49 protein-coding genes (1 of these 49 running past the window's edge) are annotated in these 57,671 nt (G+C 61.7%); 40 read left to right on the top strand and 9 right to left on the bottom strand.

Annotated features, from left to right (window positions below):
- On the bottom strand, positions 1–3,079 hold the 5' end (the start) of the coding sequence (locus FHW96_RS19230) for an Ig-like domain-containing protein (RefSeq protein ID WP_172342206.1). Its footprint begins 13,667 nt before the window's first position; only the first 3,079 of its 16,746 coding nucleotides appear in the window; the start codon lies at positions 3,077–3,079; its stop codon lies beyond the left edge, outside the window.
- Positions 3,080–4,459: 1,380 nt separating this feature from the next.
- Here FHW96_RS19230 and FHW96_RS19225 point away from each other — a divergent pair.
- Positions 4,460–5,200: a response regulator transcription factor gene (locus tag FHW96_RS19225; RefSeq protein WP_172342205.1), complete on the top strand. Its 741-nt coding sequence runs from the start codon at positions 4,460–4,462 to the stop codon at positions 5,198–5,200.
- 69 nt (positions 5,201–5,269) lie between these two features.
- Here the strand turns inward: FHW96_RS19225 and FHW96_RS19220 are convergent, their stop codons facing one another.
- Positions 5,270–6,055 (bottom strand): winged helix-turn-helix domain-containing protein, encoded by a 786-nt coding sequence (locus FHW96_RS19220; protein WP_172342204.1) that lies wholly within the window; start codon positions 6,053–6,055, stop codon positions 5,270–5,272.
- A 472-nt stretch (positions 6,056–6,527) separates the two neighbouring features.
- Between FHW96_RS19220 and FHW96_RS19215 the strand changes: the two genes are divergently transcribed.
- The 27 genes from FHW96_RS19215 to FHW96_RS19085 all read left to right on the top strand — a co-directional run bounded on the left by FHW96_RS19215 (position 6,528) and on the right by FHW96_RS19085 (position 37,196).
- A complete protein-coding gene (locus FHW96_RS19215; protein ID WP_172342203.1) occupies positions 6,528–7,130 on the top strand; it encodes a transcription termination/antitermination protein NusG in 603 nt (200 codons plus the stop codon).
- Positions 7,131–7,247: 117 nt separating this feature from the next.
- Positions 7,248–7,826 carry a dTDP-4-dehydrorhamnose 3,5-epimerase gene (gene rfbC / locus FHW96_RS19210; RefSeq protein WP_172342202.1) on the top strand — a complete coding sequence of 193 codons (579 nt, stop codon included), beginning with the start codon at positions 7,248–7,250 and terminating at the stop codon, positions 7,824–7,826.
- A gap of 4 nt (positions 7,827–7,830) precedes the next feature.
- Positions 7,831–8,874: a dTDP-glucose 4,6-dehydratase gene (gene rfbB / locus FHW96_RS19205; protein WP_172342201.1), complete on the top strand. Its 1,044-nt coding sequence runs from the start codon at positions 7,831–7,833 to the stop codon at positions 8,872–8,874.
- A 34-nt stretch (positions 8,875–8,908) separates the two neighbouring features.
- The gene (gene rfbA / locus FHW96_RS19200; RefSeq protein WP_172342200.1) at positions 8,909–9,799 is read left to right on the top strand and encodes a glucose-1-phosphate thymidylyltransferase RfbA; all 891 of its coding nucleotides are present in this window, start codon (positions 8,909–8,911) and stop codon (positions 9,797–9,799) included.
- 111 nt (positions 9,800–9,910) lie between these two features.
- On the top strand, positions 9,911–11,173 hold the full coding sequence (locus tag FHW96_RS19195; protein WP_172342199.1) for a nucleotide sugar dehydrogenase: 1,263 nt from the start codon (positions 9,911–9,913) through the stop codon (positions 11,171–11,173).
- Between the two features lie 14 nt (positions 11,174–11,187).
- Positions 11,188–12,471 (top strand): glycosyltransferase family 4 protein, encoded by a 1,284-nt coding sequence (locus FHW96_RS19190; protein WP_172342198.1) that lies wholly within the window; start codon positions 11,188–11,190, stop codon positions 12,469–12,471.
- Entirely contained in the window at positions 12,395–13,852 is a 1,458-nt protein-coding gene (locus FHW96_RS19185) for an O-antigen ligase (protein WP_172342197.1), read from the top strand. The genes FHW96_RS19190 and FHW96_RS19185 overlap by 77 nt, the downstream gene beginning before the upstream one ends.
- A gap of 43 nt (positions 13,853–13,895) precedes the next feature.
- A complete protein-coding gene (locus tag FHW96_RS19180) occupies positions 13,896–14,579 on the top strand; it encodes a polysaccharide biosynthesis/export family protein (protein ID WP_172342196.1) in 684 nt (227 codons plus the stop codon).
- A 21-nt stretch (positions 14,580–14,600) separates the two neighbouring features.
- A complete protein-coding gene (locus FHW96_RS19175) occupies positions 14,601–16,850 on the top strand; it encodes a polysaccharide biosynthesis tyrosine autokinase (RefSeq protein WP_172342195.1) in 2,250 nt (749 codons plus the stop codon).
- Positions 16,850–17,920, top strand: coding sequence for a hypothetical protein (locus tag FHW96_RS19170; RefSeq protein ID WP_172342194.1), 1,071 nt, complete (start codon positions 16,850–16,852; stop codon positions 17,918–17,920). Before FHW96_RS19175 ends, FHW96_RS19170 begins: the two co-directional genes overlap by 1 nt.
- 8 nt (positions 17,921–17,928) lie before the next feature.
- Positions 17,929–19,140, top strand: coding sequence for a glycosyltransferase (locus tag FHW96_RS19165; RefSeq protein ID WP_172342193.1), 1,212 nt, complete (start codon positions 17,929–17,931; stop codon positions 19,138–19,140).
- Positions 19,137–20,630: a flippase gene (locus tag FHW96_RS19160; RefSeq protein WP_172342192.1), complete on the top strand. Its 1,494-nt coding sequence runs from the start codon at positions 19,137–19,139 to the stop codon at positions 20,628–20,630. The genes FHW96_RS19165 and FHW96_RS19160 overlap by 4 nt, the downstream gene beginning before the upstream one ends.
- Positions 20,627–21,979: a hypothetical protein gene (locus FHW96_RS19155; RefSeq protein ID WP_172342191.1), complete on the top strand. Its 1,353-nt coding sequence runs from the start codon at positions 20,627–20,629 to the stop codon at positions 21,977–21,979. Before FHW96_RS19160 ends, FHW96_RS19155 begins: the two co-directional genes overlap by 4 nt.
- 25 nt (positions 21,980–22,004) lie before the next feature.
- Positions 22,005–22,883, top strand: a complete 879-nt coding sequence (locus FHW96_RS19150) for a polysaccharide lyase (RefSeq protein ID WP_172342190.1) — start codon at positions 22,005–22,007, stop codon at positions 22,881–22,883.
- A gap of 30 nt (positions 22,884–22,913) precedes the next feature.
- Positions 22,914–24,491 (top strand): MBOAT family protein, encoded by a 1,578-nt coding sequence (locus FHW96_RS19145; protein ID WP_172342189.1) that lies wholly within the window; start codon positions 22,914–22,916, stop codon positions 24,489–24,491.
- A gap of 18 nt (positions 24,492–24,509) precedes the next feature.
- A complete protein-coding gene (locus FHW96_RS19140; protein ID WP_172342188.1) occupies positions 24,510–25,595 on the top strand; it encodes a hypothetical protein in 1,086 nt (361 codons plus the stop codon).
- An 18-nt stretch (positions 25,596–25,613) separates the two neighbouring features.
- Positions 25,614–26,663, top strand: coding sequence for an acyltransferase (locus FHW96_RS19135; RefSeq protein ID WP_172342187.1), 1,050 nt, complete (start codon positions 25,614–25,616; stop codon positions 26,661–26,663).
- A gap of 36 nt (positions 26,664–26,699) precedes the next feature.
- Positions 26,700–27,668, top strand: coding sequence for a glycosyltransferase family 2 protein (locus FHW96_RS19130; RefSeq protein WP_172342186.1), 969 nt, complete (start codon positions 26,700–26,702; stop codon positions 27,666–27,668).
- A 6-nt stretch (positions 27,669–27,674) separates the two neighbouring features.
- Positions 27,675–28,205 (top strand): hypothetical protein, encoded by a 531-nt coding sequence (locus FHW96_RS19125; protein ID WP_172342185.1) that lies wholly within the window; start codon positions 27,675–27,677, stop codon positions 28,203–28,205.
- Between the two features lie 17 nt (positions 28,206–28,222).
- Positions 28,223–29,296, top strand: a complete 1,074-nt coding sequence (locus FHW96_RS19120) for an acyltransferase (protein ID WP_172342184.1) — start codon at positions 28,223–28,225, stop codon at positions 29,294–29,296.
- A complete protein-coding gene (locus FHW96_RS26600; RefSeq protein WP_216650971.1) occupies positions 29,293–29,898 on the top strand; it encodes a CatB-related O-acetyltransferase in 606 nt (201 codons plus the stop codon). The genes FHW96_RS19120 and FHW96_RS26600 overlap by 4 nt, the downstream gene beginning before the upstream one ends.
- 36 nt (positions 29,899–29,934) lie before the next feature.
- On the top strand, positions 29,935–31,368 hold the full coding sequence (locus FHW96_RS19110; RefSeq protein WP_253951078.1) for a sugar transferase: 1,434 nt from the start codon (positions 29,935–29,937) through the stop codon (positions 31,366–31,368).
- 14 nt (positions 31,369–31,382) lie between these two features.
- The gene (locus FHW96_RS19105) at positions 31,383–31,574 is read left to right on the top strand and encodes a hypothetical protein (RefSeq protein WP_172342183.1); all 192 of its coding nucleotides are present in this window, start codon (positions 31,383–31,385) and stop codon (positions 31,572–31,574) included.
- Between the two features lie 247 nt (positions 31,575–31,821).
- Complete coding sequence (locus FHW96_RS19100) at positions 31,822–33,159, top strand: hypothetical protein (RefSeq protein WP_172342182.1); 1,338 nt, start codon at positions 31,822–31,824, stop codon at positions 33,157–33,159.
- Between the two features lie 38 nt (positions 33,160–33,197).
- Positions 33,198–34,874, top strand: coding sequence for a CAAX prenyl protease-related protein (locus FHW96_RS19095; protein ID WP_172342181.1), 1,677 nt, complete (start codon positions 33,198–33,200; stop codon positions 34,872–34,874).
- A 37-nt stretch (positions 34,875–34,911) separates the two neighbouring features.
- Positions 34,912–35,493: a hypothetical protein gene (locus tag FHW96_RS19090; RefSeq protein ID WP_172342180.1), complete on the top strand. Its 582-nt coding sequence runs from the start codon at positions 34,912–34,914 to the stop codon at positions 35,491–35,493.
- Between the two features lie 95 nt (positions 35,494–35,588).
- A complete protein-coding gene (locus tag FHW96_RS19085) occupies positions 35,589–37,196 on the top strand; it encodes a hypothetical protein (RefSeq protein WP_172342179.1) in 1,608 nt (535 codons plus the stop codon).
- 3 nt (positions 37,197–37,199) lie between these two features.
- Here the strand turns inward: FHW96_RS19085 and FHW96_RS19080 are convergent, their stop codons facing one another.
- Both FHW96_RS19080 and FHW96_RS19075 read right to left on the bottom strand, forming a co-directional pair.
- Positions 37,200–37,367 (bottom strand): hypothetical protein, encoded by a 168-nt coding sequence (locus FHW96_RS19080; RefSeq protein WP_172342178.1) that lies wholly within the window; start codon positions 37,365–37,367, stop codon positions 37,200–37,202.
- 243 nt (positions 37,368–37,610) lie between these two features.
- Positions 37,611–37,832 (bottom strand): hypothetical protein, encoded by a 222-nt coding sequence (locus FHW96_RS19075; protein WP_172342177.1) that lies wholly within the window; start codon positions 37,830–37,832, stop codon positions 37,611–37,613.
- Between FHW96_RS19075 and hisC the strand changes: the two genes are divergently transcribed.
- Positions 37,833–38,894 carry a histidinol-phosphate transaminase gene (gene hisC / locus FHW96_RS19070; protein WP_172342176.1) on the top strand — a complete coding sequence of 354 codons (1,062 nt, stop codon included), beginning with the start codon at positions 37,833–37,835 and terminating at the stop codon, positions 38,892–38,894.
- Here hisC and FHW96_RS19065 read toward each other — a convergent pair.
- Entirely contained in the window at positions 38,891–39,829 is a 939-nt protein-coding gene (locus FHW96_RS19065) for a LysR substrate-binding domain-containing protein (protein ID WP_216650970.1), read from the bottom strand. The genes hisC and FHW96_RS19065 overlap by 4 nt on opposite strands.
- A gap of 68 nt (positions 39,830–39,897) precedes the next feature.
- Between FHW96_RS19065 and FHW96_RS19060 the strand changes: the two genes are divergently transcribed.
- The gene (locus tag FHW96_RS19060; RefSeq protein WP_172342175.1) at positions 39,898–40,833 is read left to right on the top strand and encodes a carbon-nitrogen hydrolase family protein; all 936 of its coding nucleotides are present in this window, start codon (positions 39,898–39,900) and stop codon (positions 40,831–40,833) included.
- Positions 40,834–41,057: 224 nt separating this feature from the next.
- On the opposite strand, the gene FHW96_RS25990 is transcribed toward FHW96_RS19060, so the two are convergent.
- Positions 41,058–41,240: a hypothetical protein gene (locus FHW96_RS25990; protein WP_216650969.1), complete on the bottom strand. Its 183-nt coding sequence runs from the start codon at positions 41,238–41,240 to the stop codon at positions 41,058–41,060.
- Positions 41,241–41,330: 90 nt separating this feature from the next.
- Here FHW96_RS25990 and FHW96_RS19050 point away from each other — a divergent pair, with 90 nt between their 5' ends.
- A complete protein-coding gene (locus tag FHW96_RS19050; protein ID WP_172342174.1) occupies positions 41,331–42,731 on the top strand; it encodes an aldehyde dehydrogenase in 1,401 nt (466 codons plus the stop codon).
- A gap of 242 nt (positions 42,732–42,973) precedes the next feature.
- Here FHW96_RS19050 and FHW96_RS19045 read toward each other — a convergent pair whose 3' ends face one another.
- Positions 42,974–45,211 carry a TonB-dependent receptor gene (locus FHW96_RS19045; protein ID WP_253951086.1) on the bottom strand — a complete coding sequence of 746 codons (2,238 nt, stop codon included), beginning with the start codon at positions 45,209–45,211 and terminating at the stop codon, positions 42,974–42,976.
- Here FHW96_RS19045 and FHW96_RS26280 point away from each other — a divergent pair.
- The 4 genes from FHW96_RS26280 to FHW96_RS19030 all read left to right on the top strand — a co-directional run bounded on the left by FHW96_RS26280 (position 45,179) and on the right by FHW96_RS19030 (position 48,878).
- Positions 45,179–45,373: a hypothetical protein gene (locus tag FHW96_RS26280; RefSeq protein WP_253951091.1), complete on the top strand. Its 195-nt coding sequence runs from the start codon at positions 45,179–45,181 to the stop codon at positions 45,371–45,373. The genes FHW96_RS19045 and FHW96_RS26280 overlap by 33 nt on opposite strands.
- 414 nt (positions 45,374–45,787) lie before the next feature.
- Complete coding sequence (locus FHW96_RS19040; RefSeq protein ID WP_172342172.1) at positions 45,788–45,946, top strand: hypothetical protein; 159 nt, start codon at positions 45,788–45,790, stop codon at positions 45,944–45,946.
- A 90-nt stretch (positions 45,947–46,036) separates the two neighbouring features.
- Entirely contained in the window at positions 46,037–47,749 is a 1,713-nt protein-coding gene (locus FHW96_RS19035; RefSeq protein WP_172342171.1) for a thiamine pyrophosphate-requiring protein, read from the top strand.
- Positions 47,667–48,878, top strand: coding sequence for an alpha-hydroxy-acid oxidizing protein (locus tag FHW96_RS19030; protein ID WP_371815760.1), 1,212 nt, complete (start codon positions 47,667–47,669; stop codon positions 48,876–48,878). Before FHW96_RS19035 ends, FHW96_RS19030 begins: the two co-directional genes overlap by 83 nt.
- 6 nt (positions 48,879–48,884) lie before the next feature.
- Here the strand turns inward: FHW96_RS19030 and FHW96_RS19025 are convergent, their stop codons facing one another.
- Positions 48,885–49,841, bottom strand: coding sequence for a helix-turn-helix domain-containing protein (locus FHW96_RS19025; protein ID WP_172342169.1), 957 nt, complete (start codon positions 49,839–49,841; stop codon positions 48,885–48,887).
- 485 nt (positions 49,842–50,326) lie between these two features.
- On the opposite strand from FHW96_RS19025, the gene FHW96_RS19020 reads away from it, so the two are divergent.
- From FHW96_RS19020 to FHW96_RS19000, 5 genes are all read left to right on the top strand, one after another.
- Positions 50,327–53,119 carry a TonB-dependent siderophore receptor gene (locus tag FHW96_RS19020; RefSeq protein WP_172342168.1) on the top strand — a complete coding sequence of 931 codons (2,793 nt, stop codon included), beginning with the start codon at positions 50,327–50,329 and terminating at the stop codon, positions 53,117–53,119.
- 79 nt (positions 53,120–53,198) lie between these two features.
- Complete coding sequence (locus tag FHW96_RS19015) at positions 53,199–54,113, top strand: hypothetical protein (protein WP_172342167.1); 915 nt, start codon at positions 53,199–53,201, stop codon at positions 54,111–54,113.
- 68 nt (positions 54,114–54,181) lie between these two features.
- Positions 54,182–55,198 carry a carbon-nitrogen hydrolase family protein gene (locus tag FHW96_RS19010; protein WP_172342166.1) on the top strand — a complete coding sequence of 339 codons (1,017 nt, stop codon included), beginning with the start codon at positions 54,182–54,184 and terminating at the stop codon, positions 55,196–55,198.
- Positions 55,199–55,285: 87 nt separating this feature from the next.
- Complete coding sequence (locus FHW96_RS19005) at positions 55,286–56,548, top strand: MFS transporter (protein ID WP_253951077.1); 1,263 nt, start codon at positions 55,286–55,288, stop codon at positions 56,546–56,548.
- A gap of 184 nt (positions 56,549–56,732) precedes the next feature.
- Positions 56,733–57,245, top strand: coding sequence for a MarR family winged helix-turn-helix transcriptional regulator (locus tag FHW96_RS19000; RefSeq protein WP_172342165.1), 513 nt, complete (start codon positions 56,733–56,735; stop codon positions 57,243–57,245).
- 147 nt (positions 57,246–57,392) lie between these two features.
- Here the strand turns inward: FHW96_RS19000 and FHW96_RS18995 are convergent, their stop codons facing one another.
- Positions 57,393–57,593 (bottom strand): TonB-dependent receptor, encoded by a 201-nt coding sequence (locus tag FHW96_RS18995; protein ID WP_172342164.1) that lies wholly within the window; start codon positions 57,591–57,593, stop codon positions 57,393–57,395.
- Positions 57,594–57,671: the final 78 nt, after the last annotated feature.

Below are 57,671 nucleotides of genomic sequence, written 5' to 3'. Positions count from 1 at the left end.
TGGCGCTGGAATCATCGATGACCAGCGCAAGATTGGCATTGGTGTTGTTGATTTCGGTCTGCAGTGTGGCGGTGGCAGCGCTGATCGCGCTTTCGATGCCGACCCACAGGCCGGTGGCGGCGCCATTGCCGTTGGTCGGGTGGCCGATGGCGGCGGTGATCTGGGCGGCAACCGAGCCTGCGCCCGAACCGTTCAGCACGTTGATCGCGGCCAGCAAGCCCGCGATGGAATTGAGCGTGGCGGTGCCGCCATTGGCGCTGGAATCATCGATGACCAGCGCAAGATTGGCATTGGTGTTGTCGATTTCGGTTTGCAGGCCCGCGACAGCCGTGCTGATCGCGCTTTCGATCGCGGCCCACAGGCCTGTGGCGGCCCCGCTGCCGTTGGTCGGGTGGCCGATGGCGGCGCTTATCTGGTCGGCCACGCTGCTCGGGCCCACCAGCGTCTGCAGGGCGGCCACCGCGCTGTTCAACGCGTCGATCTGGGCGCTGAGCGAGGCGATGTCCTTATAGGTCGCATTGGCGTAATTGGCGCCCTGCAAGGTGGCGATGTCGTTTTGCAGGGTGGTTTGCAGCGCCGAAACGGTGGCGCTCAGGCTGTTATGGGCGGCCTGAAGGGCGGTGATCGCGGCAGCATTGTCGCTGTTGCCGGTCTGCAGCGCGGCCACGGCGGTCTGCAATGCGCCGACATTGGTGAGCAGCCCGGCGATCTGGGTGGCCTGGGTGGCGATATCGCTGGTGTTGGCGGCGATCTGGGTGGCCTGCGTGTTCACCTGCGCGGTCAGCGAGGTCATCGCCGAGGACAGGTTATTGACCAACGTTTCGAGCGAATCCAGATTATGCGCCGCAATGGCGTTAAGATCGAGCTGCTGCTGGGCCACCTGCGCCTGAAGCGCGGCAAGGGCGGCCTGAATGCCGGTGATCGAGGCGGTGGTCGCCGTGCCGCCATGGGCCGAGGCATCGTTGATAAGCAGGGCGATAGCCGCGGTATTGCCGCCCACCGCCGACTGCAAGGCGCTGATCGCGTTGGTGATCTGGGGGATCGAAGGGTAATTCAGCGCCGAAATCAGATTGGCTGCGGTGCTGTTGCTGATGACCGTGTTGCTGCTGCCATATTCGACGGTCACCGTGGTGCCCATCAGGAACAGGTTGCCCGGACTTTGCAGGAAGGTGATGAGGTCGCTGATCTGGCTCTGCGTGTCGAGATGGATCGTCAGTTGCCCCAGACCCGACAGGCTTACCAGCGAGGACAGCGCCTCGAATTGGGCCAGCGTGAGCACCACGCCCGAATTGATCTGAATATCGACAATGCCGGTCAGATTGACGCCCGAAAGGTCAAGCGTGCCGTTGCGCACTTCAATCTGGTTGAAACCCTGCACGCTGCTGGCCGAGGACAGCACCACGCGGTCCTGCGCCGAGGCAAAATCGAGGATCAGCAGGTTGGGCTGGCCCGGATTGCCGGCGGGCGAGACATTGGTGATCAGTGTGAGCGGATAGGAATCGACCGCGCCGGGGGTCTTGTCGACGATGGTGACATCGACCGGGCTGCCGTTGGGATTGCCGGTAATGGTCAGCGAGGTGGCGTTGGGCGCGTTGATCGTGATCGGCACATTGCCGTCAATGGAATTGACCTGCACCGCGACATTGGTGGCATTGGTGTTGACCACGCCCGAGCTGGCGGAAACCAGTTGCAGGTTTTGGGCCGCCGTGGCGGTGTTGCCCGCCCCATCCGTGGCGGTCACGCCCACCGCGTTGATACCATTGGTGTTCAGCGCCAGCGTCCCGCTGCTGGGCGTGGCGGTGGCGGTGTCAATCGACCATGTGCCGCCGATGGCCGTGGTCTGATAGGTGGCGCCCGCGATGGTGACGATCACGGTATCGCCCGCCTCGGCGGTGCCGGTCAGAACCGGCGTGCCGCCCACCAGAATGGGCTGGCTGGTGATGCCGGCGACGGTGGCGGTGTCGAGCGTGTAGGACAGCATGCCCGCCGGGCCTGCATTGCCCGCAACATCGGTGGCCACCGCCGAAACGCTGACCGCGCCATCGCCAAGGCTGGCCATATCGCTGGAGGACAGGGTGACGGTCTGGGCGCTGCCCGTACCGGTCACGGTCTTGGTCAGCGAGTGGCTGCCATTGGTGAAGGTGAGGACGACCGAAGCGCCGGTTTCAGCGGTAAGGCTGACCGAGCCATTGCTGGTGATATGGTCGCTGTTCGAGGCGCCGGTGTCGGCGGAGAGCGCCAGCGTGGGCGCGACTGGACCAGTGGTGTCCAGCGTGAAGCTGTTGGTGGCAGCGCTGCTCGACAGACCATTGGCTTTGGCCACGGCGCTGACCGCAATCGCGCCATCGCCCAGCGTGGTCAGATCCGCCGAAGTCAGCACCACGGCGACCGCCGAACCCGTGCCGGTCACGGTCTTGGTCAGCGTATGCGTGCCATTGGTGAAGGTGACGTCGATTGTCGTGCCCGAGGCGGCGCTGACGGTGACGACGCCGCTGGTCTGGGTGGCTTCGGCGGCATTGGCGCCATTGGTGCCTACGCCATTGCCCAGCGCGACGACCGGCGCGGCAGGCGCGGTCGCAGGTGTGGCGGCGGCCGCACCGCCGCCGCCGCCACCGGCCAGCGCGCCCGCCAGCCCCCCGGCCGCGCCAAGGCCCAGCAGAAGCAGCAGCGTGCCAGAAACGCCATGGTGGCGATCATCGGAATTATCGGTTCCGCCCGAACCTTGAGCATCAGCCTCTGCATTGCCCCAATCGGCACTGGCCCATGCGCCCTCGGCAGGATTGGCGCTGTCGAACGCAGCGTTGATCGCGTTCAGATCCAGCGGGCCGTTGCTGTCGAGCCCTTCAATCGCCTCGCCCGCGATCCGCAATTGAACAGTATCGTCGCCCTGATTGTAATCGAGGATCAGCTTGCCCTGGGCAAATTCGGCCTTGGTCGGACGCAGGGCGTTATGGCCTTGGGAATCGACTACTTCGACATGCGCGCCGGCCGGCAGCGTGACGTCGTTTATTCCCTTTCGCAGCTTCTTCGTGACGTGGCGTCCAGTTTCATGCGAGGCGATACGCAGGACGACGGTCATGTGTAGATCCTTATAAAATGATGGTGCCAAGAGTGCGAAAGGCATCAGAATTGCAGTATATTTCAGGGTCGATAATGATCGGATGAAAACTTACAACTCGTACAAATACATAGCGTTTTACGAGATAAGTATTCAGCCCTAATCTCTCCCATTGATGCCATTATGGCACGTTCTTGGTTTTTTTATTTTAATAGACACCCCCGTGGTAATACAGAAATTGCGACATGGAATGAGCCCGACAAGTTGCCGATGAAAGGCGGATCTCGCCGATAGTGCGCTGCGGGAGATGGGGGTAAACTGTTGAGCGGCTGAGAGAAGTTTGCGCGCCGGGTCATGTTTGACAGGCAGGTTACGAAGGAGGCGATGCGCGTCCTTCGGCGCGGGGTTTTGAGACGAACCGTGTATGATTTTGGCAGGAGCATCGGTGACCGCTGCTGGCGAGATTCGCTCTCGGCCCCGGCATCAACTCTGTTGAAAACCCATCCGCGATGCGACGAACCGAAAGTGGTGTCGTCGGAAGCCTTCGTGGCGCGGCCTAAACCTAAGCGCTTAATGCGGGGTAGATCGGTCCATGCGATGGAATAGTGATGACCTGCGCCAATAATGGTAATTATGTAAATAATTGTATTATCAATGAAAGTAGGCGTTGATATTTCTTATTTTTTAAAAATCAAAACATTGTACAGATTAAATTACAAAATTTATTCCGAATTTGATATATTTCTATCTATTTTTCGAAACTTATCAAAAGAGAATTTATTGACAAGGCAGTGATTTTTATAAGATCTTCGAAGGATCATCCCCAACGGGTTACTGAAAAGCAGCAACGCCAGAGGCAGTGAGTGGCCCGTGCTGCGCTGCAAGAGGATGTAAATCAACAATTTAACCTTTTTATCCCGCAAGTGCGTCATGCGTTGCAGCACAGCATTAATTTTCGATGAACCAACTGGGCAGGTCCTTAATTAAAATCGAGATCCTGATAATCTGAAACATGTATTGGGTGGAGATGATCCTTCCCTTTTTTGCTCATGCGAACGATTTGCGTCTGAAACAAGTAGGGCCATCATCGATATTTTGCAGACTTGTTAATTGATCCCTCTATGGACTTATCAATATCAATTCAGTCATACTCACAATATATTCTAATAGTATTTATTTAAATCACCGTTAAATTCAATAACAAATAATTAACCATCATTAATCCAGCTTTATAGTAAGTGAAATTAGGTACGATGTAATACTTATGTTAGAGTTGATCATAGTCACGGTTCAGCCTAATGCGGAATCAGGAAGGGTGGCTTAAACTTTCGAGCCACGGATGGTGAGCTGTGAAAGTGGGACATTTACACAATGAATGATGCAAGCCTGAAATCAGGAACCATGGCGACCCGCTGTGGGATCAATGCGATCAACCGTCCCTGCCAGTCTCTGGCGCGCGGAGCGGATATGGATCTGCCGGTCCCCCGGCATCCGATTTGTCACAGTCCCAATGAAAAGATCTATATCGTCGACGGCGATACTGGCTTTTTGAAAGAAGCTAGCGAGATGCTGGCATGGATCGGCACGCCGGTCGCCTGTTTTGACAACCCTTTCGAATTTCAAAAAGCGGCGCCTTCCATGATTGTGGGCTGCGTCATTCTGGACGTGCGCATTCCCCAGTTTGACGGCCCTTCGCTGCATAACTGGCTGCGCTCGGTGCATTGCATCGCGCCCACGGTATTTCTTTCGGCCACGGCCGATGTGGCAACAGCGGTGGATTGCATGCGTCTGGGGGCGCATAATTTCCTGCTCAAGCCCGCCAAGGAAGCCGAACTCAGCTCGGCCGTCATTTCGGCCATTTCGCGTTCCCGGATGCGCTATTGCGAGATTTCCAATTCCGGCAAGATAGAGGAAGTGCTCGCCCGCCTGACGCCCACCGAGCGCAAGGTCGCCAATCTGATCGCGCGCGGATATCTGACCAAACAGATCGCCGCGATGATGGAGAGAAGCGAGAATACGGTAAAAATTCATCGTTACCGGATTATGAACAAAGTAGGCGCATCGTCCTCGGCCGCGCTGGTACGGATGATCGCCATGCTGGGCGATAAGAAGAATTTATCTTCTGATAACAGCCTATTATAAGAAAGGTCGGGCTTGGCCCGACCTCTCCTTTGTCCGCCCTGTCCGGCGCGGCATATCTTAACTGTCTTTTCAGCTTACGCCGTCGGTTGACCGGGTGTGAATTACCAACCGATAACCGGCTCCGCGGACATTGCTGATCTCGACATGATCGAAGAGCTTGCGGCGCAATTGCGAGATCAGCACGCGCAGATGCAATTCGCTGACCAGTGACCCGGCGGGGCTGATGCTGCGCCGCAAGGTCATCAGCGAGGCACTCATGTCACGCGCGTGCAGCAGGCTCAGCAACATGTCCTGCTCGCGCCAGGTCAGTCGCCGTTGATTGCAGATTTGGCTCAACTGCGAAATTTCGCGCTGCTTGGCGTCCTGTCGCCCGATGGCGGTAATCATGCGAGTCTGCATGGCGCGCACTCTGGCGGCAAATTCGGGCCAGAAAACACGCCCGATATCGACCACATCGTCAAAACCCGCCATCAGCAACTGGGCCCTGTCGGCGGGTACGCTCTGATTCATAACACAGATCTTGAGCTTGCGATGAAGAGCGACACGGTTGCGAGTAATAATGCGCTTCATACGCTGAACATCATTACCCGCCACAATCATCACATCGTAATCGCGATCGGCAACCGACAGGAAATTGGTTTCGCCTTCGCGATAGGCATATTCCTGCGGCTGGGTGATACCTTGCCTGAGCCAGTTCATCCGATCTTCGCGACCATTGTCCTGAAGAGACATAACGCGAAACGCAATATCTGACAGATCAAGACCCTGAACCGATTCTCCTGTGACGCCATCGGCGGAATGATCGGAACAACAGACCTCGCTGTCCATTTTAAGAATGGCGGATGCTTTGTTCATGCCACAATCTCTATATTTGTCGGAATCTCGTCATTTGAAACGATTTTTCGATTTAGACATATAGAGCCGGGAAGATGCTCGCTAAGTCATTGGACAATGACGGCCAGTGGATAGCGTACATGTAATAATACGTATGTCTTACATAGTATCGCAAAAGGCCTGCTTGTGATGACCGGGCAATGGCCTTTCCGACAGATCATGTCTGGCGCGTGGCGGATTGTTTGCCCGATTCATTCGCATCCGCACAATTATGCGATGCAAACGAATTTATTCAGACATTTAAATCGTCGGGTCAGGCTTTCTATTCATCCGAAAAGCCACCTCTTCCACCATGATGCAGCGCAACAAAATTATGCCGCTAATCTTATGGCGGAATCGCCTAAACCTGATGGTTAGTCAGTAATCCAGCCAAGCAAATCAGCAGCTTTTGAGGTTATTGAGCCTGCGCCAGTTACGTAGTTAGACATAGGCCATGACCATAAAACGGCCCCTCCCCGGAACTCTGGAATGCCTTGTGCCCGCCATTTCGGGTATGGGGCAGCGGGCCAACGCCGCATCTGCAACACGCGCAGAGGCCGGGAGCACCGACTGGTATGTGGCCGCCGCCATGCCGCGCAAAGAACGTTTTGCGCTTGCGAACCTGCATAATCAGGGCTTCGCCACTTTCTATCCCCTGCTGCATCGCAACCGGCCGACCGGGGGCGCCAAGACCGTCAGTCCACTGTTCCCCGGCTATATTTTCGTCGGGCTGAACCCGCGCCTTGCCCGCTGGCAATCGATCAACGGCACATTTGGCATCCGTTATCTGGTGGGCCCGCGCGGCGCGCTGCCCTCGGCGGTGCCGGGGCCGGTGATGGATGAATTGTTTCAACGTTTTCCTACGGGCGTCCACACGGCGCCTGAATGCCGCTTTCGCTCCGGCGATCCCGTCAACGTCATCACCGGGGCCTTTGCAGGCATCCCGGCCACCTTCGAGGACATGCTCTCGCATGATCGCATCCGCGTTCTGCTGAGCTGGCTGAACACCCAGGTTGCGGTGGTCATGCCCACAAACTGTATCGACACCGCCGCCTGATCGGGCGCGCGCGAGGTTCGGTAAAACTGCCCTGCGCGGAGTGATTCTCGCGCAGTGCGGTAGCTTTGCCACCTTCATGCCCGCCCTCATCCTCCTGTTTAAACAGAAGAACACGCCATGATCCCCGTTGCTGAATTCGTCACCGCCACCGCGATAGATGGCGTCATGATCGTCGCCCCGCGCCGCCATTACGACGGGCGCGGCCATTTCACCGAAACCTGGAATCCGCGCAGCCTGCGCCGGGCCGGGATCGATGCGATCTTTGTTCAGGACAACCATTCCTATTCCGCCCAGCCCGGCACTCTGCGCGGCCTGCATTATCAGCGCCCGCCCCATGCCCAGGCCAAGCTGGTGCGCTGCGGGCGCGGGCGCGTGCTGGACGTGGCGGTCGATATCCGCCGCGGATCGCCCACCTATGGCCGCTCGGTGGCCGTCGAACTGAGCGCGGAAAACGGGTTGCAGCTCTTCATCCCGGCCGGTTTCCTGCATGGTTTCCTCACGCTCGAGGCCGATTGCGAGCTGCTCTACAAATGCTCGGATTATTACGCGCCCGAATGCGACGGTGCGGTGCGCTGGGACACTTGCGGCATCGACTGGCCGCTTGATGGCCTGCCTGCTCCCTCGCTCTCCGACAAGGATGCGGCGGCCACCCCCTTCGACCGTTTCGACAGCCCCTTTACCTATGAGGCCGCGTAACATCATGAAACTTCTTGTCACCGGCGGCGCCGGTTTCATCGGATCGGCGGTGGTCCGTCTGGCCGTCTCGCGCGGCGCTCAGGTCGTCAACCTTGATGCTCTGACCTATGCGGCCTGCCCGGACAATGTCGCGCCGGTGGCCGACAGCCCTCTCTATAGTTTTGCCCATGTCGATATCCGCGATCCCGAAGCGCTGGCGCGGGTGTTTGAGGAAGTCGAACCCGACGCGGTGCTTCATCTGGCCGCCGAAAGCCATGTCGACCGTTCGATCGACGGGCCGGGCGATTTCATCACCACCAATATCGTGGGCACGTTCAACCTGCTCAATGCTGCGCGCCATTACTGGGTCTCGCGCGGACGGCCCGACACGTTCCGCTTCCTGCATGTCTCGACCGACGAGGTGTTCGGCTCGCTGGGCAAGGAAGGCAAGTTTACCGAAACTACGCCCTATGATCCGCGCTCGCCCTATTCGGCCAGCAAGGCGTCATCGGATCATCTGGCGCGGGCATGGCACGAAACCTACGGGCTGCCGGTGCTGCTGACCAATTGCTCGAACAATTACGGGCCTTATCATTTCCCCGAAAAGCTGATCCCGGTAGTCATCCTCAACGCCATCGCGGGCCATGACATCCCGGTCTACGGCGATGGCAGCAACGTGCGCGACTGGCTCTATGTCGAGGATCACGCGCGCGCGCTGCTGCTGGTGCTGTCCAATGGCCAGATCGGGCGCAGCTATAATATCGGCGGCGTGAACGAGCGCAGCAATCTGGAACTGGTGCAGGAAATCTGCGCGATCCTTGATGCGAAGCGGCCGCTTGGCTCCGGCTCCTATGCCGATCAGATCCGCTTTGTCACCGACCGCCCCGGCCATGATGCGCGCTATGCCATCGACCCGGCCCGCATCCGCGAAGAGCTGGGCTGGAGCCCCTCGGTCACGGTCAGCGAGGGACTGGAGCGCACGGTGCAATGGTATCTCGACAATGAGGCCTGGTGGCGCCCGCTGCAACAACGCCACGGCGTTGGCCGGCGTCTGGGCACGAACGTCTGATCTTCCCCTTTTCACTTGCCGCAAGGGAACCGCGATGACCCAACGCAAAGGCATCATTCTGGCCGGAGGTTCCGGCACGAGGCTGTATCCGCTGACGCTGGCTGTCTCCAAACAGCTCATGCCGATCTATGACAAGCCGATGATCTATTACCCGCTCTCGGTGCTGATGCTGGCGGGCGTGCGCGAGGTGGCGATCATCACCACGCCCGCCGATCAGGACCAGTTCCGCCGCCTGCTGGGCGATGGATCGCAATGGGGGATGCGGCTGGAATATATCGTCCAACCCTCGCCCGACGGGCTGGCGCAGGCCTATATTCTGGCCGAGGATTTCCTCGACGGGGCGCCCTCGATCATGGTGCTGGGCGACAATATCTTCTTTGGCCACGGATTGCCCGACATGCTGCGCGCGGCCGATGAAAAGCCTGCGGGCGGCACGGTCTTTGGCTATCACGTGGCCGATCCGCACCGCTACGGCGTGGTCGGTTTCGACGGCGACGGCACGGTCAACCAGATCATCGAAAAGCCCGAGACGCCGCCCTCCTCCTATGCGGTCACCGGCCTTTACGTGCTGGATGGCGAGGCCCCGGCGCGCGCGCGTCAGGTGGCCCCCTCCCCGCGCGGAGAGCTGGAGATCACCTCGCTGCTCGAAAGCTATCTGGCCGACGGCACGCTGTCGGTTGAACTGATGGGCCGCGGTTTTGCATGGCTCGACACCGGCACGCATGGCTCGCTGCTCGATGCGGGCAATTTCGTGCGGACGCTGTGCGAAAGGCAGGGGATGCAGGTGGGCTGTCCGGAGGAAATAGCCTTCCGTCAGGGCTGGATCGACGCCGAAGGCCTTCATGCGGGCGCCCGCCTTCAGGGCAAGTCCGAATATGGCCGCTATCTGCGTCAGCTTGCGCAGGAAGAAGCCCCAGTCGGCTAAGGCTCCGCCCCACCCCCACACCATCACGCAATCGCGGCGCAAAGACGGGCGCAAGGCCCCTGTCTGTGCGCGCCGCGATGTCCCGCTCTATTATCGTAAGGTTCCCATCCTGTGAAAATCGCCATCTTCGGTCTGGGTTATGTTGGTTTCACCGCCGCCTGCTGCATCGCCAGCGAAGGGCACCATGTCATTGGCGTCGATGTCAGCGATGCCAAGATCGCCGCCATCCTCGCCGGGCGCTCGCCCATCACCGAGCCCAAGGTCGATGAGATGCTGGCCCAAGGTCTGGCCGATGGGCTGATCACGGCCACGACCAATGTCGTCGAAGCGCTGCGGGACACCGATCTGGCGCTGGTCTGCGTGGGCACGCCCAGCGGGCCGGACGGCAGCCATGACATGCGCTATATCGCCGATGTCTCGCGCCAGATCGCGGCGGCGGTGGACACCGCGCGCGAAACGCCGCTGACGGTGGTGTTCCGCTCGACCATCCGTCCCGGCACGATGGACGATCTGGTCCACCCGATCTTTGCCGCGCGCCATGGGGCCGACACCGACCGCCTGATCGAGCTGGTTTATAACCCCGAATTCCTGCGCGAGGCGACCGCAGTTTACGACTATTTCGCCCCGCCCAAGATCGTCATCGGCACCGCCGACGGCAAGCCCTCGGCCACGATGGACGCGCTCTATGCGGCCATCGAAGCGCCGCGCTTCTACGTCCGTTTCCGCGAGGCCGAAGCAACCAAATTCGTCGACAACACATGGCACGCGGTCAAGGTCGCGTTTGGCAATGAGATCGGCCGGGTGTGCCTCGGGCTGGGGATCAATGCGCAGGATGTCTATGACATCTTCGTTTCCGACACCAAGCTGAACATCTCAAAGCATTACCTGCGCCCCGGCAGCCCGTTTGGCGGCTCGTGCCTGCCCAAGGACGTGCGCGCGCTGCAACGGATTGCCGCCGAATGCGGGGCCAACACCCATCTGGTCGACTCGCTGCTGCGCTCCAACGACGCGCATAAGCACCGCATGTTTGCCCGCGCCAGCGAAGGGCTGGAGCCGGGCGCCAAGATCCTGCTGGCAGGCCTGGCCTTCAAGGCGGAAACCGACGACCTGCGCGAAAGCCCCAATGTCGACCTTGCCCGCATGTTGCTGAGCGCCGGCTATGACCTGTCGATCTTCGACCCCGCCATCGACGGGGGCAAGCTGGTGGGCGCCAATCTGGGCTATATCTATGCCCGCATCCCCCAGATCGAGCGCCTGCTGCTCAGCGCCGAGCAGGCCAATGCCACCGGTTTTGACCGCATCGTGATGTGCAACGGCACGGGCAAGAAGCTCGACCTTGCCGACCGCCCGGTCGTCGATCTCAGCAAGATCTAAGGGAGCGCCGCCCCATGCCCGACACCGCCAGACCATCGGACACCCGCGAATTGCAGGGCAAGCGCCTGCTGATCATCGTTGAAAACCTGCCGGTCCCCTTTGACCGGCGGGTGTGGCAGGAGGCGACCACGCTTCAGGAAGCCGGGGCCACGGTGTCGATCATCTGCCCCACGGCGCCGGGCTATGAGGCGCGCTATGAACTGCGCGACGGCATCCATATCCATCGCCACCCGCTCTATCGCGATGCAGCCAGCGCGGGCGGCTATCTGCTGGAATATGGCATCGCCCTGTTCTGGCAGACCCTGCTGGCATGGCGGATCTTTTTCGGGCGCGGCTTTGATGTGCTGCAAGTGTGCAATCCGCCCGATCTGGGCTTTGTCATCGCGCTTCAGTTTCGCTGGCTGGGCCGCCGCTATATCTTCGACCATCACGACATCAACCCGGAACTGTATGAGGCCAAATTCGGCAAGCGCGGTTTTGGCTGGAAACTGATCGGCTGGGCGGAAAAGCTGAACTTCCGCTTCGCCGATGTGGTGATTTCGACCAACAATTCCTATCGCTCGATCGCCATGCGGCGCGGGGGCGTGGCCGAGGGCGATGTGTTCGTGGTGCGCTCGGGCCCCAACCTCGCCCGGCTGAAACAGCGCCCGCCGGAGGAAAGCCTCAAGCAGGGACGCAAGCATCTGATCGGCTATGTCGGCGTGATGGGCGAGCAGGAGGGCATCGACCTGCTGCTGGAGGCTGCGCGCCACATCGTGCTGGAACGCGGGCGTCAGGACATCGGCTTCTGCCTTGTCGGCGGCGGCTCCAGCCTCAAGCACTTGCAGGCGATGGCGCAGGATATGGGCCTTGGCGATTATGTGCATTTCACCGGCCGCGCGCCTGATGACGTGCTCTTTGGCGTGCTTTCCACCGCCGACGTCTGTGTGAACCCGGACCGGGTGAACCCGATGAACGACCAGTCCACCATGAACAAAGTTCTGGAATATATGGCCTTTGGTAAGGCTCAGGTACAGTTCGACGTCAAGGAAGGCCGCTTCTCGGCAGGCGAGGCCTCGCTTTATGCCCGGCCCAATGATGCGCTCGATATGGCCGACAAGATCCTCCATCTGATCGATAATCCCGAATTGCGCGAACAGATGGGCCGCTATGGCCGCGCCCGCGTCGAAGCTGAATTTTCATGGGATCGCCAGAAGGCACCGCTGATCGCGGCCTATTGGCATGCGCTGGGCAAAGGACGCGCTCGCGCCGCCGCCCGCCCTGCCGCCGCCAAGCCGCTCCCCGGCTCGCCTTCCTGACCGGCTGATTGTGGCCCCCACCTCTCCTTGGCCCCGGCGCGGATGGACGCTGGCGCTGCTGACCATCATCCTGATGGGCGGCGGCAACTGGACGATGCCGCTGCCCGGCTTCGTGGCCCAGTTGACCGCCTGCGCGGTGATTGTCTGTGCGCTGGGCTCGCGACACAGCGTGCTGACCCGCCCTATGGTGGGGATGGACCGCTTTCTGATCGCGGTGCTGGGCCTGATCGCGCTACAGCTTGTGCCGCTGCCGCCTGCGCTTTGGCATGCTTTTCCGGGGCGTGATGTGGCGCGTGCGATTGACGAAGCGCTGCTGCCCGCCGCGCGCTGGCGGCCTTTGACGCTCGATCCGGGGGCGACGCTGGGGGCGCTGGTCGCGCTGCTGCCGCCGCTCAGCATCTATCTGGCCGTGCGTACCGCGCCGCGCGAACGGATTGCCGCGCTGCTCGATGCGCTGCCCATCGCCTTTGTCGCCTCGGCCATCGTCGCCTTTGCCCAACTGGCGCTGGGCCAGAGGGGCTGGCTGCGGCTCTATCCGCTGGGGGATTATGATTTTCCCATCGGCTTTTTCGCCAATCACAACCATCAGGCCGCCTTTCTCGCCTGTATGCTGCCGCTGCTGGCGCTGTGGCTGGGACGGCTCGATCCGGCCGCCCGCCGCGCCCGGCTGATGGGGCAAAGCGCCGATACCGTGCTGCTGATCGCCGCCGGGCTGGTCACCGCGCTGTGTCTGGTCACCGGATCGCGCGCGGGCGTGGTCCTGCTGGTCCTATCTCTGGCCGGCACGAGCATGGCGTGGCAGCGCCAGTCGGCGCAGGCCGGCGCGCAATGGATCATGCGCAGCCTGCTGCCGATGGGTCTGATCGTGCTGTGCATCTGGCTGATGACCTCCAACGGGGTCGAACGCCTCGCCACGCCCTTCCTGCGTGGCGCGGTGGAGCAGGACCAGCGCTGGACCTTCTGGCGCGATGTGTCCCATGCCGCCGCCGCGTTCTGGCCGGTGGGGTCGGGCCTCGGCACCTTTGTCGAGGCCTTTGCCATGCACGAGCCGCTGGTCAGCGTTTCGGAGCGTTACCTCAACCATGCCCATAACGATTATCTCGACATCGCGCTGGAGGCGGGCCTGCCCGGACTGGTCTTTGCGGCCGCCGCGCTGTGGCTGACGTTGGCCGCAGCATGGCGCAACAATCACAGCGCTCGCGGCGGGCGCCAGCGGATGGAGGTGATCCTCACCCTGCTGCCCCCGGCGCTGATCGCGCTGCATTCCTTCGTCGATTATCCGGCCCGCACCCATGCCATCGGCGCGCTCGCGCTGCTGTGCTGGGCAATGGCCGCCAACCGCACCACCCCCAACCGTCCACGTGAACAACACGGTTCCTGAAAAGAGGTCGTATACCTTGAAACACTTAGCGACATTGCGATCCTTGGCGCTGCTTGGCACCGCATTGCCCCTGCTGGCCGGATGCATGGCCGGGCCAAGGTACAAGCTGACCGACCCGCCACAGGCGGCACAGCGCCAGACGGCCCCGCTCGAAATGCCCCTGCCTGCCGCTGATCCCGGCACGCTGGGGCCCGATGACAAGATCGCCATCGTAGTGGCGCGTGAGCCCGATCTGAGCGCGGCCAGCGTGATGATCGACGCCAACGGCACGTTCTCCATGCCCGGCGTTGGCCGCATCAAAGCGGTGGGCCACACGCCCGACGAGCTGGCCAGACAGATCAGCGCCAGTCTGGCCGCAAATTACATCAACCAGCCGCAGGTCTCGATCAACATCGTCGAACGCGCCTCGCGCCGGGTGACGGTGGAGGGCGCGGTGACACAGCCGGGCATCTATCAATATCCGGTGGGCGCCACGCTGGTCGATGCCATTGCGCTGGCCCATGGGCCGGTGCGCGCGGCCAAGCTGGACCGCGTGGCGATTTTCCGCACCGAAGGCGATGTGCGCAGCGTTGCCGTGTTCGATTTCAAACTGGTTCGGGCCGGACGCATGTCCAATCCGCGCCTGTTGCCCGGCGACCGGATCGAGGTCGGCTTCTCGGGCCTGACCCAAGCCTGGCAGGACTTCCTGCAAGCCGCCCCCGTCTTCAACGTCTTCACCCGTTTCTGACCGGGTACAGGAATTTCCATCATGGCCAATGCCCAAGAACCCTCGCTTGCTACCAGCCTGATCGACCGTTTCCTGCCGAATTTCTCCTCGGCTGAACCGTTTGAAAACAATGGCATCACCATGTCCGAAATCCGGGCGATGCTCTATCGCCAGCGCAAGCTGATCTTTCCGATGATCGTGGCGGGTCCGGTGCTGGCGCTGGGCGTCACATGGATGATGCCCGCCATCTATGAAGGCACGGTCTCGGTAAAGATCGACAATGAACGCGCCAAAATCCTGGAAGGTCAGGATCTGGACCCTACCGTGACCACCAGTGACACCGGGCGCTATCTGGCCACGCAGAGCAGCATCGTAACCAGCCGCACACTGGCAACGCAGGTGGCCGATGAAATGGCGCTGGCCCGCGATGACCGCTTCTTGCTGAGCATGGGCAAGAAGGTCAAAAGCGATGGGCTGAGCAAGAAGGACGCCGATGCCGCCCGGCGCGAACAGGTCATCACCCTGTTGCAGCAGACGGTCAAGATGACCACCCCCACCGACAATCGCGTCGCCACCATTTCCTTCCGCAGCCGCAATCCGCAGATCGCGGCGCAAGTGGCCAACACCTATGCCGACAAATATATCGGCCAGAACGTGCTGCAGCGTTATGAAATGAACGCCTATGCCCGCAAAATCCTGAAAAATCAGGTGAGCCAAACCCAGCAGGAATTGCGCGGCGCCGAACAGAAAGCCATCGATTACGCCCGCCAGTATCACCTGATCGACATTGGCGATGCCGCATCAGGCGCCGATGAAGGCAAGGGCAATGGCGGCAGCAAAGACACCGGCAACGGCCGCTCGATCGTCACGGCCAACCTGATCGCGATCAACGATGCCTATGCCCAGGCGCAGGCCGAACGCATCGCCGCCGAAGGCCGCTGGCGCGTGGCCCAGTCCAGCTCGCCGCTCGATCTGCCCGAAGGTCGCAACAGCCCCAGCATTCAGGGGCTGTTGCAGAGCCGCGCCACCACGGCGGCCCAATTGGCCCAGTTGCGCAAACGCTATGCCGCCAACCGCCCCGAAGTGATGGAAGCCGCCGCGCAGCTTGCCTCGATCGAAAACCAGATCGCTACGGTGGGCCAGAACATCCGTGCCTCGATCCGCGCCGAATATCAGGGCGCACTGCACAAAGAACAGGATCTGGCCAAGAGCCGCACCAATCTGTCCAGCCAATCGCTGGGCGAACAGGAACGGCGGGTCCAGCTCAACCTGATCGTGCGCGATGCCGACACGCTGCGCCGCCAGTTGGGCGACTTGCTGACGCGCCTCAACCAGATCGAATCCGCCGCGGATGTCGACACCAACAATATCGCCGTCATCGACAAGGCCCGCGTGCCCGAGGATCCGGTCTCGCCGATCCTGTGGCGCAATCTGCTGATCGGTCTGGTTGCAGGGGTAACGCTGGCGCTTTCGACGGCGCTGCTGCGCGAATTGTTCGACGAAACGCTGCAACGGCCCGAAGATGTCGAGGACAAGCTGCGCCTGCCGCTGCTGGGTGTGGTTCCGGCCAGCATGACCAATGTGCTCGACAGCCTGAACGACGGCAAATCGGGTCTGGCCGAAGCCTATTATTCGGTGCGCAGCACGATCGACTATGCCTCGGGCGGCGATGTGAAAAAGCTGATCCTGGTCACCTCCAGCTCGCCCGCCGAGGGCAAATCGACCACTGCCTATGCGCTGGCGCAGGATTTTGCCCGCGCCGGACGCCGTGTGCTGCTGGTCGATGCCGATACGCGCGCGCCGTCTCAACACCGCCTGCTCAAACATGCGCGCAACCTGAGCGGTCTGACCGAGGGGCTGGTGCATCAAAAGCCCTTCAGCGAGACCATCCACCAGAGCGAAACCGCCGGCCTGTTCTTCATGCCGCTGGGCGCGCGTCCGGCCAATCCGGCCCATCTGTTGTCTTCGGACGTGATCGCCCCCTTTATGAACCGGTTGAAGGAAATGTTCGACGTGGTGATCGTCGATGCGCCGCCGGTGATGGGTCTGGCCGACGCGCCGCTGCTGGCGCGCCATATGGACGCGGTGATCTTCATCGCCGAGGCGGGCCGCGCACATAACGGTCAGGCCAAGATCGCGCTGCGCCGCCTGCGCGACAATGGCGCGCGCGTGCTGGGCGCGGTGCTGACCAAGTTCAACCCGGTCGAATCCGGCTATGGGCAAAGCACCGGCTATTACTACTACTACAACTATCGCTATGAGCGGAACCTGCCCGAGGGCGAAACGGCCTGATGAGCATGGCGTCGCCCTCTTTGCGCAACCGTCGGCTGGTGGCCGGCGCGGTCGGCATCGCGGCTTTGTCCGCGGTGCTGAGCGTGTCGCTGGCCAATGCGCTGATCAGTGTAAAGCTGATCGATGCGGCCGCGGCCCTGCCAATGGGGGCGGCCATCGCGGCGCGCTCGGCCGATGCGCGCGATCTATCGGTCGAATTGTCGGGGCGGGCCTTGAAGGAAAGCACCATCGTGCAACCCGCGCTGACCCGTCTCGCCATGGCCGCGCCCGGCCCGCGCGGCGACAGGCTGCTGGCGCTGGGCGCAAGGCTGGGCTGGCGCGATGCCGAAACCCAGCGCAGACTTTATGCCATGGCGGTGCGCCATGGCGATTGCCCGGCAGCGCTTTCCTATGCCTCGGCGCTGATGCGTCAGGGCGTGGGGTTCGACACGCTGGCCCCGGCCATCACGCGCGCGGCCACCCTGCCCGCCTGCCAGCCCGCCCTGCTCGCGCTGCTGCGTCAGGGCGAGCCATGGGCCCCGGCATGGCTGCGGCGCCACGGCTTCGACCTGCCCCCCGCGATGCAGGGACAGGTCATGGCCGCCACCCATCCGGGCCGCGAAACATGGGCCCCGCTGGTCGCGCTGCGTCTGGCCAAGGGGCAGGCCCCGCTGGCCCATGCCCTGTGGCAACAGTCCGTCGAGCCTGCCTCCGGCCCCAACCGGCTCGACTGGCCCGCCGCGCAGGCTTTGCTCTATCCCACCGCCTTCGACTGGACGATCTCGCCCGACATGGCGCTGTCCGACGGCCATCTCTCGCCCGGATCGGAAGGCGTGGGCGTGGCGGTGCGTCGGCTGTTGCTGGCGCCCGGCGCCTATCTGCTGTCCACCGGCGCCCCCGGCGATGATGCACAGGGCTGGCGCTGGGGCCTGTCCTGCGGGCCCAATCCCATGCCCGCCCCCACCGAAGCGCTGTACGCACGCCAGACCTTCATCATTGCCCCGGCCTGTCCCACCCCATGGCTGACACTGGCGGGCGGCGAAGGGCCGATTGCGGCCCCCACGCTGCACGCCATTGCCCCCGCGCGATGATCACACCGATGAACGGCCCCATCCTTCACCTTTCCGCCGATTTCCCCGACCGGATCGACCCGGCCAAGACGCGCGCCATCCAGACGCTGGTCGAACTGGTCCGGGATCGGTTCGATCAGCAGATTGTTTCTCTCAACCGCGTCGCGCCCGGCCCGATGGGCGCCATCGCCACGCTGCTGGGCGGCAATCCGATTGCCCGCGCTCAGATCGACGGCCCGCTGACCACGCTGGCCTATCGCGCGCCGGGACGGGGCCTGTGGCATCACGGAATGCTGCGCCGTCTGGCCGATGCGCTGCTGGATCGGATCGCAGCAGGGCCTCGCCCGGGGCTGATCATGGGGCATAAGCTGACAGTCGAGGGCCTTGTTGCCGCACACATCGCGGCGGCGCTGGGCGTGCCCTATGGCCTGACCATTCAGGGCGACACTGACACCAAAATTCTTGCCGCCCGTCCCGATCTTCGCCCCGCCTTTGCCCGCGTTTTCCATGGGGCCAGCGTGGTCTTTTCGCTGGCCCCATGGTCGCTGCGCGCGGTTGAGGCGAGGCTCGGCGCTCGGGCAGGGCAATCCATCCTGCTGCCCTGCCCGCTTGCCGCCGACCGCTTTATCGCGCCGCGCATGGGGGGCGATGCCATCGTCACCGCCTTTCACCTGCGCAATGCGCGGCGCAAGAATCTGGTCCGGCTGATCGCTGCGCATCAGACGCTGCGCACCAATCGCCCGGATGTTGAACTGCATATTCTGGGCGGCGGCAGCGGGCATGACCGGGCGCGGGTCGAGCGTATGGTCGGTGCCCATGCCGGCATTATGCTGCGCGGGGCGGTGGCCAATGCGGCCATTCCCGAAACATTCAACGCCGCCATCGGCCTTGCCTTGCCCAGCCTGCGCGAAAGCTTTGGCATGGTCTTTATCGAGGCGCTGATGGCGGGCCTGCCGGTGGCCTATCCGCAAGGGCGCGCCATCGACGGTTATTTCGACGGCGCGCCCTTCGCCATCGCGGTCGACCCGCTCGACACGGCCATGATAGCCGATGGCATGGCCCGCATGATGCGCGACGAAGCCGCGCTCAAAACCGCACTGGCGCGCTGGCAGACCTCGGGCGAGGCCGCCCGTTTCACCCGCGCCGCCATTGCCGACACTTTTGCCCAAGGGCTCTCCCTCGCCCCTACCCATGCCTCTGGCTCTGCCTTCACCTACGCCACAAACGGACCCGCTCTATGAGTATCGGCAAGAATACCGCCTATAATCTGGTGGGTTTCATCATTCCCACAGTGTTGGGGCTGGCCACGGTGCCGGCCTATATCCATCTGATCGGCCCGGCGCGCTATGGCGTGCTCTCGCTGGTCTGGCTGATCCTTGGCTATTTCGGCCTGTTCGATCTGGGCCTTGGCCGCGCCACCACCCAGCGCATCGCCGAATTGCGCGATGCGCCCCGCGCCGAGCGGGCCAAAGCCTTTCACACCGCGCTGGTGACCAATCTGGCGATTGGCGCGGTGGGTTGTCTGATCCTGTGGATCGCGGCCTATATCATCTTTTCCCGCGTGGTTTCCCTTACCCCCGATCTGCGCGCCGAGGCGGTTTCAGCCACCCCGCTGGTCGCCCTTGCGTTGCCCATCGCCACCACCCTTGGCGTACTGAGCGGGGCCTTGATGGGGCGCGAGAAATTCCTGCTGACCAACCGCATCTCGGCCACTTCGACCACGCTGTTTCAGATCCTGCCGCTGTTGGTGGCATGGCGTATCGGGGTCGATCTGCGGCTGCTGGTAACAGCTTCGCTGCTGGCGCGCGGCTTTGCGGTCTTTTCTCTGTGGCGGGCCTGCGGGCGCGAATTCGCGCTGGACGAGCCGGTGGCATGGGACCGCGCGCAGCTGATGCGCCTGCTGCGTTACGGCAGTTGGATGACGCTTTCGTCCATGACGATCCCGTTTTTGGCCTTTACCGACCGCTTCCTGATCGGCTCGATCCTGGGTCCGGTGGCCGTCACGATCTATAACGTGCCCAGCGAGGCGGTGAAGCGCATCACCGGCGTTGCCGGATCGGTGGCCAGCGCGTTGTTTCCCCGGTTCGCCACCGAAGGGCGCGAGGAAGCGGTCAAACTGGCCACCTATGGCGCGGATCTGCTCTATGCCCTGGTCACGCCCGCGATGGCGGTGGGGCTGGTGCTGATGGACCCGTTGATGCGGCTATGGCTGGGCCAGAACATAGGGGCGCAGGCGGCTCCCCTCGCCCGGATTTTCATGCTGGCCTATTGGCTCAACACCTTTCTGCAAATCCCCTTCACCCGGCTTCAGGCAGGCGGGCGCCCCGATCTGGTCACCAAGATCATGGCCGCCGAATTGCTGCCCTACATCGCGGGGCTCTACTGGTCGCTGAAAACCTTTGGGCTGGCGGGCGGCGCATGGGCCTTTTTCATTCGCATGGTGGTCGATGGCGTGTTGCTGTCATGGTTTGCCGACACCGGCTTTCCCCGCCTGCGCCTGATGCTGGGCACGCTGGCCGCGCTGCTGGGCCTTGAGGCGTGGCTCACTCTTGGCCCGGTGCCGGCCCTGCCCACCCAGATCGCTCTTGCCGCGCTGGCGGGGCTGGTCGGCACGCTGGCCGCGCTGCTGGTGATGCCTCAGGATCTGCTCGACCGGCTGCCTCTGCCGCAAGCGCTGCGCAGGATGCTGCGCCCCGCCCGAATTTCCGCTCCGATTGGAAACCCGTCATGACGCCCGCCACCCCCTTCTCCACGTCGCCCCGGACCGAGGTTCGCGGGCCGGTCTGGATCGCCGCGATCATCCTGTTCACCACCCTGTTGCCGCCCGAAGTGCGCGTGACGCTGGGGGGGATTGAGCTGTTCTCCTATCGCCTCGCTTTCCTGCTGCTGTTGCCCTTTATCGTGCGCCATGCTCCGGCCAATGTGCGCAAGCCGGTGCCTTCCGATCTGATGGTGCTGTTCTCCGTCCTTTGGATGGTAGCCGCGATGGTCGCCAATCAGGGTTTTGCTGCGGGCATCCAGCGCAGCCTTTCCGTGGCGATGGATCTGTTGCTGGGCTATGTCGTAGCGCGCGCCTCGATCGCCAGCATTAACGATCTGCGCCGCCTGCTGGTCATCATGGCACCGATGTTCCTGCTGGCCGGATTGCTGGTGATGATCGAAAGCGTGACGCATGGGCTGATCATCCAGCCTGCCGTGCAAAAGATCTTTCCCAACATTGAGGCGATGGGCATCGTGGTAACCTCGCTGGCCAATTATCAGACGCGCATGGGGCTGTTTCGCGGGGTGGGGACTTTTCCGCATCCCATTCTGGGCGGACTGTATCTGGCCTCGGTGGTGCCGCTGTATTTCACCTCCCATTTGCGCGGATGGCCGCGCAAACTCGGTTTGCTGGCCGGTGGCCTTGCCTTTTTCACGGTCAGTTCGACCGCTTTCATGATGCTGGCGCTCAGCCTTGGCTTGCTCTTCTATGACCGACTGACCCGCATGGTGCGCGGCATCCGTTGGCAGGGGCTGTTGCTGGTCGTGGGTCTGGGGCTTGCCGGTTATCAGTTGTTCAGCACGCATGGCTTGATCGGCCTGACGGTGAAGCTCGCGATGGACGGCAACACGGCCTATTATCGCGCGCTGACCTGGCAATTTGCCGGGGCCGCGGTGGCCGCCCATCCGATCTTTGGTCTGGGCGACGGACATTTTGCCCGGCCGGTGTGGATGGTGTCGGACACTATCGACAATTACTGGCTGCTGCTGGCCGTCCGCTATGGCTATGCGGTGCCCGCCGCACAATTGCTGGCCACGATCTCGGTGATGTTCCAACTGGGTCAAGGCAGCCGTCTGGTTGACCGGACGGACTCGCGCTTTTTGCGCGGCCTGTGCATGACCATCAGCGTTGTAACGCTGGGCGGCTTTTTCGTGGCCTTGTTCAGCGGGGTGCAGATCTGGTTTGCGGTCCTGCTGGGCTGCGGGGCCAATTGCGCGCTCTTTGCCCGCGGCCAGGACAAATTGCGCCAGAGCCGCGTGATCGCCGAGCAGCGCGCCCGCAACGCCCGGCAGCATGCCCGCCCCGTCGCTGCGCGATAATCATTTCACCAAGGGACTTTATCCGATGGCTTCCTTTCGTATGCGCCGCCTGACCCCGTGGGTGGTGGCCGGTTTCGCGCTGGCGGGCGGCGGCGCGTTGGCCGCGCATCATTTCACGTTGCCCTATGGACAGCCGGTCAATGTCACCTTTGGCAAGAGCGAACCGGCAGGCACCAGTGAAACAGACCTGATGCTGGGCAAGGCCGATTATGCGCTGCAATATTGCTGCGCAACATCGACTCGGCTGGTGGCCGATCCGCAGAACCCGGCGCGGACGGTGCGCGAATTCCATGTCGCTTCGGGCGAGCCTCTGGTCAAAGGCAACCACCGCGCCGAGCTGCGCCTGCGCCCCAACGCGCTGGGACAAGAGGTGTGGTATCGCATTTCGGCCTACATTCCCGCAGACTGGGTGCCTTCATCGCGCCATTCGATCATCTTTCAATGGCATGGATCGCGCGATGTCCTGCTGCTTGAACCAGGCAAATATCCCCCGCTCGACATAGGCATCGAGGGCGATCACTGGACAATCCACAAGAGCTGGGACGACCGCATCGCCACCCCGCCCCATGGCGCCGTGCAGGGCATCAGCCAGATCGGTCAGGCCCCCCTTGCCACGGGCCGCTGGCAATGCTGGACAATCAGCGCCTTGTGGTCCAGCACCGGTCAGGGCCGCCTGCGCCTGTGGCTGGGCGACCGGATCGTCACCGACGACAAAGGCCCCAATGCCCATCGCGACTATCTGGGGCCTTATCTCAAGGCCGGGATCTATGAATCGAGCTGGCACTATGACGGCGCTGATCCGAAAGTGGCCGAGCGCCGCGTTCTGATCGGCCCCATTCAGGTACGCTATGGCCCCGATCCTTTCGGGATGAGCAGCCACCGCCCCGATCCGTCCTGCCGCTGATCCTTCTTTTTTCCGAAAGCCGTATTCCGGATGCTGTTCTTCACATGGCCCTTCGCGGTCTTCTTTGCGCTGTTCTATCCGGCGTTCCTGATGCTGCGGCGGCGGGTCAGGGCGCGCAACGTGCTGCTGATCGTGGCGGCCTTCATCTTTTACGGCTGGTGGGATGTGCGTTTCACCACGCTGCTGGCCTTCACGGTCGGGCTCGATTACCTGAGCGCACTGGGCGCGGCGGGGCGGCGGATCACACGCGATCAATGGGCCAAAAGCTGCCTGTTTCTGGGCGGGGTCGGGCTGGCGGCGCTGGCGGCCAACCATGGGCGCCAGTTGGCGCTGATGACTCTGCCGGTGCTGGCCGCGCTGCTGCTCTATACGGCGCTGACCTTTACGCTGAACCGGATCGAGGATGAGACAACGCGCCGGCGGCGCTGGCTGCATGCCTGCGTGATCGTCAATCTGGCGGTGCTGTGTTTCTTCAAATACATGAACTTCTTCGGGGAATCGCTCGATCATGCGCTATCCGCGCTGGGTGTGCATCTGGGCTATGTCTCGCTGGCGATCATCCTGCCGCTGGGCATCTCGTTTCACACGTTCCAGTCGATCGGGCGGACCATCGACGTCTCGCGCGGGCGGCTGGAGCCTTCGGACGATTTCATCGAATTCGCCACCTTCCTCACCTTCTTCCCCCAGATCCTGGCCGGCCCCATCGAACGCGCCAGCCACATGCTGCCCCAGTTCCGCCATGTGCAGACGATCAGTTGGACGCTGGCCCGACAAGGCATCCTGCTGTTCCTGTGGGGCCTGTTCAAGAAACAGGTGGTGGCCGACAATCTGGCGGTGCTGGCCAATCCGGTGTTTCATGCGCCCCACGGCCTGTCCTCGGGCGAATTGCTGGTGGGCGTGCTGGCCTTCAGTGTCCAGATCTATGGCGACTTTTCCGGCTACAGCGATATGGCGCGAGGCCTTGCCGCACTGATGGGCTTTGATCTGCGGATAAATTTTGCCCTGCCCTATTTCTCGCGCACACCGTCCGAGTTCTGGCGGCGGTGGCATATCAGCCTGTCGCAATGGCTGCGCGACTATCTCTACATTGCGCTGGGCGGCAATCGAGGCGGGGCGTGGAACACCTGCCGCAACCTGATGCTGACGATGGTGCTGGGCGGGCTGTGGCACGGGGCGGCGTGGACCTTCATCGTCTGGGGTTTTCTGCATGGCCTCATTCTGGTGCTCTATCGCGTGGCGCGGGTGGACGATTACGTGTTCCGGCCTGACCGCACATGGTTGCGGGGGCTGGCGGCATGGGCCGTGCTGATGCCGCTGATCGCGCTGACATGGACCTATTTCCGCGCCAATGGGGTGGAAACGGGCAATGCTATCGTGGCGGGCATTCTGGGCCTGCATGGTCTGGCGCAGGGGCCTTGGGCCAGTTTCGCCTTCTATGCGCTGCCGCTCTTTGCGGTCGAAGGCGCGATGCGCCTGGCCGAGGATCGCAGCTTCGCCTTCGTCCGGCTGCCCTTTTTGCTGCGCTATACCGCCGTCGTGCTGCTGGTGCTGGCCAATCTCGTGCTGGTGGCCTCGGCGGGCCAGCAATTCATCTATTTCGATTTCTGACAAGCGGGGCGCTTTTTCATGTCATCCTCCCTGTTGGGCCGGATCGCCCGGATCGCGGCGCTGGCCCTGTGGACCGCGCTGGTCGCCGAGGTCTTCGTGCGCCTTGTCGCGCCGCAAGCCTTGATGCCGCGCTATGTCACCGGCACGCCATCGGGCATTCGCGGCAATATCCCGAACGCCACCTATTCCCATGTCACCCCAGAGGTCGATGTCACCTATCGCATTAACTCGCAGGGGATGCGCGATGACCGCGACTATCCGCCGACCACGCCGCCGCGCACCTGCCGCATCGCGCTGTTCGGCGACAGCTATACGATCGGTTACGAACTGCCCCTCGCGGCAACCTATGCCAAGCGCCTGGAGGCCCTGCTCTCGCGCCCGGATCGCCCGGTCGAAGTGCTCAACTTTGGCGTCTCGGGCTTTGGTACGGCCGAAAACCTGCGCGCCTATGAAAGCGTCGGGCGTCGGTTTCACCCCGATCTGGTGCTGATGCAGTGGCAGGTTACAGATTATGACGACAATTCGCGCGCCGGGCTTTACCGGCTCGACGGCGATCATCTGGTGCCGGGCCGCGCGACCTATCTGCCGGGCGTGGCGGTGCAGGACCGGCTGATGCGCTGGCGGCTCTATCGCCTGCTGACTGATCACAGCCAGTTCTACAATTTCGCCCGCGAACAGATCGGTTGGCGCGGCAAGCAATTGCTGGCCCTGTTCAGCAAGAAGCAGGCCGCCACCGCGCAGGATGGCGGCGAGGTTGAGAATGGCGATTATGCGATCAGCCCGGCCCAGATCCGCCTGTCGGGAGCGCTGCTGCTGCACGCGCGCGATGTGGTGCGCGGCAATGGCGCCCAGTTTGCGACCTTCGACATACCCAACCGCGATCTGACCTCATCCTACGCACTGCTGCCCACAGCTGTGCAGCAGCAATTGCCGCCTATCTCGCCGCTGGCCGATTTTCGCGCCGCCGCCGCGCACGGCGAGCATCTGTTTTACACCACCGGCGCACGCCATTTCACCCCGCTCGGCGCCGATAAGATGGCCCGCGCCATGGCGCATAGGATCGAGCAGGACCGCTTGCTCGCCTCCTGCCGCGCCGCCTCCTGATTTTGGAAAGCCCACCCCATGTTCAGCCGCCCCTTGCACGGCCTTCGCGGTCTGGCCACCTTCATGGTGCTGTGCGCCCATGTCTCCTTCGGCTTTTACGACCATTTCTATCATGACGACCCCTTGCTGGCCGCCGTCATGCCGCGTCTGGCCAATCTGGGCACCTATGGCGTCGAACTGTTCTTCGTCATCAGCGGCTATGTCATCACGCAAAGCTGTCTGAAATACAGCCCCGGCGAATTTGCCGGACGGCGCTTCATGCGCATCTATCCGGTCTTTGCGCTTTTCACCCTGTTCTATTTCCTCGCCAATCGCGCGCTGCACATCGCGCCCGACCGAGGATCGACCACCGACCTGCTCGCCAATCTGTTCTTCCTCGACATCTTCGCCGGCACCCAGGCGCTTAGCCCCAATGCATGGTCGATCACGCTGGAAGTCTGGTATTATATCTGCACCTATCTGGTCATCGACGCCTTTATCCGGCGGCGTGATACCTTTCATCCGGTGCGCGCGCTTTGCGCCGTGGCGCTCTCTTTGCTGGTGCTGACCGCCTATGACATCACCGCCTATTTCATCGGCGGCGTGGTGCTCTATTTCATGGCCAGCAAGATGGAGCGTCCCCTTGCTCCGCGTCGCAATCTGCCTTTTGTGCTGGCGCTCGGGGCGATCCTCATCATTGCCACCTTCTTCGATTTCGACCCGCGCTCCTATTTCTCGCAGACAGGCCTGCAACTGATCGCACTGGCGCTGCTGGCCGCCACGCTGGTTGCTGTCCATGATGTTCTCGACGAGCGCAACCCGCTGGCCCGCCTGCTGATGAGTCGCCCTTTCACCTTTCTCGGCACGATCAGCTACTCGCTCTATTTGACTCACCCCTATGTCTACATGGCGCTGCGCATGGCCGGACACAGGCTGCATGTCGAACGCCTGCCATGGGCGCTGACCATGCCGGTCTATCTCGTCCTCGCGCTGGGCCTGTCGCTGGCGGGGGGCTGGGTGGTCCATCGGCTGGTGGAAACCGTTCCCTATCGCCTTGCCTATCGCAACCGCATCTATCGCGCGGCCTGATCGGCCGTGCATTCCCATCATGAAAGGACGCCCGACGTGAACACCGCACCCGCGCCCGAACTCTCCATTCTGCTCATCAGCTGGAACACAAGGCAGATGACGCTGGACTGCATCGCCTCGGTCTATGAACAGACCCATGACACCAGCTTTGAGATCATCGTTCTGGACAATGCCTCCTCGGACGGCTCGGTCGAGGCGATCCGCGAGCAATTTCCCGATGTCGTGGTGATGGCCGAAACGGTCAACCACGGCTTTTCGGTGGGCACCAATCTGCAGGTGCCGCAGGCCAAGGGCGAAAAGATCCTGCTGCTCAACACCGATACGGTGGTGCTGGACCGGGCGATCGACAATCTGATGGCCTTCAGCCGCCGTGAGCCGCAGGCGAAAATCTGGGGCGGGCGCACGCTGTTTGGCGACCGCTCGCTCAACCCCACTTCGTGCTATGGCCGCCTGACACCGTGGAACCAACTGAGCCAGGCGCTGGGCCTTACCGCGCTGTTTCCGCGCTCGCCCTTCTTCAACCCCCGCGCCTATCCCGGATGGCTGCGCGACAGCGAGCGGCGGGTCGATATCGTCACCGGCTGTCTGCTGCTGATCGAAAAGCGTTTCTGGGAGCAGCTTGGCGGCTTTAACGCGGGCTATTTCATGTATGGCGATGACACAGACCTTTGCGCCCGTGCGATCCGTCTGGGGGCCAAGCCGATGATCACCCCTTCGGCCACCATCGTCCATTACGGCGGCGGCAGCACACGCAGCCATACGCGCAAGATCTGTCAGATCTCGGCCGCGCATATCGCCATCATCAAACAGCATTATCCATGGGGCTGGCGTAATTTCGGCGCGGCCACCATCGTGGCCAATGTGCTGATCCGCCGCGTCGGCTACGGGCTGGCCGCAAGGCTGCGCCCGGCCCGCTTTGGCGAAGTGGCGGCCAACTGGCGCGCGGCATGGGCCCAGCGCGAGGAATGGCGCTACGGTTATCCCTCGGGCAAGGCGGCCGGGTGACCGGCCATGGGCCAGACCGGGCCTGCTGCCGCGATGTGCGGCATCTATCTGCTGGTGGCACTGCTGGCCGCGCTCAACGCCGGGCGGCGGGGCGGGCCGCATGGCGGGCGACTGTGGCGTCGGATCGCCGCACTGATGGCGTTGCTGGCGTTCTGGCGGCTGCTGGGCGCGCAGGGCTGGATGATCCAATGGCTGCGCGGATGGAGCCAGGCCGCCGCGCTCTATGACCAGCGGCGGCTGGTGCAGGTGCCGGTGCTGTATCTGACGCTGGGAGGGCTTTATCTGGCCTGGCGCCGGTGGGGCGGATCGCTGCGCCGGGGGCGGGCGACAACCGCATGGGTGGCCGCCATGGCGCTTGCCGGTCTGGCAGTCATGCGCGCGATCTCGCTGCATGGCACCGATGCCATTCTTTATTACCCCATCGGCCCGCTGCACCTGCATCACATCATCGACCTCGCCCTGACCGTTACGGTGGGCGCCTGCGCGCTTTTGGCCCGGCTGCGTCCATCGCCGCAGCATCGCGCCAGACTCTATTGATAATCGGAACTTCATCCATGTCCCGACAGAATGGCTTTGGCGCGCTGCGCCTGATGCTCGCCCTGCTTGTTATCCTGAGCCATGCGCCGGAAATGGCTTATGGCGACCGCCATCGCGAAATCCTGACCAGCCTCTTTGGCACACTCAGCTTCGGCGATCTGGCCGTCGATGGCTTTTTCATCATCAGCGGCTATTTGATTTCGGCCAGCATGCTTTCGAACAGCAAGGGTTTTCTGCGCCGCCGCTTCGCGCGCATCTATCCCGGCTTTGTGGTGGCCAGCGCCTTCTGCCTGTTCATCGTGGGGCCGCTCGGAGGAGCCGATCTGAACGCTCTGCGTCCGCAGGAATGGGCGATGGCAGTTTTGAACATAGCGCGACTGCGCCCGCCGCAATTGGATGATGCCTTTGCCGGATCGCATTATGCCGCCCTCAACGGTTCGATGTGGACCATCCGTCTGGAATTCGCCTGTTACCTGCTGACCTGCCTGCTGGGTCTCGTCGGCATGCTGAGACGGCCCCGCCTGATGCTGGGTCTCACCGGCATGCTGGCGCTCACCCATATCTGGGCGCAGGGCCATCCGCTGCCAAACACGCCAAAGGTGGTTGTCGCGCTACTGGGCAAGCCCGAAGATCTGGTCCGGCTCACACTGGCCTATATGGCGGGCAGTTGCTTTCGCCTCGTGTCGCCCGCTTTCAACGGCAGGGTGGCACTGGCGGGGGCGCTCGTGCTGATCCCGGCAATGTTCTCCCATGCGCTCGCCGAAACGGCGCTGGTGCTGCTGGGGGGCTATGGGCTGCTCTGGCTGGCGTTTGGCATCAAGAACCCGCTCTTCCTGCGGATCAATGCCAGAGAGGACATCTCCTATGGGGTCTATCTCTATGCCTGGCCCATCGGCAAGCTGCTGTTCCATTATGCGCCGGGCATGAATGTCTGGCTCAATGCCGCCGTAACGGCCTGCCTCGCGCTGGTGGCGGGCTGGATAAGCTGGAAGCTGGTGGAACAGCCCGCGATGCGTCTGGGTCGAACGCGGCCCTCAGGCCCACAAACCCCCTTGGCCACCCCAAGCCCCCAATTCAGGACCCTGCCTTGATCAAAGATCTGCTCTTTCGCGCAAAATTCTTCCTGCGGCGCAAACGGCAACCCTTCGACCCATGGGTGCGCGAGGAATTTCGCCGGAAATACAATATCGATGTCGGCCTCTATTCCTATGGCTGCTTTGATCGCTGGCGGATTCCGGGGCCTTTGCGGATCGGACGCTATTGCTCGTTTTCCAAGACCTGCCGGGTGGTCGATGCCAATCACGATCTCGATGCCCTCACCACCCATCCTCTCGTCTATGAGGCGCGTTTCGGCGTGGTGGAGGATAATACGATCCATGCCGAAACGCTGGTGATCGAGGATGATGTGTGGATCGGCCATCATGCGATTATCCTGCCGGGATGCAAATTCATCGGGCGCGGAGCAGTGATCGGAGCGGGCTCTATCGTCACGCGCGACGTACCCGCCTACAGCGTGGTGGCAGGCGTGCCTGCTCGCCTCATGCGGATGCGCTTCGATCCCGAAACCATCGCCGCCATCGAGGCCTTGCGCTGGTGGGAAAAGGATCTGCCCGCGCTGGCCGAGATCTGGCGGCGCGACAAACGCGCCATCCTGCATCCCGATCCGGCCAGTCTGGCCGCATTGAACCCCTGAGCATCCCCCTCAACCCAACCACAGGAAAGAGGACCCATGCGCCCCACCTCATTCGGCCTGCTGGACGAAGAGCGCCCCGGCATCATCCGCCCCGCCGCCCCGCCCCGCCTGACACCTGCCCCGGCCGTGCCGCCCCGATTGCCCCCGATGCGGCAAAGGAGGCTGCAATCCTATCTGGCGCTGATGTTGGGCGATGGGCTGGCCATTGTGCTGGGCTATGCCGGAGCCGCACGCCTCGCCCCGCCGCCCCCATTCCATGCCATCGTGCTGGTGCCGATCTACTGGACCATCGCACTGCTCCTGCCCGCCTATGCGCTGGCCACGCTGACCAATCGCCTGCTCGCACCGGGCAAGGCCATCGCCGCCTTGCTGATGGCCCATGCCGCGCTGTTGCTGGCCCATTCGGCCACGCTGCTGAGCCATGATGCGCCGCATCGGGGCAATGATGTGCTGGCGGTGGGCGCGGGGCTGGGGCTGACGATGGCGCTGATGATCGCGCTGCGGCTGATGCTGCGCCCGGTTGTGCGGCGCCGGTGCGGCACCCATGCGCAAAATCTGCTGATCATCGACGATGGCGGCGAAGTGCCCGCCATCCCCCATGGCGTTTGCATCAATGCGCAAGATCATGGCCTGCGCCCCGATCTGGCCGATCCGCATATGCTTGACCGCCTTGGTCGCTATATGGAGGGAATGGACCGTGTGCTGGTCTCCTGTCCGCCGCGCCGACGCGAGGCATGGTCGTTAGTGTTCAAGAGCGCCAATGTCTCGGGCGAAATCCTTGATGCCGATGTGCGGATGCTCGATGTGCTGGGTTCGCGCCGGGGGGCCGATTACGGCGCGCTGGTCGTATCGATCCAGCCTTTGTCGATGAGCCAGCGCGCGACCAAGCGCGCCTTTGACGTGGCGGTGGCGGGCATGGCCATTCTGGCTCTGGCGCCCTTGCTGGCGGTGGTCGCCTTGCTGATCCGGCTGGGCGATGGCGGGCCGGTGCTGTTTGTGCAAAACCGCACCGGGCGCAACAACCGCTTCTTTCCCATCTATAAATTCCGCTCGATGCGGGTGGAGCGATCCGATGCCATGGGCGCGCGTTCGGCCAGTCGCGACGATGACCGCATCACCCCCGTCGGACGCCTGATCCGGCGCAGCAGCATTGATGAATTGCCGCAACTTTTCAATGTTCTGCGCGGGCATATGAGCATTGTCGGCCCACGCCCCCATGCCATTGGCTCGCTGGCAGGCGAGCAATTGTTCTGGGATGTCGACCGGCGCTACTGGCTGCGCCATGCGGTCAAGCCGGGGCTGACCGGGCTGGCCCAGATGCGCGGCCTGCGCGGGGCAACCCAGACCGAAAACGACCTGACGCGCCGCTTGCAGGCCGATCTGGAATATCTGGATGGCTGGACCATCTGGCGCGACATGGCGATCATCCTTGGCACTTTGCGCGTGCTGATCCACGCGCGGGCCTTTTGACGAAGGAGGACCCAATGACCATCAGAACCACCCTGTTTGCCCTGGTTGTCGCGGCCTCCTTCGCCGCGCCCACCCTGTCTTTGTCGCAACCGCCCGTGGCACCCTCGGCTACGGCCGACTTGGCTGGGCTGATGGTCGATCCGGTCACCCCGCTCAAGACCAGGATCATGGGTTATACTGTGACCAGTTTTCCCAAGAGTCGTTGATTCTGGTGATTCTTATTGCGGCGCGGAATATTATTTTCTCAATTCTTTTAAAGACCTGTTCTTGGCATATTTGCCCCTTTTCGCACTCACCGCATAACCCGAAAGACTACGCACTAAACCGAGGGCGCAATAGCCCTGCACCCTCATTGTCCATTACTTTGCCACCCGGATGCCACAATCATCGCAGGCCCTTACGCGGCCCTGTCGATGAAGCTCGACGATTTTGAGCCAGGCGGATGGAGATGTCTTGTTCAATTTGCGTAAGCTGACGGCGACGGTCGCCTTTTTCTTGTCGATTGGCGCCCATGATGGGGCCAGCGCCCAAGGCAATGCTGTATCCACCGGAGTAACGAGCACTGCGGCCAATAATGGAGCACGTAACGGGGCCGTCATCGCCACGGTCAACGGTATCCGGATCTTTGACGAGGATCTCTCGCGCCGCCTTCAGGAAGAACACGGGCCCACCCGCGTTTCGCAGGACGTGCGCCTGCAGACGCTCAAGACCATGATGGCCGAGGTGGCGGTCGATGCCGCCTTTGGCAAGGCAATCAGGAGCGACCCCCAGTTGCAGGCCGCGCTGGAATCCCAGCGGCGCAAATTCGTGCTGGCCGCCTATGACAGCAGCCGCCTGCAAGGGGTGGAGGTTTCCCCGCGCGAGGTGGACGATTTCATCGCCGCCCATCCCGATTATTTCGCCGGGCGGCGCACCTATCACTATTCGCGCGCCGATCTGACCGCCTTGACCCCCAATGCGCAGGCCGAAATGACCAGCCGCCTGCCTGAATGGCGCAAACAGGCCGGGATGACCCCCGGCGAGTTTCAGCTCAATCTGGTCTGGGCGCAAAATCCGGCCTTTCGCATCGGCATGTCGCGAAATTGGGACGGCAGCGAACAGATCCAGCCTGAGGATCTGGCCGTGCTGAAGCAACTCGACGCCGCACCCGGCAAGGTCAGCGTGCAATGCAAGGGCGAGAGCTGCCATCTGCTGGTGCTGCACGGCGCCTATGCCGATCCGGTCGATCCCTCGCTGCTGCGCGAGGCGCTGGCAGCCCAGCTTCGGCAGGTCAAATCGGCGCAGGTGATCGAGCGGGCCAATGCCGAACTGCTGGCCCGCGCCGATGTGAAGGTCGACGATGCCGCCATGGCCGCAGCCATGGCGCGCGCCTCCTCCTCGCTGACCCGTGATGAAAATCCGATGCGGCGGCGACTGATCTGGTCGGCCCAAATCCTGGCCCTGCTGGGGTCGGTAGCCTGCGCGGTGCTGATCTTTACCAAGCAGAACGACAAATATCGCACGCCCTCCTATCTCGTGGTCATCAGTTATGAACGCTATGTGCGCATCACCTGCGCGCTGCTGCTGCCCTTGGGCGTGGGCTTTTTGGGGCTGGTGGTGTTGGGAGCCAACCCCATGGTCAGGCCGGCCATCGACACGCCCGTGATCGCCGGCCTGACCCTTTGCGCGGCGGGTCTGGCGGTAATGACATGGCGTCATGCACGCGATCTGCGCCTTGCGATGCGCCGCCGCCGCTATGGCCTGGTGCTGCTGCTGGCCGCCCAGGGCGCCTTGCTGGCCAGTGTGTTCTGATGGGGCGGGCCTCTCTTGAAAGCACGCCTAAATCAAGCATGGCGGCCACCGCCACATCGAGCTTTGCCGCCCATGCTCCGCGCATCCTGACCGCGCTGGGCCAGATCGCGTTGCTGGGGCTGGTCGTGTTGGCCTCGGACACGAAATATGCCAACCCCAACCTGTCGGGCAGTCTGCTGCAACAGGTGCTGACGTGGCTTCCCGCTCTCATTCAAGGGCTGGTGCTGGGCGGAGCGGCGGGGCTGGTCCATGCGGCCATGGGCGATGCGGGATTGATCGGGCGCGTGCTGAATGCCCCGGTGCCGCGCGCTCTGGCGCTGGGGCATGGCGCTATCGGCCTGATGCTGGTGGCCGGATCGGTGATAAGCCCGCCGCTGATGGCGCTCGACACATCCGGCCTGAACGCGGCCCAGTTGTTCTATCTGGCCGCCCCGGCGCTGTGGCTGGCCTATCTGGCCACGGGTTGGCTGGTCGCGATCCCGGCCGGGGCGCTTGATGGCGGGCGGCGTCTGGGCGACATACTCGCGCTTTGCGGCGCCATCACGCTGGCAATGTTCGCGTGGCATTATGTGGACCGCACGCAAAGCGCCAATTCCTATGCGATCACCGACGCCTGCGTCACCATCGCCTCTTGGTTCAGCCTGCTGGCGGGCAACCCCATCCACCCGATCGGCATCAACGAGCGGGGATGGCCGCTCTATCAGACCGGCGACATTACCGTGTCGATCGCCCCGTCCTGCGCCGGGATCGAGGGGCTGTTGCTGACCACCGCATTGCTGCTCACGCTGGTCGCGCTGGAGCGCCGCCGCCTGTATGTGGGCCGCGCGCTGGCGCTGATCGTGGTGGCGGCAGGGTTGACCTTTGTCATCAACGCGCTGCGTCTGGCGATGTTGTTTTATATTGGCGATCACTGGTCGCCGCAAATCGCGGTCAACGGGTTTCACAGCAATTTCGGCGTGCTGACGCTGGTGGTGGTCTGCGCCGGTTTTACCATGGCGATCCGCCGTTTTGCCAGTCGGACGCCGGTTGACGGTCAGACGCACGCGCAGCAAGTGGCCCCTGCCCCCGCCTATGCTCCCGCCCCAACCGGGCATCACAACATTCGCCTGATCGTGCCGCAAATGGCGATGATCGCCTGCCTGCTGCTGCTGGGGCTTATCTCGGGCGAATTCGACTGGCCCTATCCGATCGGCGTCATCGTCGTGGGTGCTGTGCTGTGGCGGATGAAAGATCTGCGTCCGCTGGCCGGGTGGCAGGTCACGCCTTTGCCGGTGCTGGCCGGGCTGGTCGCCTTTGCCCTGTGGATCGCGCTGGTGCCTGCCGATCCGCTGGTCTCGGCCCGTTTCGAAGATACGCTTTTCGGTGTGCCCGTTGTGGCAAGCTGTCTCTGGCTGGCGTTTCGTCTGGCCGGATCGGTGCTGCTGGCGCCGCTGGTGGAGGAGATGGCCTTTCGCGGCTTTCTGCTGCCCTGGCTGGCGGACCGCGCACAGATCACCCTTCCCCGCCCGATCGCCCGCGCCGGCGCTTTGCTGGCAACGTCGATCGTCTTTGGCCTGGTGCATGCAGACGTTTTGGCGGGGATTGCAGCAGGCCTGGTCTATGGCGCAGTCCAAATGCGCCGTGGCCAATACGCCGACGCAATACTGGCGCATTGTGTGACCAATTCATGCCTGTGCCTGTATGCCCTATCCACCGGCCAATGGAATTACTTGTAATTCCCCCGGCCAACCACCCAACCATCGGGAGATTTTCATGAAAAATGGAATCTTTGCAAGGCTGGCGGCGCTGTTTTTCCTGGCGCTTGCTGTTGCCTTTCCGTCGATGGCGTCGGCAGCAACCACACCGCTGTTTGACTTCACCGACTACACCTACTCGCGTAATACCTACAACAACAAGACCGCGCCGCTCTCGTCGACCGATACTCTGATTTCGGCGGCGGCCACCAAGACCAACGCCAGCAGGAGCTCGGTCACGGGCGTCAGCTATACGGCGCTGGCCAACGGGTTGTTCAGCTTCGATTATTCGGTGGTGACCAACTCGACCTCGGCGGTCAATTATACGCTCAACTTTGTGGTGAACGGTGTTTCGACGGCTCTTACCGGCTCGTCGGGCAACTATTCGTACAATCTGAGCGAAGGCGATACGTTTGGCTGGCTGCTGACCTATACCAAGGGCAGCACCAACTCGACGGCGACCCTGAACATCACCAACTTCACCACGACCGTGGCCGCGCCGGAAATCGACGGCGCCAAACTGCCGCTGGCGTTGTTGCTGATGGTCCTGCTGCTTATCGCAGGCCGTCATCGCATGAAGGCAAAGGGTCTGGCCGCCTGATAGGGTGACCTGCTCCTTGCACGACATGTCTGTCTGAAGAGGGCATCGCGGGGGTTATTCCCTTGCGGTGCCCTTTTTCCTTACTGGGACTTTTCATGATCAGAACCCGCCTCGCCTGCCTGCTGGCCCTTGCCGCCGGCGTATCATGCACGGTGTCCGGCCCATCGCCCGCCGCATCGCGCGGATGGCGCCCCGACAGCCCCCGCCTCGGCATCAACCTGTCTATGCTGGGTAGCCCCTTTCCCGAAATCCCCTTTGTCGATGTGTTCAAGCAATTCGATCCGTGGATCATCCGGGGCACGGCCTTTCGGGGCAAGACCACGCTGGCCAATGGCTGGATCACCGAGCTGGCCGAAGGGCAAAGCGCCCATGCCTGCGCCTTTCAGCGCTTTAATCAGGGGCATTATCCGGCGGGCCTCTACACGGTGCTCTATGACGGGCGCGGCGAACTGACCGCGCGGGGCAGCCTGCGGATCGTGGAGGACCGCCCCGGCCGCCTGCTGATCGATGTCACGCCCAGCGCCGATCCGGCCAAAAGCGGCATCTGTCTGGTTGAAAACGCCACGGCGCCCGATGACCCCATCCGCAACATCCGCGTCATCCTGCCCGGTTTTGAACAGACCTATCGGCGCGATCCCTTCTATCCGCCCTTTCTGCGCGCGCTCAAACCCTTTGGCACGATCCGGTTCATGCCATGGGCCGGCATCGCGCGATCCGAAGTGGTGGAATGGGCCGACCGCCGCCCCGCCGATTACGCCACGCAGGCACTCAGCTTTTCACCCACGACCGAGCCAGTGACGCGCACCGGCGTGGCGTTGGAATATCAGATCGCTCTGGCCAACCGGATGGGGGCCGATCCATGGCTCAACGTGCCTGTCCGCGCCTCGGACGATTACATCCGCCAGATGGCCACCTATGTTCATGCCCATCTGCGCCCCGACCTGCATCTTTATATCGAATTTTCCAACGAGATCTGGAACGGTCGCTTTGCCTCCGACTATCGCTATGCCCGCGAAATGGGCGCGAGCATGGGCCTGGACAGCAGGCGCGATCAGGCCAATGCCGGGCTCTATTGGTATGCCTTGCGCGCCACGCAGATGTTCGACATCTGGAATGCAGTCTATGGGCGCGACGCGCGCAAAATCGCCCATGTCATCGCCGGACAGCAAAACTGGCCGCGCGAGGCCGAGATCATCCTCTCCTATCGCGACACCTATCGCCGGGCCGATGTGCTGGCGGTGGGCGGCTATGTCTCGCCCTATCCCTATCGCGACATGGCCAAGCCTGAAACCGCCGCCCAGATCGCCACGCACACCCCGGCGCAGGTGCTCGACAGCCTGAACACGGCGATCGCCGCATCGGGCGCATCCATCGCCATCCACCGCGACATCGCGCGCCGCTATGGTCTGGGAATGGTCGTCTATGAAGGCGGCACTGATTTCGAAACAGGCATGGTTCCAAACGCGTCACGGGCCAAAATCGACGCCCTGTTCGCCGCGGCACAGGCTGATCCGCAGATAGGTCCGGCCTATCGCCGCCTCCTCGACATCCAGTTCGCGCAAGGGACCACGCTGTTCAATCACTTTTGCGATGTGATGCCGCCCGCCGCCGGGGGCCATGGCCTGCTCAACTGGCAGGACCAGCCGTTGGCCACCTCCGTTAAATATCAGGTGCTCAGCGGCTATTTCGCCCGCAAGCGCTGAGCATCAGTTGCGCCCTTCGGCCTCCCACGCGCTGCCCAGACCCAGCCGGGCATAATCGGGCTGGGCCACGGCGGGGCCGCGAAAGCGGGGGGCCGAACGGGCGGCATCGCGCGCCGTTTCACGCGCCGGGCTGCCTGCCGCGGGGGTCCGGGGCGCGATGCGATTGTCCATGACGAAACCTTTCCTTGGAACGGCCCGCGCTCGTGCAGGCTGCTCGCTGTGCAAAAGGAAAGTCTAGAATTCATGGCTTTGGGGACAATCAGGCCCATCGCCAAAGGGATAAGCCCAAAGGGCTAATACCCCTGCCCTGCGGTTTAGATGCCGGGCTGGATAGAGAATGCGATCCTGTTTTATGATGCCAAGCCGCCAGATCATGCGCTGATGCCGACCTGGCGGATCGTCCCGCAGGGAAAATCACATCACCTTAAACGCGCTATAAGCGCCAGAATAGCCTTCGCCGCTAGCTGCCGCGCAGCAGTCATCGAAGGTCCCGGACGCCCCCGCGATCAGATTCAGCTGCGTCTGCATACCCGTCATCGCTTGAATCTGGCCATACACAACATCCTCCATGTTGCCCCCGTCCCGCCCACCAAATACAAGGGCCGCCGCCTTGTCGGCGAGGAGTGTTGAAATCACATGAGCCAGTTCTGGAGTCCGTTGGTCCACTGCCTGTCGCCCTATGTTCCGGGCGAGCAGCCGCGCGTTGAGGGCCTCATCAAACTCAACACCAATGAATTGCCCTTTGGCCCCTCGCCCGCCGTGGCGGGGGCGATTGAGGCAGCGGCGCGGGAGGGTTTGCAGCTCTATCCCGATCCGCAGTCAGGCGCTTTGTGCGAAGCTTTGGCGGCCTATCACAGGGTGCCGCGCGATCATGTGTTCGTGGGCAACGGCTCGGACGAGGTGCTGGCCCATGCCTTTGCCGGTTTGCTCAAGCATGACGCCCCGCTGCTGTTTCCCGACATCACCTATAGTTTCTATCCCACCTATTGCCGCCTGTTCGACATTGCCTATGAAACGGTGCTGCTCGATGGCGCAATGCGGATCTCGGTCGAGGACTATCGCCGCCCGGCCGGAGCCGTGATCCTGCCCAATCCCAATGCGCCCACCGGGGTCGGTATCGCTCTGGAGGCCATCGAGCAGCTGCTGGCCATGCATCCCGATGCGCCGGTGGTGATCGACGAGGCCTATGTTGATTTCGGCGCGCAGAGCGCCCTGCCCCTGATCGCGCGCCATCCCAACCTGCTGATCGTGCGCACCATGTCAAAATCGCGCGGGCTGGCGGGCCTGCGGGTCGGCTATGCGCTGGGCCAGCCTCATCTGATCGAGGCGCTGGTGCGGGTGAAGGACAGTTTCAATTCCTATCCCCTCGACCGTCTGGCGCAAGCAGGGGCGCTGGCCTCACTGGCCGACGAGGATTATTTTCAGCAAGGGCGCGCAGCGATCATCGAAAATCGCGCGCGGCTGGTGACGGGGCTGGAGTGCCTTGGCTTTGCCGTCCTGCCCTCGCAGGCCAATTTCGTTTTTGCCCGCCATAGCTCGCGCGGCGGGGCGGAACTGGCGCAGGCCCTCCGGGCGGAAAAGATCCTCGTGCGCCATTTCAACGCGCCCCGGATCGATCCATTCCTGCGCATCACCGTGGGCAATGGCGATCAGGTTTCCGCGCTGTTGCAGGCGCTGAAGGGCATCCTGAGCCGTTAAATCCCCTGCCAGACATCGGCCATCAGGCCCCGCAGCCATTGCGAGACCTGATCGGCATCGCCATCGCGCCGCCAGCACAGCGTCACCTCATAGGGTTCGAGCGCCAGCGGCGGTGCAAAGGTGGCCAGCCCCGTCGAGCGCGCAAGCGCCAGCGCCGCATGGGTGGGCAAGGTGGCGATCCAGCCCGACCCCTGCAGGAACGGCGGCAGCGCGGCAAATTGCGTCAGCGCGGTAATCACCCGCCGCTTGCGCCCCAGAGCCTGCAATGCCTCGTCAATGAGGCCGCTGCGCCCGGAATAGGACACAAGCACATGCGGCAGCGCGATATAGCTCTCTACAGTCAGCGGAGCGGCATTGGCAAACGGATCGGCAAGCGGGTCGGCAAGGCATAGGTAGGAGGACTGGCCAATCGCCTGACAACGGATCGCCTGCCCGCGCCCCTGCGCCCTCCCCCCGGCGATCATCGCCATGTCGATCTCGCGCGATTCCAGCATCGCGGCCGCCGTCCGGCTGTTGCATTGGCGAAAGATCACCGAGGCTTGCGGCGCCTCGGCCAGCAGGCGGCGGACCAGCGCGGGGCCGCAGGCCAGCATGAAATCATCCGACATGCCCACCACCAGCGCCCGCGCCACGCCCTCGGGCACAAAGGGCGACAGCGGCGTCAGGGCCTCGCTCATCCGATCCAGCGCAGCGCTCAGCACCGGGGCCATGGCAATGGCGCGCGGGGTCGGCTCCATGCCCATGCGCGTGCGCACAAAGAGCGGATCATCGGTGATCGCCCGCAGCCGCGCCAGCGCGCCGCTCACCGCCGACTGGCTCAGGTTCAGGCGGATGGCCGCGCGCGACACGCTGCGCTCCTCCCATATCGCCAGAAAGCTGGTGGCGAGGTTGAGATCGAGACGAGCAATATCGTTCAAACCGATAATCTTCTTCATGAAATGCGGTTTGCCCGATGATGGGTCTTTGCGTCAAACTGTACCGGCCACTTCGCAAAGGATATTTCATGCGCCAGCATCGCGTCGCCGTCGTTCAGGCCGGCAGCCAGTTGTTCAACACCCCCCTCACCCTCGAACGCATGGCCGCCCATTGCGAGGCGGTGAAACAGGAAGGCGCGCAACTGGCCGTATTCCCCGAGGCCTATATCGGCGGCTATCCCAAAGGGCTGGATTTCGGTGCAAGGATCGGCACGCGCACGCCCGAGGGGCGCGAGGACTATCTGCGCTACTGGCGCGCGGCCATCGAGGTGGATGGGCCGGAATGCCGTATCATGGGCGGCTTTGCCGCTGAGATGAAAGCGTATCTGGTGGTCGGCGTGATCGAGCGCGAGGGGACCACGCTTTATTGCTCGGCACTGTTTTTCGGACCTGATGGCGCATTGATAGGCAAGCATCGCAAGCTGATGCCCACGGCCAGCGAACGTCTTGTCTGGGCGCAGGGCGATGGCTCCACCCTGCCCGTCATTGAAGCGCCTATGGGGAGGATCGGTTCGGCAATCTGCTGGGAAAATTACATGCCGCTGCTGCGCCAGACGATGTATGCCAAGGGCGTCGATCTGTGGTGCGCCCCAACCGTCGACGAGCGCGAGATCTGGCAATCCTCGATGCGTCATATCGCCTATGAAGGGCGGATGTTCGTGCTGAGCGCCTGCCAATATATGACCCGCGCCGATGCGCCCAAGGACCATGCCGGTTTTGTCGAGATGGCTCAGGATACGGAGTTGATAAAAGGCGGCAGCATGATCGTCAGCCCGATGGGCGAGATTTTGGCCGGGCCTCTGCGCGGGCGTGAGGGCGTGTTGGCCGCAACCATCGATATGGAGGATGTGGTGCGCGCGCGCTATGATCTGGATGTGGCGGGCCATTATGCGCGGCCCGACGTGTTTTCACTGCATCTCGATGCTGCGGCAAAACCGCATCTGCATAAGGTCGCCTCAGCCTAAACGGTCGCCAAGCCGCGCGATCAGATCCATCTTTTCATGCAGGATGGCCAAAATAAGCGTTAGCGGTGCGAGAGCCCCACGTTGACGCTGCTGGTTATCGGATTTCGACGTTTCGGGCGCCGCCGATGCGGACGTGAAGCATCTCGACCAGCTCTGGAACGACCTTCCATGACTGAGCCAGGATTTCGTCGGCCTGGCCACGTAGTGCGTTCTGGCGTTGATCCTCAGGCATCATTGTCGTGCAATGGCCGAGGATGGGGGCCAGTGGGTGGCCGATTTCCGGATTGGATATGCAGCAGATAGCGCGGGTACTCGGCCCGATCCTGCCCGGCCTCGAAGGCCACTTTCTCATGCTCGCGCGCGAGGGTGGGCAGCTTGAGGGCCTTCAGGTGGTTGGTCAGCAGCACAGAGGGCGGCAGACTGCGAGCATTTTGTTTGACATAAAACTATAATTAAGCCAATGTGCGGTTAAATGGTTTCGGGAAGAGGTCAAACCAATGAATTTTGAACGCAAGAACCCGATCACGGGTGAGGTGGCGTCGATCGCCCATGCCATGAAGGCCACTGACATTCCTACCCTTGCGGCGCGTGCTGCGGCGGCGCAGCCTGCCTGGGGCGCGATGGGTCCGAACGCGCGGCGCGCGGTGCTGCAGAAGGCGGCCGATGCGCTTGCAGCCAAGAAGGATGACTTCGTCGCCGCGATGATGGGCGAGATCGGCGCGACGGCCGGCTGGGCGATGTTCAACCTTGGCCTGGCCGTTTCCATGGTGCGCGAGGCAGCGAGTCTGACCACCCAGATTTCGGGTGAAGTGATACCCTCGGACAAGCCCGGCTGTCTGGCGATGGCGCTGCGTGAACCGGTGGGCGTGATCCTGGGCATTGCGCCGTGGAATGCGCCGATCATCCTTGGCGTGCGCGCGATTGCCACGCCTTTGGCCTGCGGCAATGCGGTGATTTTGAAGGCCAGCGAACAGTGCCCGCGCACCCATGCGCTGATTATCGAGGCATTTGCCGAGGCCGGTTTCCCCGAGGGCGTGGTCAATGTCGTCACCAATGCGCCTGCCGATGCTGCAGACGTGGTGGGCGCGCTGATCGATGCCCCGCAAGTCAAGCGCATCAATTTTACCGGCAGCACCGCCGTTGGCCGCATCATCGCCAAGCGCGCGGCCGAGCATCTCAAGCCCTGCCTGCTTGAACTGGGCGGCAAGGCGCCTTTGGTGATCTGCGCGGACGCGGACCTTGACGAGGCGGTCAAGGCGGCCGCTTTCGGGGCCTATATGAACCAGGGTCAGATCTGCATGAGCACCGAGCGGATTATCGTGGTGGACGCCGTGGCCGATGAATTTGCCGAGAAATTCGCCGCCAAGGTCAAGACCTTGACCGCGGACGATCCGCGTCTGGGCAACACGCCGCTGGGCGGGGTGGTCGATGCCAAAACGGTGGCGCATTGCCTCAGCCTTGTGGACGATGCTGTGGCCAAGGGCGCGGTGCTGCTGACGGGCGGGGAAACCACGCTCAATGTCGTGATGCCCGCGCATCTGGTCGACAAGGTCACGCCGGAGATGAAGCTGTTCCGCGATGAGAGCTTCGGCCCCGTCGTCGGCATCATCCGCGCGCGCGATGAGGCCCATGCGATCGAGCTGGCCAATGACACCGAATATGGCCTCTCGGCGGCCGTCTTCACGCGTGACATCGCCAAGGGCCTGCGCCTGGCCAAGCAGATCAAGAGCGGCATCTGCCACGTCAACGGCCCGACCGTCCATGACGAGGCCCAGATGCCCTTCGGCGGCGTCGGCGCCTCAGGCTACGGCCGCTTCGGCGGACGCCAGGGCATCGACAGTTTCACCGAGACACGGTGGATCACCGTCGAAACACAAAACGGGCATTTCCCGATTTGATGCGGGACGGCGCGAAACCGCGCAAGTGCTGACACCGGCTTGCCCAATGCCTCAAGCTGATGCCGCCTGAACTCATCGAAGGCCTCGACCATCATAGACGGATGGCCGGGGCCTTTTCTTTTCGATGTAGGCGGATTTTCTCCTCACACCATAGTCGCCGTGGCGTAACTCTCGCCGAAACATTGAAGTATGGTGACAAATCGAGAGGAGCACAGCGGCCCCTCTCGATGAATTTCAGATTGTCACCCCTTGACACGCAGCGTCAGATACCACTGACGCGGCGGGCTATAGGTTGCCGAAACAAAGCCGATCTGGCCAAGCCCCGACTGGTCGAAGCCACCTGTGACATAGCGCTTGTCGGTCATATTCTGCACGCCAAAGGTCAGTCCGACGCGGTCATCTTTAGCGGTGTAAGAAATCGAACCATTGAGCAATCCGACATTGCCCGACTGCAAATAGGGCGAGTTTTCAGCATCGGGGTGGCTGTTGCTCTTGTAGGTATAATCAAGGTTCGTCGAAATGGCTTTGCCATCGCCCAACTCGTGGTGCCACAGGCCGCCAAGGGTTGCCGACCATTTGGGCGTATTAACCAGCGCGCTCTGCACCGAATAGGTCACGCCCGGCGCCAGATAGGTGTAATGGGCATCCATATAACCAAGGCTGGCATTGATCGAGAATTCGCCGAATTGGCCTTGCGCCTCGGCTTCCGCGCCGCGGATCAGCGCCTTGCCGGCATTCTTGATAACCGGCGAAATCCCGACAAACTGGGTCACCTGAATATCGGTGTAATCGGTGTTGAAGGCCGCAATGTTCAGGCGCAGTTTGCGGCCCAAAAGAGTGCTTTTCAGGCCGATTTCATGCGTTTGGGCCTTTTCGGGCTTGAAGGTCAGTTGCGAGATGTCGTTAGGCGGGCTGATGACATCGGTCAGGCGCGCGGTCCATCCGCCCGACTTGAAGCCTTGCGAATAGGAGTAATATGTCATGATCGCCGGGGCCAGCTTGTATTCCAGGCCCGCCTTGATCGAGGCATTGGAGAAACTCTGGCGATTGACGCCCAGCGGGAAGATCCGCGTGGGATCGCTGGGATCGGGCAGCAAAGCCTTGGCCGCCACAGGAAGCGGCAGATTGGGGTCATAGCCGCGCGAACGCAGGAAGAAGGAATTGAGATCCTTCTGCTGTCCTTCAAACCGCTTGTTTTCCTTGGTGTAACGCACGCCAAAGGTGACCCCCAGACGATCGGTCACATCAAAATGCTCATGTGCGAAGGCGGCATAGGCATCATTGCGGAAATAATTGCGGCCATAGATCTGCACCAGACCTTCGCCCAGCACAGGCATATCGGTCAAATTGCCGGTTTCGTTGAAATAATAAAGACCCGCAACGCTCTTCAGGCGATTGTCAAATGCCGAGCTGATGAGCTGGATTTCCTGCGAAGTCTGCGCCTGATTCATCGTGAAGGACGCATCGCCTGCGCCAAAAGGCGTGCCTGCGTTTTCGCTGCCAAATGAGGAATGCAGTTCGCGGTAGGCCGAAATCGACTTGATCGCGGCATTGGGTGAAAGCGTCCAGTCAACCGTGGCCGAGCCGCCCCATGTCTTGAGCTTGTCGTAATTGCTGCCGCGGGCATAGGTAGTGTCAATGTTGCCCGTTACGAAGGCATCGCTGATGAACAGCCGATTGGTGGCCCCATAAAAGCTGGTGCCCACCGTGCCGCGCTTGCTGCACAAAAAGGCTGGCGCCGCACCGGCAACGCAACCGTTATAGGCTGAAAAGAGCGTACCGTCGCTGCCCCCGCCAAATGTCTTGATCAGTGTGATCGGGCGGGCGCCCTGATCGACATGCGTGTAATCGCCTTCCAGCAGCACATTCAGGTCCGGGTTAACGATCCACTTGAGCTTTCCGCGCAAATTGACCTGATTTTCATCCCCGCGCGTGGTCCCGCCACTCTGATTGCCGGCCGTGACATAGCTGCCCAGATCGTTGACCGTGCCGGCAGCGCCCGGAAAGGCAATCTGCCTTTGATAGCCGTCGCGCTTTTTGACCGAGAAGGATACCTGCGAAAGCAGTTTGTCCGCCACAAGCGGCAGGTCAACCGAGCCGCGCACATCGGTGCGGCTGAAGCTGCCCACGGTGGCATCAAAGCCATAGCGGAAGTTTTTGTCGGGCGCGCGCGTGGTGATATTCAGCGCGCCGCCGATCGTGTTGCGGCCAAACAGCGTGCCCTGCGGGCCTTTGAGCACTTCCATCTGCTGCAGGTCGAGCAGGTCAACCACCGCGCCCAGCGAACGCGCAAAATAGACGCCGTCGATATAGACACCCACGCCCGGCTCGAGGTTGAAGGAGAAGTCATTCTGGCCAATGCCGCGGATCGATGCAGCCAGAATCTGGGAGGAGCCAGCAAAAGCAGCGCTGGTCTTGATTTCGACGTTGGGTGTGAACGCCGCCACTTGGCTGATCTTGCCAAGGCCGCGCCGCTGCAGCGATTCTCCGCTGAAGGCGCTGATAGCGATGGGAACCTTTTGAATGTTTTCAGTGCGATGCTGCGCAGTTACAACGATCTCGCCGACCTCGGCTCCCTTCTTGGGCGCTTCTTCCTGCGCTTGCGCTTGCCCAGCCAAAGAGCAAAGACCACCGAGAATTGAACACATTAGCAGTGTGTGCTTCCTCATAAATCCCCCTGAATCATAGTGCAACCGTCCATGCGGCGGGGCGATCATGAGTGATAATGCGGTCCGGTAATTGCTCAGGGCGAGGCTATTTTTTGACTGCAAAGGAACAGGGATTCCGGCGCCTGCCCCCAATGCCTCTTTCGACGCAATGGCTCAGCCAACATGCGCAGCCTTCTTCACGGACTAAAAGCGAGAAAATCATAAAATCGTTCGTTATCTTGCATTTCAGCAATTGAGATTTTGATTTTGAATAGGATTTTTGTTAAATAAAATCAAATGTTTATATTAATATTAGGTGCGCCCTATCGGCAAAATCGAGATGATAAATCGGCCTTGATATAGTTTTGTTTCAAACTATATTGACGCAGAACGCCACAGGAAAACACTATGAGCCGCGAACCCGCGCAAAATGCGCCCGCTGTCACCGAGGTCGATGGTTTTGACGCCCATACCGCGATCCGAACCCAGCCGCGAAACGGCAAGCTCTGTCTCTATGAACCGAGCATTTGTCCGGCGCTCATTACCAAGGGCTCAGGGTCGCTCTGAGCGGCAGCCTACCCAGATTGTCTAGTCACGCCGCTTCACACAGGCACCTCGGGCATTGTCTGAAACGCGCATCAAACCTCGGGATTTTCTATGTACACCACGTCCAGCGCCTTTCTCGACGCCCTCATTGAACATGGGGTTTCCTATATCTTCGCCAATCTGGGCAGCGATCACCCTGCCCTTGTCGAGGCGATTGCCGAGGCGCGCGCTGCCGGACGCAAAATTCCAGACGTGGTGACCTGCCCCAATGAAATGGTAGGCATGAGCGCGGCGCATGGTTTCTGGCAGGCCAGTGGCGTAGCGCAGGCTGTGGTTGTACATGTGGAATGCGGTACGCAGGCTCTGGCAGGCGCCGTACACAATGCAGCCAAGGGGCGTGTGCCAATGCTGATCTTTGCCGGTGCATCTCCCTTTACGCAGCATGGTGAAATGAAAGGGAGCCGAAATGAATTCATCCAGTGGATTCAGGATGTTCACGATCAGCGCGGACTGGTCCGCGGCTATATGCGCTATGACAACGAACTGCGCACTGGCAAGAATGTGAAGGAACTGGTCCACCGCGCTCTCCAATTCGCCAATTCCGATCCCAAAGGGCCGACATACCTGATGGGCGCGCGTGAGGTGATGGAAGAGGAAGTCACGCCCACCCCCGATGATGCCGCGCGCTGGAAAGCGATCGAGCCGGCCGCGCTTGGGATGTCATCGCTCGACGCTATCGGATCAGCCCTGCTGTCGGCCAAGCGCCCACTGATCGTCACCTCATTTGTGGGCCGCAATCCGGCAGCGGTCACTCCATTGGTCCGCCTCACCGAAAAGCTTGGGATTGGCGTGCTGGAGTCGGTGCCCAACGCTATGAATTTCCCCCATGATCACCCGCTCTATCTGGGCAATCAGTGGAACCAGCCCCGGCAAAATCAGGATCTTGCCGAAGCCGATGTCATTTTGGTGATCGACAGCGATGTCCCCTGGATCCCCACCGTGTCCAAACCGGCCGACGATGCCCGCATTTTCCACATCGACGTGGACCCCTTGAAGGAACAGATGCCTTTGTGGCGCATTGACGCCGAGGCCGTCTGCCGCGCGGATGCGGCCACGGCGCTTGAGCAGTTGCTGCATTGGCTGGACGGCAAGATGGTGGATGCGGCGCAGGTGGCGGAGCGCCAGCAACATTACGCGGACCGTCACGCGGAACGCGATGCCGAGCTGGGCGCATTGGAGGCGATGCCAAGCGGCACAATCACGCCCGAATATTTCGTTTCCCGACTGCGCGCGGCGCAGGATGATGAAATGCTTTTCGTGAACGAGGCGATCTCGAATTACCACACCGTGTTCAACCATCTCAGCCTGAACACGCCCGGCCAGATCTTCACCAGCGGCGGTGGATCGCTGGGCTATAATGGCGGCGCGGCCATCGGCGTCAAGCTGGCCCGGCCCAATGCGACCGTTGTGGCGCTGACAGGTGATGGTTCCTTCATGTTCACAGTGCCGAGCTCGGTGCACTGGATGGCGCGGCGTTATGAGGCACCTTTCCTTCAGGTGATCTTCAACAACCGAGGATGGAAATCGCCCAAGCTTTCGACACTGGCGGTTCATCCGAACGGCTATGCGGCGCATGCCAATGGCCTTGACACCTCTTTTGACCCGGCCCCCGATTATGTCGGCATTGCAAAGGCCTCTGGCAATGCGTGGGGCCGCCAGATCGTTGACCCGGTGCAGGTGGATGAAGCCATTGCCGAAGCGCTCAGGGTGGTGCGTGAGGAAAAGCGTTGCGCCGTGCTTGACGTTTGGCTGGATCACCACTGAGATGGCCCTGCCCCGCCCCCTTCCGACGGTTGACGATTATCGTCATGAAGCCAAGCGCCGCCTGCCACGCATGGTCTATGATTATGTGGAAGGCGGCGCGGGATCCGAGCGAGGTCTTGACCGCAATCGTGACGCCTTCGCCAAATATTTGTTAAGCCCGCGTCGGCTCGTCAATGTGCAGCAACGCAGGCAAAGTGTTGCTCCGCTGGGTTCTTCCTGGGCAACCCCTTTTGCGGTTGCCCCGATGGGGCTGAATGGGGTCGTGCGGCCAGGCGGTGATCTGGCGCTGGCTAAGGCCGCGGCGCGGATGGGCATCCCCTTTTGCCTTTCGACCGCATCTACGAGCACGATTGAGGAAGTGGCAGCGGCCACCTCCGGCGAAATATGGTTCCAGCTCTATGTGGTGCAGCGCAAGCTCGCGGAGGATCTTGTCCGTCGGGCCGCGGCGGCCGGATGCACTACACTGGTGCTGACCGTCGATGTGGCGGTCAATGGTGAACGCATACGCGACAAACGCAGCGGTTTTGGCGTGCCCTTTCGCTATACGCCGCGCATTATGTGGGACGCGGCCACCCATCCAGTGTGGAGCCTGCGTCAGGTTCTCGCCGGATTGCCCGAACTGGCCCATTTCCGTGTCGCGGGCACGGGCGATGTCGAGGCGCAGGCAGCATTGATGGGCCGCCAGATGGACGCAAGTTTTGATTGGGAAGCACTGGCCGCGCTGCGAGACGCCTGGCAGGGCAAGCTTTTGGTCAAGGGCATTCTTGCTCCTGACGACGCCAGCCATTGCGAGAAACTGGGTGTGGACGGCCTCATCATTTCCAACCATGGCGCCCGTCAGATCGAGGATGTGATGGCCCCCGTCGATGCATTGCCCGCCATTCGGCGCGCTTGCCAACTGCCCTTGCTGCTCGATAGTGGCATTCGCCACGGCGCAGATGTCGTTAAGGCTATGGCGCTGGGAGCGGCTGGGGCGCTGATCGGTCGACCTTTGCTTTACGGCCTGGCGGCGCGTGGCGAACGCGGAGCTGACGAGATACTTGCCTTGCTGCGTCAGCAAATCGACAATACGTTGGCGCTGATCGGATGTCCCGACATCGGAATGCTGGATGAAACCTATATCGCGTAGAGGGGTTTAACCCTTGATCCGCTGATTGCGGAATTCACGCGGGCTCATACCAAAACGACTGCGAAAAGCACGGCTGAAATGGGCGGAATCCTTGAATCCGCATTCATAGGCGATGGTCGTGACCGATTTTTGCACGGTCACGACCTGACCCAACTGTCTTTGCGCCTCGATCAGGCGGCGGTCCCAAATCGTATCAGACAGACTGGACCCGCGCTCGGAAAACAACTTGCGCAGATAGCGGTCCGAAATACCCAGGCGGCGGGCGATATAGTCGCAATTGAGCTCTTCATTGCCCAGCTCATCCTCCACCAGACGGATCACACGTTGAACCAGCAAATGGCGAGGTTCGCTCATTCGGTCGACCGGATGCTCGCCCGCCGCCTCAGTCAAAGCTGCCGCAATCAGCGCAAGCATGGTGGTATTGAGCTGCCTGACCCCATGATCGCCTATCTCATCAAACTGAGACAGCGTTTCCTCAATCAGCATCGATGCAATGCGGCCCGTCCCACGCCGGCCCGAAACAGCCAAAGCCGTCAGATTGCTGATGTCGCTGACATGGCGGGCAAAGCGGCTGCGCTCGATCCGCACAACATTCATTTCAAAGGGCCGGTCAAGCACCATCTGATAGGGCGTGGTGGTGTCATAAATTGCAAAATCACCCGCCTGCAAACGCGCCTCGCGCCCGCCCTGAACCAAGGTCGAGCTGCCCGAAACGACCTGACTGAGCAGCACGAATTCCTCAGTCGCTTTGCTTGCCCGTTGCCGGTCGCGTGTAACCTGATGCGGGGTGGCGGCCACCTTGATCATGCGCAGATCGCGCATCGGAAGAGACAAGATCGTACCGTGAAACGGGGAATTGCTGGGTTTGGCGCAGTCCAGATCAACCACAGCATCGCACACCGCATCGCGCCAATGAGAGAAATCGGACGACTCGTTACGGAATGTATCTGATGCCAAGCCCATTTTTCACTCCCTGCTACGCACACGTATTTCACTTCAAAACCGCCAAAGTTCTGAAACAAATGCCATTCGCCTGCGAAGCTTATCATTTGGGTTGCCCCGACCACCTCATTTACCGGATGGTTTGATGCCCAACATAACCGCAAGGCGCCCGCAACGCAATCTTTCCGGCATTGCAATGGTGCAACACAAAGAACATTTCCCGAAATTTGCCCGATTGCATGTGCTTGAGCGCCGCATAGGTGTGATGCGCTCCTCATGCCTCATCGGCGCCTCTGCATAGGTAGTGGGTCAGGCCCTGTGCCGGAATAGACCAGATTTCGTTCCGCCCGCCAAAATCCCTCCGTCCAATTCCACGTTAGACCTGCTCGGAGAAAAGCCGCGCGCGGATCTCAAGCAAGACGCGGCGTACAAGTCTGTGTCCCTATTTCCGCCAACCGGGGGCGCGGAGCGGGAGTGATAATGGCTATCCGAATTGAGGGATTTTTATGAAGCAGACCTTTATAGTTACGCTGCTTGCAAGCAGCGCGCTGGCTTTCCCGGCGACGGCGGCCATGGCGCAGGAAACCACGGCTGCGCAGGGCGCTGCGACATCGACGCCTGGCGAAATCGTTGTGACGGGGACGCGCCTGGCCACCGATGGCATCAAGGCGCCAACGCCGGTTACCGCTGTTTCCACCGAACAACTCCTCAAGGCATCGCCGGGCAGCCTGGCCGACGCTCTGAACCAGCTTCCCCAGTTGTCGAACTCGTCCAGCTCGACCAGCTATTTTCAGACCAACGCCGATTCCCCCTCGAACGGCAATTATCTCAACCTGCGCGGCATCGGCACTTCGCGTGCGCTGATCCTGTTCGATGGCCAACGCGCCATCCAGACCAGCTCTTCGGGCGGCGTGGACGTGAACACCTTGCCGCAAATGCTGGTCAAGCGCGTTGAAATCGTGACCGCCGGTGCCTCGGCCACCTATGGTTCGGACGCGGTCAGCGGCGTGGTCAACTATGTCCTCGATCGCAAGTTCAAAGGGTTGAAGTACGAGGCCAACTCCGGCGTTTCGACCTATGGCGATGCGCCTAGCTGGAAGATCGGCGTTGCAGGCGGCACCGATTTTGCGGAAGGCAAGGGCCACATCATCGCCAGCGTCGAGCATTATCAGCAGGACGCGATCAACAACCGTTCGGCCCGCCGCTTTGGCGATGGCATCTACACGCTGGTGGGCGCGGGCACGGCGGCTGATCCGCTCAAGACCTATGCCAACGCGCGTTTCAACTTTTCTTCGTTCGGGGGTTTGATCCCGGCCTTGGGTCAGACCTTCAAGAATGGTCAGCTCAGCACTTTCAACCCCGGCACCCCCATTGGCAACACCGGCCAGTCGGTTGGCGGCGACGGCGCGCATTTTGACGGTTTGGGCCTGACCGGCAGCGTCAACACCACGCAGGCCTTCAGCCGCGTGTCCTACGACATTTCGCCTGATGTCGAAGGCTTTATTCAGGGCAGCTTTGCCCGCGCAGAAAATGGCAGCCAATATGGCTATGACTTCAATTTCGGCGGCCTGCTGATTTCGCCGACCAACGCCTTCCTCTCCCCCGTGGATCAGGCCAAGCTGGCCGGCGTCAATGGTGGCAATGCGGTGGCAATGTCGCGCTATAACCGCGATCTGGGCCTGCGCACCTCGAAAGCGGTCAACACCAACTACAACATCACTGCGGGCCTGTCCGGTTCGTTGGGCGGGTATAAGTGGAACGTGAGCTATGAGCACGGCCGCAACACCCTCTCGATGAACGCCAATGAAATTGACAACCGCAAACTTTATGCCGCGCTGGACGCTGTCAAAGACGGCAGCGGCAATACCGTTTGCCGGGTTGCGCTGACCAACCCCGGCCTCTATCCCGGATGCAGCCCGCTCAACCTCTTTGGCGAAGGCGCACCTTCGGCGGCCGCAGTGGCCTATGTGCGGGGCACCTCGACCTACAAAATCGTCAATCAGATGGACGACATCGTGGGCAGCATTTCCGGCTCGCCCTTCTCTTTGTGGGCGGGTCCGGTGTCCTTGGCGGTGGGCGGCGAATATCGCCACCAATCGCTTAACCAGTCCAGCAATTCCGACCCCGCTTTGCCGGTGGACTTTACCGGCATTCGCAACGTTCCGGGCGGGGCCACGGCCTATGACTGGACCAATGTCGGATCGGCGCGTGGCAGCTATAATGTGAAGGAGGTCTTTGGCGAAGCCGAGGTGCCGCTGATCAACGAAGGCCCGCTGGGCAAGTCGTTGACGCTGAACGGGGCTGTCCGCTTCACCGATTATTCGACCAGTGGCAGCGTGGTCACCTGGAAGGCCGGGCTTGTTTACGAGCCTTTCAGCGACCTGCGCATCCGTGCGACACAGTCGCGCGATATTCGGGCGCCCACGCTTTATAACCTCTTTGCCACCGCCTCGGTCAGCGCCAATGCTGTCACCACCGCGTCGGGCTCGGTCAACGTGACCCAGACCACCGTCGGCAACCGCAATCTCAAGCCGGAAAAGGGCGACACCACCAGCATCGGTATCGCCTATACGCCGCATCAGGTGCCGGGCCTGCGGATGTCGCTCGACTTCTATCACCTGCGCCTGAAGGATGCGATCTCGACCAACGACGCGCAGACCACCTATAACGACTGCGTGGCCAGCAACGGCACATCACCGGTATGCGCTCTCATCAGCTATGGTCCTGATGGCAAGACGCCCACCGCTGTGGCGCTCTCGCCCGTCAACAGCGCTTCGCTGATGACCGAGGGCTATGACTTTGAAGCCAGCTATCGTCACAAGCTGGGCGCGGGCAATATCACGTTCCGCGCGCTGACCAGCTACGTTCCGCACATCAAGCTGAAAACGAGCGCGCTGGCCGCCGAAGAAGAACTGGCGGGCACGGCCAACACGTCGGTAGACGGCAATGCGTCGGGCTATCCCAAGTGGCGCGGCAACTTCTCGATCAATTACAACCTGAACAAGTTCAACCTCTTCATTCAGGAACGTTGGATCGGCAGCTATCAGCGCTCGACGCGCCCGACCTACGTGATCGACAGTGCCTCGAACAAGATCCCTGATGTGTTCTATACCGATGTGACCATGAGCGTGGACGTTGCTGATGGGCGCTTCCAGCCGTTCCTCAATGTCTCGGATCTCTTCAACCGCCAGGCCCCGCTTTACGCGTCCTACTTTCCGGGCGTGCTCTATCCCGCCGCTCAGTCGGTGCATAGCGTGATGGGTCGCTATTTCACCGTGGGCATCCGCGGCAAGTTCTAAAAAACCCTGCCTCGGGCGGGCGGGATGGCTCTGTCGTTCTGCCCGCCGCTTTTTGAATACAGATTGAAAGGATCAGGGCATGAAAAGATGGATCCTGGGAGCGATCCCGGCGTTGGGATGCCTGATGTGGGCACTTCCGGTTGCGGCCAAGCCCGTTGCCGCTGCGGCTGCGGTCTGTGACAGGGGATGCCTGCTCGATAAAGTGCATGAAGTGCTGCTTGGGTTGGAAGCACATGACGCATCGAAGCTGGTCTTTACCCCCAACGCTCTGATCTATCGCAACGGCAGCAAGACGGATCTCAGGGGCGGGATATGGCAGGATGCGACCATCATCACCGGCCGCTCCACTTTTGTGAGTCCCAAGGACCATCAGGCTGTGTTCATGGGCGTAGTGCGTCGGCGCGATGCCGATCCTGCGCTCTATTTTCTGCGCCTGAAGCTTGAGGGGCGCAAGATCAGTGAAATGGAAGAACTGATCGCCGGCCCCAAGGATCTGCTCTACGATCCCTCGGGCGTTCACACGCCAAAGCCGATGTGGAGCGATGTGCTGCCCCAGAGCGAGCGGGTGCCTGCGCATGAATTGCGCCGCATCGCCGATCTCTATTTCCAGTCCATCGAAGAGCATAATCCCGCGATTGTGCCCTTTCATCCCGATTGCAACCGCACGGAAAACGGCACCCCCACGACCAACACCAACAAGCCCGGCGTCATCACCTCGGACAGTTGCGACATTGGTGTCACCAAATTCGGCTGGATCCCCCATGTGCGCGAACGCCGCTACCCGCTGACCGATGAAGCGCGCGGGATTGTGGTAGGCATCAGCCGCCTTGATGTTGAACCGGGCCTGCAAAGCAACAATGGCCCCAAATCCGACCACCCCTTCAGCTTCATCATTTACGAGATTTTCAAGATCGTCGACGGGCGCATTCTGGACATCGAATGCTTCATGATCACCCCGGACGGTCACCCGGCGGTCTGGCCTTTGAAGAAATAGCAGGACAGCGCGGCCCGAAAGACCGGGATCGCCACGTATCAATCGCAGATTTTTGGGTGGGAGCGAACATGATCAATAATTCCGTCAAGCTGGCCGTTGTTCAGGCTGCGCCTGTTTATCTCGATGCCAATGCCACGGTCGACAAGACCATCGCGCTGATCGAGGAGGCCGCGGCCAATGGCGCGGACCTGCTGGCTTTTCCCGAGGTGTGGATCTCTGGCTATCCATGGTGGGCCTGGCTGGGGGCACCGGCATGGGGCGCACGGTTCCTGCCGCGACTCTATGCCAGCGCCGTGGCCATCGACGGTCCAGAGCTTGAACGCGTGCGACAGGCCGCCTTGGCCAACAAGATCCACGTCGTCCTTGGGTTTAGCGAAAAGGCCGACGCCAGCCTCTATATTTCGCAGGTAGCCTATAGCGACGAAGGCGAGTTGCTCTTCCACCGCCGCAAGCTCAAGCCCACCCATGTCGAGCGTACCGTCTATGGCGAGGGCGATGGCTCCGACCTGACGGTAGTGGACACCAAACTGGGCCGCCTTGGCGCCTTGTGCTGCGCCGAACATGTCCAGCCCCTGTCGAAATTCGCTCTGTTTGCCCAGAACGAACAGATCCATGTCGCCTCCTGGCCGTCCTTCACGCTGTACAAGGAAATTGCCTATGGCCTGACCGCACAGGCCAATCTGGCCGTCAGCCAGGTGCATGCCATCGAGGGGGGGTGCTATGTCCTCCATTCCAGCGCGATCACCAGCAAGGAGATGATCGAACTCCTGTGCGACACCGAGGACAAGGTCCGGCTGCTGAATGCCGATGGCGCCGTGGCAGGTGGCGGCTGCAGCATGATCTTTGGCCCCGATGGCAAGCCGCTGGTCGAGCTTTTGCCCGAGGATGCCGAGGGCATTCTTTATGCCGATGCCCACATCGACGCGATTGTGGCGGCCAAATCGGTTTTCGATCCGGCGGGTCACTATTGCCGCGCCGATGCCACCCGGCTCTTGCTGAACACCGAGCCACGTCAGGCGGTGGTGAAAATGGGCAGCGCAGTGCCATCCGGCGGAGAGCCGGGCGGCGATCCTGCTGCGGCATGAAACCGGGCCACGAGCCGTTCAAGCTGCTTCCTTAGAAATCCCATTTGCTGATCTGCCATTTCCATTTCCGCCCATCGTTGCGACACGATGGCGCATTCAGGGGCGACGACTATGCCATCAATTTCAGCAGCGTCTGCAACGACGACAGGAAATTTCAGTTACGAACTGCGCGCCGTGGGGCTGCTGGCGGCGGGCTTTGGCCTCGTCGGTCTTGATCGCTGGCTGATCATGCCGCTCGCCCCGCAGATTATGCATGATTTGCGCCTTGATTATCAGGATCTGGGCAATCTGGGGGCGGCCATCGGCCTCTCATGGGGTGTCTTCGCCATCATCATGGGGCGACTGTCCGACCGGGTAGGTCGACGCAAGATCATCATCCCGGCCGTCATCGCCTTTTCGCTGTTGTCAGGTGTCAGCGGTCTGGCCACTGGATTTGCCGGACTGTTTATTGCACGTTTGCTGATGGGGGTCGCCGAGGGCGCCTATTGCCCGACCAGTTATGCGGCCGCGCTTGACGCGTCGCCTGCAAGCCGTCGCGGGATTAATCTGGGCATCATTCAGGGGGCTTTTGCACTGGGCGGCCTCGCACTTGGCCCGATCATCGCCACGCAACTGGCGGCCATCCTGCCGTCCTGGCGCGATGTCTTTATGCTTGTTTCGATTCCGGGCCTGATCCTTGCATTTATGCTTTGGCGTGCTCTGCGTGATCCGGTCAATCCCGGACTGGCGGCTCACCACGAGGGCGCTTCACCCAACTGGCTTGCGCTTTTTGCCTATCGCAACATCTGCGTCGCCATTCCCGCCATCTTTTGTTCGATGAGCGGCATCTTCGTTCTTGGTGTGATGGCCCCGGTCTATCTGACGGACGTGGTGAAACTGGACAGTGTGACCATGGGTTTCGTGATGTCGGGCTTTGGTCTGGGTGGCTTTTTGGGCCAGATTTTGCTGGGTATTCTGTCCGACCGAATTGGACGCAAGCCTTCACTCTTCATCGCTTTTATTGTGGGCGCGGCTGCTTTGGCGGCTCTTGTTCTATGGGTTCAAGCGCCGTCGGCGATCTTCGCCGCGCTGTTTATGGCTGCGTTTTGCTGCTGCGGGGCCAATGCTCTGCTGGCCGGGCCCATTTCAGGCGAATGTGTGCCGTCAACCATGGCATCCAGCGCTATGGGTTTGGTCATCGGTCTTGGAGAGATTTTCGGCGGAGGCGTTGCCCCCTCGATCGGCGGCGCCATCGCGATGGCAGGCGGACTGAAACTGACCCTGCTGACGGTTGATGTTGTGTTGGTGGCAGGAGCCGCAGTGACACTTTTTCTGAGAGAAACAGCGCCGCGAATTGTGGCCAGGCGATAGACTCGATCTGCAAGATACCGAAGCCATGCCTCTTTGGAACAAACCTCGAAGAGGCATGCGGTTTCCACCAGCCACCGCCAGTTGCATCGCTCATAACCCCATATATCAGTTGTAAATCTCTTGCGCTTCATTCCGAGATGCCCGAGAGCTGTTTTCAGATCAGGCACTCAGGAAATCTTCAGAAATGGCAAAGCGCCCCGCTAGCCGCGCCCGGCTCAAAAGCCCGCAGGCACATAACGAGCTTACAAAGAGTCTAGATGGAGTTCTCGCCTTTCAACTGCGCAGAGCGCAGGAAGCGTCGTTTGCAGCCTTCGCCCAAAAGGTGGGTGAATCAGACATCTGGCCTGGGTGGTATGCCTTGCTCACCATTGTCCATAACAATCCCGGTATTTCCCAAACAGAATTGAGCAAAGCCAGCGGTCGGGACAAATCCACACTTACAGCCTCGCTTCGCGAACTCAGTCGCAAAGGCCTGATTGTCAGAGATCGCGATCCGGAGGATCAGCGCCGCATCCGCCTTTCGCTCAGCCAGGAAGGGGAAAGCCATCTGCAAACATTGCGTGCCCATGCAGAAGCGCATGACGCCCAGTTTGAAGCCATTGTGGGCCAGGAAAACCGCGGGGCACTTCTCGCAATTCTGAAGGATATCGCGGACCAGTTTACAAGGTTTGCCGAACCGACCGCAACGCGAGACTGAAGCAAGGCAACATACGCGTTAGCGTTAATCCCCGACAGCCTGGTCTGTTGAGACATGGCATGCCAGCCGACTCCGGACGAAAATATAAAAGCAGCGGGCCTGTTGCCAAGCCCGCTGCATTGATGTGCAATTCAACCTGCGGTCGAATTACCAGCGCTTAGAAAGTCCGACCGTCACTGCACGCCCGATCGGGTTTGCCGTGCTGACCGTACCCGTCGCGTTGGCCTGATAGGGAGGCGCCTGATCGAACAGGTTGTCCACATTCACCGACAAGCGAACGCCGCCCAGTGCGCCGCCATCGGGGAAACTATACGATCCGCGCAGGTTCACGGTAAGCGCGCATTTCACAGCACGCGGATTACGCTAACAGGGCGGCGATCATAAATGGCGCAAGGGAGCGTGGCGCGGAACGAAGGTGCCGGTTCA

This window comes from Novosphingobium sp. SG751A (assembly GCF_013149295.1).
Lineage (GTDB): Bacteria > Pseudomonadota > Alphaproteobacteria > Sphingomonadales > Sphingomonadaceae > Novosphingobium.
The sequence above is the reverse complement of the archived record's forward strand: the minus strand, read 5'-3'. Positions and strand labels throughout refer to the sequence as shown.

Excerpts from the sequence above, each read along its gene's own strand:
- FHW96_RS19050 (WP_172342174.1), top strand. The coding sequence starts at position 41,331 with ATGAATTTTGAACGCAAGAACCCGATCACGGGTGAGGTGGCGTCGATC.
- FHW96_RS19090 (WP_172342180.1), top strand. The coding sequence starts at position 34,912 with ATGAAAAATGGAATCTTTGCAAGGCTGGCGGCGCTGTTTTTCCTGGCG.
- FHW96_RS19190 (WP_172342198.1), top strand. The coding sequence starts at position 11,188 with ATGCCCGACACCGCCAGACCATCGGACACCCGCGAATTGCAGGGCAAG.
- FHW96_RS19035 (WP_172342171.1), top strand. The coding sequence starts at position 46,037 with ATGTACACCACGTCCAGCGCCTTTCTCGACGCCCTCATTGAACATGGG.
- FHW96_RS19110 (WP_253951078.1), top strand. The coding sequence starts at position 29,935 with ATGCGCCCCACCTCATTCGGCCTGCTGGACGAAGAGCGCCCCGGCATC.
- FHW96_RS19165 (WP_172342193.1), top strand. The coding sequence starts at position 17,929 with ATGAACGGCCCCATCCTTCACCTTTCCGCCGATTTCCCCGACCGGATC.
- FHW96_RS19030 (WP_371815760.1), top strand. The coding sequence starts at position 47,667 with ATGAAGCCATTGCCGAAGCGCTCAGGGTGGTGCGTGAGGAAAAGCGTT.
- hisC (WP_172342176.1), top strand. The coding sequence starts at position 37,833 with ATGAGCCAGTTCTGGAGTCCGTTGGTCCACTGCCTGTCGCCCTATGTT.
- FHW96_RS19140 (WP_172342188.1), top strand. The coding sequence starts at position 24,510 with ATGTCATCCTCCCTGTTGGGCCGGATCGCCCGGATCGCGGCGCTGGCC.
- FHW96_RS19145 (WP_172342189.1), top strand. The coding sequence starts at position 22,914 with ATGCTGTTCTTCACATGGCCCTTCGCGGTCTTCTTTGCGCTGTTCTAT.
- FHW96_RS19120 (WP_172342184.1), top strand. The coding sequence starts at position 28,223 with ATGTCCCGACAGAATGGCTTTGGCGCGCTGCGCCTGATGCTCGCCCTG.
- FHW96_RS19005 (WP_253951077.1), top strand. The coding sequence starts at position 55,286 with ATGGCGCATTCAGGGGCGACGACTATGCCATCAATTTCAGCAGCGTCT.
- FHW96_RS19185 (WP_172342197.1), top strand. The coding sequence starts at position 12,395 with ATGCGCTGGGCAAAGGACGCGCTCGCGCCGCCGCCCGCCCTGCCGCCG.
- FHW96_RS19215 (WP_172342203.1), top strand. The coding sequence starts at position 6,528 with ATGACCATAAAACGGCCCCTCCCCGGAACTCTGGAATGCCTTGTGCCC.
- FHW96_RS19105 (WP_172342183.1), top strand. The coding sequence starts at position 31,383 with ATGACCATCAGAACCACCCTGTTTGCCCTGGTTGTCGCGGCCTCCTTC.
- FHW96_RS19170 (WP_172342194.1), top strand. The coding sequence starts at position 16,850 with ATGAGCATGGCGTCGCCCTCTTTGCGCAACCGTCGGCTGGTGGCCGGC.
- FHW96_RS19175 (WP_172342195.1), top strand. The coding sequence starts at position 14,601 with ATGGCCAATGCCCAAGAACCCTCGCTTGCTACCAGCCTGATCGACCGT.
- FHW96_RS19150 (WP_172342190.1), top strand. The coding sequence starts at position 22,005 with ATGGCTTCCTTTCGTATGCGCCGCCTGACCCCGTGGGTGGTGGCCGGT.
- rfbB (WP_172342201.1), top strand. The coding sequence starts at position 7,831 with ATGAAACTTCTTGTCACCGGCGGCGCCGGTTTCATCGGATCGGCGGTG.
- FHW96_RS19025 (WP_172342169.1), bottom strand. The coding sequence starts at position 49,841 with ATGGGCTTGGCATCAGATACATTCCGTAACGAGTCGTCCGATTTCTCT.
- FHW96_RS19065 (WP_216650970.1), bottom strand. The coding sequence starts at position 39,829 with ATGAAGAAGATTATCGGTTTGAACGATATTGCTCGTCTCGATCTCAAC.
- FHW96_RS19095 (WP_172342181.1), top strand. The coding sequence starts at position 33,198 with ATGGCGGCCACCGCCACATCGAGCTTTGCCGCCCATGCTCCGCGCATC.
- FHW96_RS19080 (WP_172342178.1), bottom strand. The coding sequence starts at position 37,367 with ATGGACAATCGCATCGCGCCCCGGACCCCCGCGGCAGGCAGCCCGGCG.
- FHW96_RS19225 (WP_172342205.1), top strand. The coding sequence starts at position 4,460 with ATGGCGACCCGCTGTGGGATCAATGCGATCAACCGTCCCTGCCAGTCT.
- FHW96_RS19000 (WP_172342165.1), top strand. The coding sequence starts at position 56,733 with ATGGCAAAGCGCCCCGCTAGCCGCGCCCGGCTCAAAAGCCCGCAGGCA.
- rfbA (WP_172342200.1), top strand. The coding sequence starts at position 8,909 with ATGACCCAACGCAAAGGCATCATTCTGGCCGGAGGTTCCGGCACGAGG.
- FHW96_RS19155 (WP_172342191.1), top strand. The coding sequence starts at position 20,627 with ATGACGCCCGCCACCCCCTTCTCCACGTCGCCCCGGACCGAGGTTCGC.
- FHW96_RS19040 (WP_172342172.1), top strand. The coding sequence starts at position 45,788 with ATGAGCCGCGAACCCGCGCAAAATGCGCCCGCTGTCACCGAGGTCGAT.
- FHW96_RS19125 (WP_172342185.1), top strand. The coding sequence starts at position 27,675 with ATGGGCCAGACCGGGCCTGCTGCCGCGATGTGCGGCATCTATCTGCTG.
- FHW96_RS19085 (WP_172342179.1), top strand. The coding sequence starts at position 35,589 with ATGATCAGAACCCGCCTCGCCTGCCTGCTGGCCCTTGCCGCCGGCGTA.
- FHW96_RS19060 (WP_172342175.1), top strand. The coding sequence starts at position 39,898 with ATGCGCCAGCATCGCGTCGCCGTCGTTCAGGCCGGCAGCCAGTTGTTC.
- FHW96_RS19220 (WP_172342204.1), bottom strand. The coding sequence starts at position 6,055 with ATGAACAAAGCATCCGCCATTCTTAAAATGGACAGCGAGGTCTGTTGT.
- FHW96_RS19015 (WP_172342167.1), top strand. The coding sequence starts at position 53,199 with ATGAAAAGATGGATCCTGGGAGCGATCCCGGCGTTGGGATGCCTGATG.
- FHW96_RS19010 (WP_172342166.1), top strand. The coding sequence starts at position 54,182 with ATGATCAATAATTCCGTCAAGCTGGCCGTTGTTCAGGCTGCGCCTGTT.
- rfbC (WP_172342202.1), top strand. The coding sequence starts at position 7,248 with ATGATCCCCGTTGCTGAATTCGTCACCGCCACCGCGATAGATGGCGTC.
- FHW96_RS19160 (WP_172342192.1), top strand. The coding sequence starts at position 19,137 with ATGAGTATCGGCAAGAATACCGCCTATAATCTGGTGGGTTTCATCATT.
- FHW96_RS19135 (WP_172342187.1), top strand. The coding sequence starts at position 25,614 with ATGTTCAGCCGCCCCTTGCACGGCCTTCGCGGTCTGGCCACCTTCATG.
- FHW96_RS19020 (WP_172342168.1), top strand. The coding sequence starts at position 50,327 with ATGAAGCAGACCTTTATAGTTACGCTGCTTGCAAGCAGCGCGCTGGCT.